Annotated in this window: 55 protein-coding genes and 2 pseudogenes (2 of these 57 only partly in view); 26 read left to right on the top strand and 31 right to left on the bottom strand. The window is 42.1% G+C overall.

The genetic code is table 11. The features are described 5' to 3' along the window. The 3 genes from ACU6U9_RS16910 to purB form a co-directional block, all read right to left on the bottom strand. Positions 1-5, bottom strand: the start of a protein-coding gene (locus tag ACU6U9_RS16910) for a GNAT family N-acetyltransferase (RefSeq protein ID WP_446736183.1). 913 nt of this gene lie to the left of the window's left edge; 5 of the gene's 918 nt are visible here — the first part of the coding sequence; its start codon is at positions 3-5; the stop codon falls past the left edge of the window. Beyond that, on the bottom strand, positions 2-1,168 hold the full coding sequence (locus tag ACU6U9_RS16905) for a JmjC domain-containing protein (RefSeq protein ID WP_446736182.1): 1,167 nt from the start codon (positions 1,166-1,168) through the stop codon (positions 2-4). The genes ACU6U9_RS16910 and ACU6U9_RS16905 overlap by 4 nt, the downstream gene beginning before the upstream one ends. Positions 1,169-1,247: 79 nt before the next feature. Continuing rightward, positions 1,248-2,615 carry an adenylosuccinate lyase gene (purB, locus tag ACU6U9_RS16900; protein WP_446736181.1) on the bottom strand — a complete coding sequence of 456 codons (1,368 nt, stop codon included), beginning with the start codon at positions 2,613-2,615 and terminating at the stop codon, positions 1,248-1,250. Between the two features lie 175 nt (positions 2,616-2,790). On the opposite strand from purB, the gene ACU6U9_RS16895 reads away from it, so the two are divergent. Beyond that, positions 2,791-4,644, top strand: coding sequence for a sulfatase-like hydrolase/transferase (locus tag ACU6U9_RS16895; protein ID WP_446736180.1), 1,854 nt, complete (start codon positions 2,791-2,793; stop codon positions 4,642-4,644). Positions 4,645-4,667: 23 nt separating this feature from the next. Here ACU6U9_RS16895 and hflD read toward each other — a convergent pair whose 3' ends face one another. Genes hflD through ACU6U9_RS16875 form a run of 4 tightly spaced genes read right to left on the bottom strand, consistent with a single transcriptional unit; the run spans position 4,668 to position 7,488 of the window. Continuing rightward, positions 4,668-5,300, bottom strand: coding sequence for a high frequency lysogenization protein HflD (gene hflD / locus ACU6U9_RS16890; RefSeq protein ID WP_446736179.1), 633 nt, complete (start codon positions 5,298-5,300; stop codon positions 4,668-4,670). Between the two features lie 5 nt (positions 5,301-5,305). Next, entirely contained in the window at positions 5,306-6,427 is a 1,122-nt protein-coding gene (gene mnmA, locus ACU6U9_RS16885; protein ID WP_446736178.1) for a tRNA 2-thiouridine(34) synthase MnmA, read from the bottom strand. Continuing rightward, complete coding sequence (locus tag ACU6U9_RS16880) at positions 6,420-6,869, bottom strand: NUDIX hydrolase (protein WP_446736177.1); 450 nt, start codon at positions 6,867-6,869, stop codon at positions 6,420-6,422. The genes mnmA and ACU6U9_RS16880 overlap by 8 nt, the downstream gene beginning before the upstream one ends. Positions 6,870-6,873: 4 nt before the next feature. Then, positions 6,874-7,488 (bottom strand): pseudouridine synthase, encoded by a 615-nt coding sequence (locus tag ACU6U9_RS16875; RefSeq protein ID WP_446736176.1) that lies wholly within the window; start codon positions 7,486-7,488, stop codon positions 6,874-6,876. A 252-nt stretch (positions 7,489-7,740) separates the two neighbouring features. On the opposite strand from ACU6U9_RS16875, the gene ACU6U9_RS16870 reads away from it, so the two are divergent. After that, positions 7,741-9,969: an NADP-dependent isocitrate dehydrogenase gene (locus ACU6U9_RS16870; protein ID WP_446736175.1), complete on the top strand. Its 2,229-nt coding sequence runs from the start codon at positions 7,741-7,743 to the stop codon at positions 9,967-9,969. Between the two features lie 49 nt (positions 9,970-10,018). Here ACU6U9_RS16870 and ACU6U9_RS16865 read toward each other — a convergent pair whose 3' ends face one another. After that, on the bottom strand, positions 10,019-10,294 hold the full coding sequence (locus ACU6U9_RS16865; RefSeq protein WP_446736174.1) for a cold-shock protein: 276 nt from the start codon (positions 10,292-10,294) through the stop codon (positions 10,019-10,021). Positions 10,295-10,478: 184 nt separating this feature from the next. Between ACU6U9_RS16865 and clpS the strand changes: the two genes are divergently transcribed. After that, a complete protein-coding gene (gene clpS, locus ACU6U9_RS16860) occupies positions 10,479-10,826 on the top strand; it encodes an ATP-dependent Clp protease adapter ClpS (protein ID WP_446736173.1) in 348 nt (115 codons plus the stop codon). Between the two features lie 11 nt (positions 10,827-10,837). Further along, the gene (clpA, locus tag ACU6U9_RS16855; RefSeq protein WP_446736172.1) at positions 10,838-13,060 is read left to right on the top strand and encodes an ATP-dependent Clp protease ATP-binding subunit ClpA; all 2,223 of its coding nucleotides are present in this window, start codon (positions 10,838-10,840) and stop codon (positions 13,058-13,060) included. Between the two features lie 99 nt (positions 13,061-13,159). On the opposite strand, the gene infA is transcribed toward clpA, so the two are convergent. The 3 genes from infA to aat are packed head-to-tail and all read right to left on the bottom strand — an operon-like array spanning position 13,160 to position 14,860. Beyond that, positions 13,160-13,378: a translation initiation factor IF-1 gene (infA, locus tag ACU6U9_RS16850; RefSeq protein WP_007017783.1), complete on the bottom strand. Its 219-nt coding sequence runs from the start codon at positions 13,376-13,378 to the stop codon at positions 13,160-13,162. Between the two features lie 59 nt (positions 13,379-13,437). Further along, complete coding sequence (locus ACU6U9_RS16845) at positions 13,438-14,175, bottom strand: arginyltransferase (RefSeq protein WP_446736171.1); 738 nt, start codon at positions 14,173-14,175, stop codon at positions 13,438-13,440. Then, positions 14,168-14,860, bottom strand: coding sequence for a leucyl/phenylalanyl-tRNA--protein transferase (gene aat / locus ACU6U9_RS16840; protein WP_446736170.1), 693 nt, complete (start codon positions 14,858-14,860; stop codon positions 14,168-14,170). The genes ACU6U9_RS16845 and aat overlap by 8 nt, the downstream gene beginning before the upstream one ends. A gap of 80 nt (positions 14,861-14,940) precedes the next feature. On the opposite strand from aat, the gene ACU6U9_RS16835 reads away from it, so the two are divergent. From ACU6U9_RS16835 to ACU6U9_RS16765, 15 genes and pseudogenes are all read left to right on the top strand, one after another. Then, entirely contained in the window at positions 14,941-17,325 is a 2,385-nt protein-coding gene (locus tag ACU6U9_RS16835) for a DNA translocase FtsK (RefSeq protein ID WP_446736169.1), read from the top strand. 11 nt (positions 17,326-17,336) lie between these two features. Then, entirely contained in the window at positions 17,337-17,954 is a 618-nt protein-coding gene (gene lolA / locus ACU6U9_RS16830; protein ID WP_446736168.1) for an outer membrane lipoprotein chaperone LolA, read from the top strand. A 1-nt stretch (position 17,955) separates the two neighbouring features. Next, positions 17,956-19,290, top strand: a complete 1,335-nt coding sequence (locus ACU6U9_RS16825) for a replication-associated recombination protein A (protein WP_446736167.1) — start codon at positions 17,956-17,958, stop codon at positions 19,288-19,290. Between the two features lie 3 nt (positions 19,291-19,293). Next, positions 19,294-19,668 carry a fluoride efflux transporter CrcB gene (crcB, locus tag ACU6U9_RS16820; protein ID WP_446736166.1) on the top strand — a complete coding sequence of 125 codons (375 nt, stop codon included), beginning with the start codon at positions 19,294-19,296 and terminating at the stop codon, positions 19,666-19,668. Between the two features lie 12 nt (positions 19,669-19,680). Continuing rightward, positions 19,681-20,971, top strand: a pseudogene (gene serS, locus ACU6U9_RS16815) (serine--tRNA ligase). A gap of 3 nt (positions 20,972-20,974) precedes the next feature. Next, positions 20,975-22,381 (top strand): siroheme synthase CysG, encoded by a 1,407-nt coding sequence (gene cysG, locus ACU6U9_RS16810; RefSeq protein WP_446736165.1) that lies wholly within the window; start codon positions 20,975-20,977, stop codon positions 22,379-22,381. A 70-nt stretch (positions 22,382-22,451) separates the two neighbouring features. After that, a pseudogene (locus ACU6U9_RS16805) lies at positions 22,452-23,213 on the top strand (HAMP domain-containing protein); the annotation flags it as partial. Further along, the gene (locus ACU6U9_RS16800; protein ID WP_446737189.1) at positions 23,211-24,071 is read left to right on the top strand and encodes a methyl-accepting chemotaxis protein; all 861 of its coding nucleotides are present in this window, start codon (positions 23,211-23,213) and stop codon (positions 24,069-24,071) included. The pseudogene ACU6U9_RS16805 and the gene ACU6U9_RS16800, both read left to right, overlap by 3 nt. A 174-nt stretch (positions 24,072-24,245) precedes the next feature. After that, positions 24,246-27,134, top strand: a complete 2,889-nt coding sequence (locus ACU6U9_RS16795) for an insulinase family protein (protein ID WP_446736164.1) — start codon at positions 24,246-24,248, stop codon at positions 27,132-27,134. An 11-nt stretch (positions 27,135-27,145) separates the two neighbouring features. Continuing rightward, complete coding sequence (locus tag ACU6U9_RS16790; RefSeq protein ID WP_446736163.1) at positions 27,146-27,907, top strand: DUF3450 domain-containing protein; 762 nt, start codon at positions 27,146-27,148, stop codon at positions 27,905-27,907. Beyond that, positions 27,907-29,295 carry a MotA/TolQ/ExbB proton channel family protein gene (locus ACU6U9_RS16785; protein ID WP_446736162.1) on the top strand — a complete coding sequence of 463 codons (1,389 nt, stop codon included), beginning with the start codon at positions 27,907-27,909 and terminating at the stop codon, positions 29,293-29,295. The genes ACU6U9_RS16790 and ACU6U9_RS16785 overlap by 1 nt, the downstream gene beginning before the upstream one ends. Before the next feature lie 2 nt (positions 29,296-29,297). Continuing rightward, complete coding sequence (locus ACU6U9_RS16780; RefSeq protein ID WP_446736161.1) at positions 29,298-29,801, top strand: MotA/TolQ/ExbB proton channel family protein; 504 nt, start codon at positions 29,298-29,300, stop codon at positions 29,799-29,801. 12 nt (positions 29,802-29,813) lie between these two features. Beyond that, entirely contained in the window at positions 29,814-30,221 is a 408-nt protein-coding gene (locus ACU6U9_RS16775; protein ID WP_446736160.1) for an ExbD/TolR family protein, read from the top strand. Beyond that, entirely contained in the window at positions 30,221-30,832 is a 612-nt protein-coding gene (locus tag ACU6U9_RS16770) for an energy transducer TonB (protein WP_446736159.1), read from the top strand. The genes ACU6U9_RS16775 and ACU6U9_RS16770 overlap by 1 nt, the downstream gene beginning before the upstream one ends. Positions 30,833-30,834: 2 nt before the next feature. Next, positions 30,835-32,031, top strand: coding sequence for a tetratricopeptide repeat protein (locus ACU6U9_RS16765; protein WP_446736158.1), 1,197 nt, complete (start codon positions 30,835-30,837; stop codon positions 32,029-32,031). On the opposite strand, the gene xthA is transcribed toward ACU6U9_RS16765, so the two are convergent. Further along, entirely contained in the window at positions 32,028-32,843 is an 816-nt protein-coding gene (gene xthA, locus ACU6U9_RS16760) for an exodeoxyribonuclease III (protein WP_446736157.1), read from the bottom strand. The two genes, ACU6U9_RS16765 and xthA, sit on opposite strands and share 4 nt — an antisense overlap. Before the next feature lie 72 nt (positions 32,844-32,915). Here xthA and ACU6U9_RS16755 point away from each other — a divergent pair, with 72 nt between their 5' ends. The 4 genes from ACU6U9_RS16755 (at position 32,916) to ACU6U9_RS16740 (ending at position 35,220) form a co-directional block, all read left to right on the top strand. Beyond that, positions 32,916-33,752 carry a DUF350 domain-containing protein gene (locus ACU6U9_RS16755; RefSeq protein WP_446736156.1) on the top strand — a complete coding sequence of 279 codons (837 nt, stop codon included), beginning with the start codon at positions 32,916-32,918 and terminating at the stop codon, positions 33,750-33,752. 120 nt (positions 33,753-33,872) lie between these two features. Beyond that, entirely contained in the window at positions 33,873-34,454 is a 582-nt protein-coding gene (locus tag ACU6U9_RS16750; RefSeq protein WP_446736155.1) for a TetR/AcrR family transcriptional regulator, read from the top strand. Between the two features lie 75 nt (positions 34,455-34,529). Next, positions 34,530-34,742: a tautomerase family protein gene (locus ACU6U9_RS16745; protein ID WP_446736154.1), complete on the top strand. Its 213-nt coding sequence runs from the start codon at positions 34,530-34,532 to the stop codon at positions 34,740-34,742. A gap of 34 nt (positions 34,743-34,776) precedes the next feature. Next, positions 34,777-35,220 (top strand): hypothetical protein, encoded by a 444-nt coding sequence (locus ACU6U9_RS16740; RefSeq protein WP_446736153.1) that lies wholly within the window; start codon positions 34,777-34,779, stop codon positions 35,218-35,220. 90 nt (positions 35,221-35,310) lie between these two features. Here the strand turns inward: ACU6U9_RS16740 and ACU6U9_RS16735 are convergent, their stop codons facing one another. From ACU6U9_RS16735 to ACU6U9_RS16705, 7 genes are all read right to left on the bottom strand, one after another. Continuing rightward, a complete protein-coding gene (locus ACU6U9_RS16735) occupies positions 35,311-36,501 on the bottom strand; it encodes a right-handed parallel beta-helix repeat-containing protein (RefSeq protein WP_446736152.1) in 1,191 nt (396 codons plus the stop codon). Positions 36,502-36,724: 223 nt separating this feature from the next. Continuing rightward, positions 36,725-38,170: a tRNA uracil 4-sulfurtransferase ThiI gene (gene thiI / locus ACU6U9_RS16730; RefSeq protein ID WP_446736151.1), complete on the bottom strand. Its 1,446-nt coding sequence runs from the start codon at positions 38,168-38,170 to the stop codon at positions 36,725-36,727. A 107-nt stretch (positions 38,171-38,277) separates the two neighbouring features. Next, positions 38,278-39,519, bottom strand: coding sequence for a tyrosine-type recombinase/integrase (locus tag ACU6U9_RS16725; RefSeq protein WP_446736150.1), 1,242 nt, complete (start codon positions 39,517-39,519; stop codon positions 38,278-38,280). Positions 39,520-39,521: 2 nt separating this feature from the next. Next, positions 39,522-40,559 (bottom strand): dihydroorotase, encoded by a 1,038-nt coding sequence (gene pyrC / locus ACU6U9_RS16720; RefSeq protein ID WP_446736149.1) that lies wholly within the window; start codon positions 40,557-40,559, stop codon positions 39,522-39,524. A gap of 108 nt (positions 40,560-40,667) precedes the next feature. Continuing rightward, positions 40,668-43,043 carry an efflux RND transporter permease subunit gene (locus ACU6U9_RS16715; protein ID WP_446736148.1) on the bottom strand — a complete coding sequence of 792 codons (2,376 nt, stop codon included), beginning with the start codon at positions 43,041-43,043 and terminating at the stop codon, positions 40,668-40,670. Next, positions 43,015-43,713, bottom strand: coding sequence for an efflux RND transporter permease subunit (locus tag ACU6U9_RS16710; protein ID WP_446736147.1), 699 nt, complete (start codon positions 43,711-43,713; stop codon positions 43,015-43,017). The genes ACU6U9_RS16715 and ACU6U9_RS16710 overlap by 29 nt, the downstream gene beginning before the upstream one ends. Positions 43,714-43,720: 7 nt before the next feature. Continuing rightward, positions 43,721-44,764: an efflux RND transporter periplasmic adaptor subunit gene (locus ACU6U9_RS16705; protein WP_446736146.1), complete on the bottom strand. Its 1,044-nt coding sequence runs from the start codon at positions 44,762-44,764 to the stop codon at positions 43,721-43,723. 258 nt (positions 44,765-45,022) lie between these two features. On the opposite strand from ACU6U9_RS16705, the gene ACU6U9_RS16700 reads away from it, so the two are divergent. The 3 genes from ACU6U9_RS16700 to ACU6U9_RS16690 all read left to right on the top strand — a co-directional run bounded on the left by ACU6U9_RS16700 (position 45,023) and on the right by ACU6U9_RS16690 (position 48,995). After that, entirely contained in the window at positions 45,023-46,693 is a 1,671-nt protein-coding gene (locus tag ACU6U9_RS16700) for a diguanylate cyclase (RefSeq protein WP_446736145.1), read from the top strand. A 331-nt stretch (positions 46,694-47,024) separates the two neighbouring features. Further along, positions 47,025-47,861 (top strand): glycerophosphodiester phosphodiesterase, encoded by an 837-nt coding sequence (locus ACU6U9_RS16695; protein WP_446736144.1) that lies wholly within the window; start codon positions 47,025-47,027, stop codon positions 47,859-47,861. Between the two features lie 297 nt (positions 47,862-48,158). After that, positions 48,159-48,995, top strand: coding sequence for a CZB domain-containing protein (locus ACU6U9_RS16690; RefSeq protein WP_446736143.1), 837 nt, complete (start codon positions 48,159-48,161; stop codon positions 48,993-48,995). Here the strand turns inward: ACU6U9_RS16690 and gorA are convergent. The 12 genes from gorA to gspE all read right to left on the bottom strand — a co-directional run. Further along, positions 48,992-50,341 (bottom strand): glutathione-disulfide reductase, encoded by a 1,350-nt coding sequence (gorA, locus tag ACU6U9_RS16685; RefSeq protein WP_446736142.1) that lies wholly within the window; start codon positions 50,339-50,341, stop codon positions 48,992-48,994. The genes ACU6U9_RS16690 and gorA overlap by 4 nt on opposite strands. Further along, on the bottom strand, positions 50,338-50,868 hold the full coding sequence (gspM, locus tag ACU6U9_RS16680; RefSeq protein WP_446736141.1) for a type II secretion system protein GspM: 531 nt from the start codon (positions 50,866-50,868) through the stop codon (positions 50,338-50,340). The genes gorA and gspM overlap by 4 nt, the downstream gene beginning before the upstream one ends. Then, positions 50,861-50,998 (bottom strand): hypothetical protein, encoded by a 138-nt coding sequence (locus tag ACU6U9_RS16675; protein WP_446736140.1) that lies wholly within the window; start codon positions 50,996-50,998, stop codon positions 50,861-50,863. Before ACU6U9_RS16675 ends, gspM begins: the two co-directional genes overlap by 8 nt. Before the next feature lie 13 nt (positions 50,999-51,011). Then, a complete protein-coding gene (gene gspL, locus ACU6U9_RS16670) occupies positions 51,012-52,007 on the bottom strand; it encodes a type II secretion system protein GspL (RefSeq protein WP_446736139.1) in 996 nt (331 codons plus the stop codon). A 7-nt stretch (positions 52,008-52,014) separates the two neighbouring features. Then, entirely contained in the window at positions 52,015-53,058 is a 1,044-nt protein-coding gene (gene gspK / locus ACU6U9_RS16665) for a type II secretion system minor pseudopilin GspK (protein WP_446736138.1), read from the bottom strand. Then, positions 53,036-53,755, bottom strand: coding sequence for a type II secretion system minor pseudopilin GspJ (gene gspJ, locus ACU6U9_RS16660; RefSeq protein ID WP_446736137.1), 720 nt, complete (start codon positions 53,753-53,755; stop codon positions 53,036-53,038). Before gspJ ends, gspK begins: the two co-directional genes overlap by 23 nt. After that, positions 53,748-54,137 carry a type II secretion system minor pseudopilin GspI gene (gene gspI / locus ACU6U9_RS16655; RefSeq protein ID WP_446736136.1) on the bottom strand — a complete coding sequence of 130 codons (390 nt, stop codon included), beginning with the start codon at positions 54,135-54,137 and terminating at the stop codon, positions 53,748-53,750. Before gspI ends, gspJ begins: the two co-directional genes overlap by 8 nt. Further along, a complete protein-coding gene (locus tag ACU6U9_RS16650) occupies positions 54,124-54,405 on the bottom strand; it encodes a hypothetical protein (protein WP_446736135.1) in 282 nt (93 codons plus the stop codon). The genes gspI and ACU6U9_RS16650 overlap by 14 nt, the downstream gene beginning before the upstream one ends. Before the next feature lie 103 nt (positions 54,406-54,508). After that, on the bottom strand, positions 54,509-54,718 hold the full coding sequence (locus tag ACU6U9_RS16645) for a type II secretion system protein (RefSeq protein ID WP_446736134.1): 210 nt from the start codon (positions 54,716-54,718) through the stop codon (positions 54,509-54,511). A gap of 5 nt (positions 54,719-54,723) precedes the next feature. Then, a complete protein-coding gene (gspG, locus tag ACU6U9_RS16640) occupies positions 54,724-55,143 on the bottom strand; it encodes a type II secretion system major pseudopilin GspG (protein ID WP_446736133.1) in 420 nt (139 codons plus the stop codon). A 16-nt stretch (positions 55,144-55,159) separates the two neighbouring features. Further along, the gene (gene gspF / locus ACU6U9_RS16635) at positions 55,160-56,374 is read right to left on the bottom strand and encodes a type II secretion system inner membrane protein GspF (RefSeq protein WP_446736132.1); all 1,215 of its coding nucleotides are present in this window, start codon (positions 56,372-56,374) and stop codon (positions 55,160-55,162) included. Positions 56,375-56,377: 3 nt separating this feature from the next. Further along, positions 56,378-57,671 carry the 3' portion of a type II secretion system ATPase GspE gene (gene gspE / locus ACU6U9_RS16630; protein ID WP_446736131.1) on the bottom strand. The gene runs 194 nt beyond the window's last position, so the window shows 1,294 of its 1,488 coding nt (coding positions 195-1,488); the start codon falls outside the window, past its right edge; the stop codon is at positions 56,378-56,380.

Here is a 57,671-nt window from a genome sequence, read left to right as displayed (position 1 = left end):
TTCATTCTTCGTCAAAATAAAGGTAATTAAGGTTAAATAAGTTTAGCAGTATTTCTTGGCATTGAGCATCTTGCAAATATGGCTCTAGCTGGTCAGTTGTAGTGTGTCGTTGATTGGCTAGTGTTTCGCATAGACTAATCGCATTTTTTGTCTGTACTGGTTCTAGTTTTTCGCCGTTAACAACCAATTGTAAGCGGCTATCTGTGTGGTAATAGCTCCAGCGGGTGGTTTCATTTTGCGTAATTGTATTCTCTTTATGCAAAAACGGTGAAAGCTCATCCCATTCAAGTGCGTCTTCTAGTGGCTCGTGCAGTGCCTCGTATTTGCTTTCAGTCATATACTGAGAGAACCAAGCTTTAAGTGTGTCTTTGTTTTGAAAGTGCTGATTTACAATGGATTGAATACGAGCAATGGCGTCATCATCAATTAAGGCGGGCTGATGTTGGGCGTTTTTAATGTCGCTATCACTGTATCTTGCGTGGTCAGATAGTTCTGCGCAAACATGATCGGCTAGGTGATTAACGATGTCAGCTTCTGAGGGTGCGCGGAAGCCAATCGAAAACGTCATACAATCATCTAACGCTACGCCGTTGTGGGCGTACTGCGGCGGAATGTAAAGCATGTCACCCGGGTTTAATGTCCACTCCTCGGTAATATTCATTTCGGATAATATTTTAAGTTGAGTGCCTTCTATTAAGGCGCTTTCATCATTGCACTTAGGCCCGACTTGCCAATGACGCTGGCCATGGGCTTGCAATAGAAACACATCATATTGATCATAGTGAGGGCCGACGCTACCACCAGCAGGTGCAAAGCTTACCATTAGATCATCTAGTCGCCACTTAGGGATGAATGTGAAATGATCAAATAGATCGGCAAGTTCGGGCACCCATTGATCCACTGCTTGAACCAATAGAGTCCAGTCTTTCTCAGGCAGGTTGGCAAAATCATCTTCACTGAACGGGCCGTGTTTTAATTCCCATGGGCCATTCTTGCCGTTTTCAAAGATGAGCCTGGATTCGGCGTCTTCTTCCATGGCCAGGCCTGCAAGATCATCAGGCTCGATCGGGCTAATAAAATCAGGGAATGCATTGCGAATAAGCAGTGGCTTTTTTTGCCAATACTCGGCTAAGAATGTCTCGATACTGATGTTGCCTAAAATATTCATGTAAAAACCCTATAAAAACGTAAAAAAAATCCCGCTAAGGAGAGGATACTCCTATGCGGGATTTGATCGAGCATATAAATTAAATTGCTTTTGCTTGTTCCGCAGCGTTACCAGTATAGCTTGCTGGTGTCATTGCTTTTAATGCTTCTTTTTGCGCATCCGGCAGTGCTAGAGAATCAACAAATTCAATCATCATGTCTTTTGTGATGGCTTTGCCACGTGTGAATGCTTTCAATTTTTCGTATGGCTGTTCAATGCCAAAACGACGCATCACGGTTTGAATGGGTTCTGCTAGCACTTCATAAGCGTTATCTAAATCAGCAGCGATACGTGCGCTGTTTACTTCTAGCTTTGAAATGCCTTTAAGTGAAGACTGATAAGCAATTAAGCTGTAGCCAAGGCCAACACCCATATTACGTAAAACAGTTGAGTCCGTTAGGTCACGCTGCCAACGGCTAATGGGTAGCTTTTGCGCAAGGTGAGACATAACGGCATTGGCGATACCCAGGTTGCCTTCTGAGTTTTCAAAGTCAATTGGGTTAACTTTATGGGGCATGGTTGAGGAGCCTACTTCACCGGCGATGGTTTTTTGCTTGAAGTAGCCATTAGAAATGTAAGCCCAAATATCGCGATTGAAATCGATCAAGATCGTATTAAAACGTGCAAGTACATCAAACAACTCAGCGATGTAATCATGAGGCTCAATTTGAGTAGTGTAAGGGTTGAATGTTAGACCAAGGCCTTCGATAAATACTTGTGCGTTTTCAGCCCAGTCCACATCCGGGTAAGCTGAGATGTGTGCGTTATAGTTACCAACTGCGCCATTCATTTTGCCTAAAATTTCGACATTCTTAAGCTGCTGAATTTGGCGACGCATGCGCGCAGTGACGTTAGCCATTTCTTTGCCTAGGGTGGTAGGCGATGCGGTTTGGCCGTGGGTGCGCGACAACATTGGTAAATCAGCGTGTTCAATTGCGAGGGCAGCGATGGCGTCTGATACTTTTTCTAAGTAGGGCAGAACCACTTCATCACGACCTGCTTTAAGCATCAGGCCGTGAGATAAATTATTAATATCTTCAGAGGTGCAAGCAAAGTGCACAAACTCGGTAATAGCCGCAAGCTCTGCGTTAGTTTCTATTTTCTCTTTTAGGAAATACTCAACGGCTTTTACATCGTGATTGGTTGTGCTTTCGATGTCTTTAATTTTTTGCGCATCGGCTTCGCTGAAGTTATCGACGATGTTATTTAAAAGTGCGTTCGCTTCTTTGCTGAATGCAGGGACTTCAGCGATAGCGTCGTGATCCGCAAGGCGCTGCAACCAGCGAACCTCAACTTCAACGCGGTATTTGATTAAGCCAAACTCACTGAAGATGCTACGCAATTCAGTGGTTTTGCTGCCATAGCGGCCATCAATTGGTGAAACAGCGGTCAAAGCAGAAAGATTCATGAAACCCTCACGATTTTAGTGTAAGCCAAAAAATAGGCGCAAATTATACAGTTTTTACGCCACATAGGCAGCAGTTAAATGCCAACTGCAACAGATGGTTCGCTAGATTAGGCTATACCCGCTTGGCTGGTAACGCTAGAATGTGCGCTTTTTATTAGTATTCTGGAATATACACATGAATTACCTAAGGCAGGTTTGGGTGCTCAATAAGGCATTAGGTTGGCTGCTGTTGCTTAATATTGTTCTTATCAGCGTTGTTTCTGCGGGATTCTCAGCGCATTTTCCAAGCCCGCTTGGCATGTTTGATGGCAGTTACCAGCTCGGCGTAATCCCGGCTGTTTGGGGCTTGTATGCCATAGTGGCGTTGGTTTTATGCTTGCCTCTTACGTTTATTCCTTATGCGCACTGGCCACTACAGGTATTGTTGTTATGTTTTGCGGGCAACCTGGCGGTGATCGTTTTTATTGATAGCTATATTTATGACATTTATAACTATCATCTTAATTGGTTTTTTATTGAGGCTTTTTTAGCCGATGAAGGCGGTGAGTTTTTTGATGTTTCTTGGAAAACATATACATTATTTTCACTGTTCTCATTATTCATGGCCGCTATTCAATTCTTTTTCTTATGGCTAGTAAATAAACGCATTTTGAATCGTAAGCGCTTTAAGCTTGCTGGCTGGGTATGTGCAGGGCTTGTTTTCGTGAATGTGTTGTTTGTGAACTTAACGCATTCTTGGGCATACGCGCAAAACTATATGCCGATCACATCACTGAGTGGCCATATCCCGTTTTATTTTCCGATGCACTCGCGCTCAATAGCCAAAAGCGATGTATTAGATGGCTTTGCATCGGATGAGCAAAACATGGATGCATCGAACATTAATTATCCGAAAGCACCCATGCAATGCGTTGATGATTCAGGCAAAAAACCGAACATCATCATGGTTGTATTGGAAAGCTGGCGTGCCGACACAATGGATCAAGAGGTATCGCCCAACGCCTTTGCTTTGGCGCAAGAGTCTCTTTGGTTTAAAGATCATCACTCAAGTGGCAGTGTAACAACCCGCGGAATATTCGCTTTAATGTACGGCCTCGCCCCCACTTATATGGATAACGTAGTTGCCCATAATGGGGCGGGAGGCCCAGTATTATTAAACGAGTTAAAGAAAAAAGAGTATGAGTTCGGTATTTACCCTAGTGGTGATATCACTCGAATCAAGTTAACGGATAGTAGTTTTTTACCAGTGAAGCCGGATGTTCATCATGGTGAAGGCGCGAATACCATTGAGAAGGATTATGACGTACTAAATAAAATGGTATCAAAACTAGAAAGTACGGATGAAAGCGTATTCGGCTTTATGTTTTTTAATTCAACGCATTATCTTTATTATTATCCGGATCAATTTAATAAATTTAAGCCTTCAAAAAAACCCAGTTTGGTTGATTTTAAATCAGGTAAGGACCCGCAACCCTATATTAATCGCTATAAAAATAGCGTGTATTTTATTGATGAATTAATTGGGGATTTAGTCAGTGAGCTTAAGCGCATGGGGAAATACGACAATACCATTTTAATTGTCACCTCAGATCATGCCGAAGAGTTTGCCGATACAAGTCCAACTCGCTTTGGTCATGGCAGTAATTACACAAAGTATCAAACACAAGTGCCTTTGATTATTCATTGGCCTGGCAAGCCCGCACACCAGTTTGATCACAGAACAACCAGTATTGACGTTTCAGCCACGCTAATTGATGAGCTACTGAATTGTGAGAACCCGATTACGGATTACAGTAATGGTGAAAGCTTATTTAATGAGCAGTCTAGAGATGTTCAGATAATGGCCAGTTATTACAATTATGCCTTTGTAACAAAAGAGGGGAGCTTCATTCAAAACCCAATCGGATTGTTAGAAAGTCGTGACAATGAAAACCAATTAAGTGCAGATTTAAAGCTTAACCCTAAAGCCGCCTTCAAGGCATTGCAGCAAATGAAAGCATTTTACAGTAGTAATAAAGCCGCTGAATAGCGGCTTTTGTTGGACAAAATAGCTTATATTTTTTCTAGGGTTTCTTGGCAGGACTTGTTAAGTTTTTGACGATTAAACAGTAGTTGCCAGCGACGCCCGCCTACTTGACGCCACAAAATAGCAGAACGCACGGCACATAATAACAGTGCGCGAATCTTATGCGCATTTTGTGCATTTTGTAGGTGCTGCGCATTGCCTGTTACATGAATGCGAAAGCGAAACGTACTGAGCGTCTCTTGGTATAAGCCAGAAAGATTCGCGATTAAATTTTCATGGCTACTGTGGAAATGGTCCAACTGACGCTTTGCCTGTTCGATCCCTGCGCTTACTTTCGGCATGATTTTATTGTTCTTACGCAATTTACTTTCCAGGTGCAGCACGCCTAATGCATAGCGCATGACATCTGGGCTAGAGCCTGTACGGGTTTTGCCGTCAGTTAAAAAGCGTACTTCTTTATAGCCAAGTTTTAAGTTTTCTCGTGAGCCACCATAAACATCTTCGATTGATCTAGGATGTGTCTGAAAGAGACTTTCAATGCAAGTTTTGAGGTCTTTCTCGTTGATATTGCCAGTGCGCGCAATTTGCTCAACAAGGTGTGCGGCTTGAAAAATACCAGCTAAAGCGAGGGCTTGATTATCAATGCTTACTTTTGACATTCAAATTAACCCTTGGCTTCATTGTTTGTAAATTTCTCAGTACTCTCAATTACGCCGCCACCCAAGCAAACATCATCTTGATAAAGGACAATAGATTGTCCTGGTGTGACTGCGCGCTGCGATTCTTCAAAGACAACACGGTAGTGGTCGTTTTCTTTGGTAATGGTGCAGATTTGATCCGCTTGGCGATAGCGTACTTTTGCAGTGCACGTCAAAGGGAATTGAGCAGGTTCATTGTTAACCCAGAAAACATCTGAGGTTATGAGTGCGTCACTGAATAATAAATCGTGTTGCTTGCCTTGGCCTACGATCAATGTGTTTCGCTCAAGGTCTTTTGCAACAACAAACCACGGCTCGGTGCCGTGATTTTTTGTGCCGCCGATACCGATGCCTTGGCGTTGTCCTAATGTGTAATACATGAGGCCTTCATGCTTGCCAATGTTTTCGCCTTCGGCAGTCTCAATATTGCCCGGTTGCGCAGGCAGATATTGTTGCAAGAAATCCTTAAAGCGGCGCTCACCAATAAAACAAATGCCCGTGCTGTCTTTCTTCTTTGCGGTGGCCAAACCTTGTTCTTCGGCAATGCGTCGTACTTCTGGCTTTTCAAGTTCGCCAACGGGGAATAGTGTTTGTTTAATTTCTTCTGCGCCAACGGCATGTAAGAAATAACTTTGATCCTTATTGCTATCTAGGCCGCGCAGTAAAAACGTTTTGCCGTTTTCATCATGGCGGCGAACATAGTGGCCTGTTGCAATAAAGTCAGCGCCTAATACTTTGGCGTAATCTAAAAAGGCCTTAAATTTTATTTCGCGATTACACAGAATGTCTGGGTTAGGCGTGCGACCCGCTTTGTACTCGAGCAAAAAATGCTCAAATACATTATCCCAGTATTCAGACGCAAAATTGGCCGTGTGTAATTTAATGCCAAGCTTATCGCAAACAGCTTGCGCGTCTGTGAGATCTTCTTTTGCTGTGCAGTAGTCTGTGCCATCATCTTCGTCCCAGTTCTTCATGAACAGACCTTCGACTTGGTAGCCTTGCTCCATAAGAAGATGGGCCGAGACGGATGAGTCAACGCCGCCTGACATGCCGACGATAACCGAGCTTTCTGAGATTGCTTTATTCATTAGGGTGTTCATATATTAAATTCAAGGGATAGCGCTGGCCGTCTAAATAATCTTGCGCGCACTTAATAACAAGAGGGCTGCGTGCAGATTGACTGGCGATTAATTCATCAAGGGATAACCATTTAATACCAATTATGCCGTCATCCAATGTGGCGCTAGCATCATAATGGGTCGATTTACCGATGAAACAATGTCTGTGATAGGTAATTCCATTGCTTGGTGCATTATAAGTGTACAGCCCAAGGTAATGTGTAATCTCGCATTGGTGACCAGTTTCTTCCGTCACCTCACGTTTGGCGGCCTCAATTAGTGTTTCATTGGCCTCTAGGTGACCTGCAGGCTGGTTGAAAACGCGCTCGCCGTTGTCGAACTCTTCAACAAACAACAGCTTTCCATTTTGTTCAATGATGGTTGCAACGGTGCTGTTGGGTTTAAATCGCATGGAATTACCTTTTCTTTCGTGGGCGTATTTTATCGAATTTAGCATTTTTTGGATACGCTCTTTTCGGGATTGGCGGCGCTTGGACCTCTAATTCAACGTATTCACCCGGAACAATGTTTTCTATGCTCCATTCACCGATTTGCTTACGTATAAGGCGCAGTGTTGGATGATTGATTGCGGCTGTCATTCTGCGTACTTGACGGTTTTTACCTTCACTTATCTTAATCTCTAGCCATGAGGTTGGGATATTTGCTCGCTCTCGTATTGGCGGAGTACGAGGCCAGAGCTGTGGCGCGTCAATAATGTTAATCGTCGCTGGTAGCGTCATGCCATCTTTAAGTTCGATGCCTTTTCGTAACTGATCCAGTTGAGCTTCGGTCGGAATGCCCTCAACCTGCGCCCAGTAGGTTTTTATCGATTTGTGCTTTGGGTGGGCTATTCTATGCTGTAATTGACCATCGTCTGTTAATAGGAGCAGTCCTTCAGAGTCATAATCCAAGCGGCCAGCTGGGTATACATTTGGTATTTGAATGTAGTTAGCAAGGGTTTCTTTGTTGTCGCTTTCTGAAAACTGCGACATAACCTTAAACGGTTTATTGAATAGAATTAACTTAGACATAGGTTTTGTAATAAAATTACCAAATACAGAGGGTATAACATTGTTTCCGGTGCCTATATGTAAAAAATCTACAAAAAGGCATTTCGATTATAACAGTGCGTGATATAATTCGTCGCCTTTAAGAACCAATGTGCAGTTATATTGCGACCAAAAGTCGTTATATGAGCCAGCTAGGCATCAATTATAAGAGCGGCCAAAAGCAACTCTTCATTTGAGTTTCGGCGCAATAGCCATAGAACTTTAGGATAGAAAATGACCAATAAAACCCCAAAGATTATTTACACATTAACAGATGAAGCACCTGCTTTAGCGACGTATTCTTTTTTACCGATAGTTAAAGCGTTTTCAAAGCCGGCTAACCTTTCTGTTGAAACGCGTGATATTTCTCTAGCGGGTCGAATTCTTTCTAGCTTCCCCGATTTTTTAAATGACGATCAACGCCAGAACGATGATCTTCAAGAGTTAGGCGAACTTGCTAAAACCCCTGAAGCTAACATTATTAAATTGCCAAACATCAGCGCGTCTATTCCTCAGTTGAACTCGGCAATTAAAGAACTGCAAAAGCAAGGCTATACCATCCCAGATTTTCCGGTTAAGCCTGCAAATGAGAAAGAAGAAGATATTAATGCGCGTTATTCAAAGATCCTTGGTAGTGCAGTAAACCCTGTATTACGTGAGGGCAATAGTGATCGTCGTGTTGCCGGCCCAGTTAAAATTTATGCTCAGCAAAATCCGCATAGCATGGGCGAGTGGTCAAAAGATTCTAAGTCTCATGTTGCGCATATGGAACATGGCGATTTTTACGGCTCAGAAAAATCTTACGTTCTCCCTAAGCAAGATAAAGTATCAATCACCTTTACAGATGCAAGTGGCAAAGACGCTGTGTTAAAGTCAGTGGTTGAGCTTGAAGAAAATGAAGTGATCGATGCAGCGGTTATGTCATCAAGTGCATTGCGTGATTTCTATGAAACACAGATGCAAGATGCAAAAGAAAACGATGTCATGCTGTCATTGCACTTGAAAGCAACCATGATGAAGGTCAGTGACCCTGTCATGTTTGGCCATGCTGTCACCATTTATTATAAAGATGTATTCCAAAAGCATGCGGATTTATTTGCTGAGCTGGGAGTGAATACCAAAAATGGTCTTGGTGATGTTTATTCAAAAATTGAATCATTACCTGCAGACAAAAAAGAGGAAATTGAAGCCGACATTCAGGCGGTTTATGAGTCTCGTCCTCGTCTCGCAATGGTTGACTCTGACAAGGGCATTACTAATTTGCACGTGCCAAGCGATGTCATTGTTGATGCATCTATGCCTGCGGCTATTCGTGCATCCGGTAAAATGTGGGGCTCTGACGGCAAGCTGCACGATACAAAAGCAATGATACCTGATCGTTGTTATGCAGACGTATTTCAAAAGACAATTGAGTTTTGCCAAAAGCATGGTGCATTCGATGTAACAACCATGGGCAATGTTTCTAATGTTGGCCTAATGGCTCAAAAAGCAGAAGAATACGGCTCACATGATAAAACATTTATATTAAAAGAAAGTGGCACCGTTAAGGTAGCTGATTCAGCTGGTAATGTTTTAATTGAGCATACTGTTGAGAGCGGTGACATCTGGCGCATGTGTCAAACAAAAGACGCTCCCATTCAAGACTGGGTAAAGCTTGCGGTTAATCGAGCAAAAGCAACTGGCCAGCCAGCTATTTTTTGGCTAGATCCACAACGTGCTCATGATGCAAATTTGATTAGTATCGTTACTGGCTACCTAAAAGACCACGATACAGCTGGCTTAGACATTCAAATTATGTCGCCAGTTGATGCCGTCAGCTACACGCTTGAGCGAGTGAAGAAAGGCGAAAATACAATTTCTGTTACTGGTAATGTGTTGCGCGATTATTTAACGGATTTATTCCCAATCTTAGAACTTGGCACCAGTGCCAAAATGCTTTCGATTGTACCGTTACTTGCTGGTGGTGGTCTTTACGAAACAGGAGCGGGCGGTTCGGCACCTAAGCACGCTCAACAGCTTGCAGAGGAAGGGCATTTGCGTTGGGATTCACTTGGTGAGTTTTTAGCTCTTGCGGTTTCCCTAGAAGACCTAGGGCACAAAACCAATAATGCCAAAGCACTTATATTGGCGGACACATTGAACCAAGCAACGGGTAAGTTTTTAGATAATGACCGTTCGCCATTGCGCAGTGTTGGTGAAGTGGATAACCGTGGTAGCCACTATTACTTATCTCTTTATTGGGCTGAAGCGTTGGCCGATCAAAGCGCAGATAAAGAACTTCAAAATCTCTTTTCTGGTATTGCAAAAGATCTAGAAGATAATCGATCTAAAATCGTTGGCGAATTAAGCTCTGCTCAAGGCCATGCGGTTGACTTAGGTGGTTATTACCATCCGGATGAAGCAAAAGCATCAAAGGCAATGCGCCCAAGTGCAACACTCAATAAAATTATTGATACGCTGTAGAATAAAAAAAGCCCGGTATTAACCGGGCTTTTTTTTGCCTGAAACGTAATTAAGCGTCTTCAGGTGCGCCTAATACTTTTTCAATGTTATCAGGCTGTGCTTCCTTGCTTGGGCTTAACATGTCGAGAGGGGTGATGTTGATTGCGTGAGTACCGTTGTCACTAGGCTTTGTATCGAATTCAACTGACTGACCCGCTTTGAGGGTCTTATATCCTTCAGTTTGAATTGAGGAATAGTGAGCAAACAGATCTTCGCCGCCAGTGTCGGATAAAATAAACCCATAACCCTTGGCATTGTTAAACCACTTTACTTTCCCTGTTTGCATGCGTTGTACTCCAAAACCAGACTTGTATTTATTATTTTTGGAACCATATAGTCGTAAGATGACAACCTGATATAAATTCCGGACGAAAGTTACATTGTGGCAATCTTTCTGTTTTGTCAAGGCTTTGGCGGGGAATTTATAGATAGAAATGCAATCAATATTTGAACACTTAAGGCTCAGCAGAATGTATGAAAGTAATCTAACCTTATCTATGGAAGATGACAGCAAAGATGAGGCTCATGGCATAGCTGTTGCACCAGTTAAACCTGAGCTGAAAAGACCGTCAATGTATCAGGTGATCATGCTAAATGATGACTACACACCGATGGATTTTGTAATTGAGGTTTTAACTTTGTACTTTTCAATGGATATAGAAAAGGCATCGCAGGTGATGCTCGCCGTACATACTCAAGGCAAAGCAGTATGTGGGGTTTTCACTAAAGATATTGCCGAAACGAAAGCTGCTCAAGTTGTGGCTTTTGCGAAAGAAAACCAGCATCCTTTAATTTGTGATGTTCAGCAGGTTAAATAAAGGGGAACCTTATGTTAAATCGCGATCTTGAAGCCACCCTAAATACTGCTTTTAAAGAGGCACGATCCAAGCACCACGAATTCATGACGGTGGAGCACTTATTATTATCACTTATTACCAATGACGCAGCCAAAGAGGTTCTGATTGCTTGTGGTGCAGAAATTGAGCGCCTAAGCAAAGATCTACAGGATTTTGTTGATTCTACTACACCGCTATTGAGCGATGCTGACTCTGATCGTGAAACTCAGCCTACACTCGGTTTTCAGCGTGTTTTACAGCGCGCAGTCTTTCATGTTCAAAGTTCGGGTAAATCAGAAGTAACTGGCGCAAACGTATTGGTTGCGATTTTTAGCGAGCAAGAAAGCCAGGCAGTTTACTTTTTGAAGCAGCAAAACATTGCTCGCATCGATGTTGTTAATTTTATCAGCCACGGTATCTCCAAGTTGAACGGTGAGCAAGAAGACACAGAGACCGAGAGTCTTGATGATGACTCGGCAGGCGAGGGGTCTTCAGCGGCGCTTGATAATTATGCCACCAATTTAAATAAACTAGCCAAAGAAGGCAAAATCGATCCGCTTATTGGGCGTGATGAGGAGCTTCTTCGCTGCATTCAAATTTTATCTCGCCGCCGCAAGAACAACCCATTATTGGTTGGTGAGTCGGGTGTTGGCAAAACCGCCATAGCGGAAGGCCTAGCAAAACGGATCGTTGATAATAAGATCCCTGAAGTTATGAAGGATGCCGTTGTATATAGTCTAGATATGGGCGCGTTGCTTGCTGGCACGAAATACCGCGGTGACTTCGAGAAGCGCTTCAAAGCATTGCTTGCTGAGCTTAAGCGTCAACCTAAGGCTGTATTGTTCATTGATGAAATACATACCATTATCGGCGCAGGAGCAGCATCGGGTGGCGTGATGGATGCGTCTAATTTACTTAAACCCTTATTGAGCGGCGGCCAATTACGCTGCATGGGGTCGACAACCTTTAATGAATTTCGTGGGATTTTTGAAAAAGACAGCGCACTTGCTCGTCGCTTTCAAAAAATTGATGTGGTTGAACCAAATGTTGAGGATACCTATAAGATCCTCAAGGGGCTTAAAACCCAATTTGAAGAGCATCATAACCTCAAGTACACAGACAAAGCCCTGAGAGCAGCCTCCGAGCTAGCAGACAGATATATTCGTGATCGCAATATGCCAGACAAGGCAATTGATGTGATCGACGAAGCGGGTGCAGGTCAGCAACTTTTGGCGCCAAGTAAGCGTAAGAAGGTCATTCAGGTATCTGATGTTGAAAAGGTTGTGGCTAAGATTGCGCGCATCCCATCAAGAACGGTGAATGTTGATGATAAAAAAGCCCTTCAAAATTTAGATAAAAACATGAAGATGATGGTGTTTGGTCAGGATGAGGCTATTTCGAGCCTAGCAAACTCCATTAAGCTTTCTCGGGCAGGGCTAAAAGCACCCGAAAAACCGATCGGTTCGTTTTTGTTTGCAGGGCCTACAGGTGTCGGAAAAACAGAAGTTACCAAGCAGCTTGCTCATGTTATGGGGATGGAGCTTGTACGCTTTGATATGTCTGAATACATGGAGGCTCATACGGTGTCTCGCTTGATTGGCGCGCCTCCGGGCTATGTTGGTTATGATCAGGGTGGCTTGTTGACTGAAGCGGTTAATAAGACGCCTCACTGCGTGCTACTGCTTGATGAAATAGAGAAAGCACACCCAGATGTCTTTAATCTGTTGCTCCAGGTTATGGATCACGGCACGTTAACGGACAATAATGGCCGTAAAGCTGATTTCCGCCACGTGGTGCTTATCATGACAACCAATGCTGGTGCTGAGGTCAGTAGTCGCCGCTCGATTGGTTTTAATGAGCAAAACCACACAACGGATGCCATGGAAATTATTCGTAAGCAATTCACGCCAGAGTTCCGTAATCGCTTAGACGCCATAATTCAGTTTGATTCGCTTGGAAAAGATGTGATCGGTCATGTGGTTGATAAATTCTTAACCGAATTGCAGTCTCAGTTGGACGATAAAAAAGTGGTGATTTATGCCTCTGATGATGCAAGAGCATGGTTGTCTGAACAGGGCTATGACCCTCAAATGGGTGCGCGCCCGATGGCTCGATTAATTCAAGATAAAGTTAAGAAGCCGTTGGCAGAAATGATTTTATTTGGCGAGCTATCAGAAAACGGGTGGCACGGTACGAATCGACCTAGAAGAAGATGATATCGTCTTATCTGTGATTCATGATGAGGTGGTTGAACTAGAGAGCTAGCTCTCTAGTTTTACTAAGTATAAAAAAAGCCCCGCAAGGGGCTTTTTTTATTAGCGAGCGCGGTACGTAATACGCCCTTTACTTAGGTCATAAGGTGTAAGTTCTACTTTAACCTTATCGCCTGTCAGAATACGGATGTAGTTTTTACGCATCTTGCCAGAAATGTGAGCCGTAACAACATGGCCATTTTCAAGCTTAACGCGGAACATTGTGTTTGGAAGGGTATCAATTACCTCGCCATCCATTTCAATGTGGTCTTCTCTAGACATTCATTCACCTGGGATACATTTAAAACGGAGCGCATTCTGCCTGAATTTCAGGCAGTTGGCTAGAGTTGTGGGGGCAAGGATTGCCAATTATCACCATTAAATATCTCAAGTGGCTGAAATTGTACCTTATAGTTCATTTTTTGGCTGTTTTTTACCCAATACCCAAGATAAACATAAGGCAAGCTCATTTCTTTTGCTATTTTACAAAGTAATAATACGGCCAAGGTTCCAGGGCTCGATTTTTCAAAGTCAGGGTCAAAATATGTATAAATTGCACTCAATCCATCATCTAATGCATCGGTTACGCAGCATGCAACAAGTGTTTCATCCAGCCTTATTTCTAAAAAGTAGCTGTATTTTTCTGTGGAGGTTAAGAAATTCCTGTACTGCTCAGAAGAAGGTGGATACATGTCGCCGTCACTGTGACGAGTCGATATGTATTTTTCATAAAGTTGGTAGTGCTCTTCGCTAAATGCGGCACTGACCAGAGAATAGCTCATATGATTATTGCGATTGAGTATTCGTTTAAATCGTTTGCTGGCTAAGTTTATTTCTTCTGAGCGTACACGGCACGAAAGGCAAGCATCACACTGTTTACAATGAGGCCTGTAAAAATGACCGCCTGAGCGGCGAAAGCCTATGCGTGTTAGCTGTGAATATTGGTGCCAGCTTGGTGGTGTTTCGTGATCAAGGAATACAGAGTTGGCTTTTTGTTCTGGTAAATAGCTGCATGCATGATCCTCACTAAGTGTGAGTAATTTAATTTGCTGACCTGTATTGGAATGTACTTCATCCAAAATTCCAATCCTCGTTTGGTGTTAGTGTGGTGGCTGTTTTTAGTACGTCTAAAAATGCTTTTCTTGGTATCTCTATTGCTCCAAGACTTTCCATGTGAGGGCTGTGGACTTGGCAATCAACTATTTGAAAACCCCAAGAATGGAGTGTCTTACATAAAGTCGCAAACGCTATTTTACTTGCATTGCTCTTTTTGGAGAACATAGACTCGCCAAAAAATGCTTGGCCTATTGCGATGCCGTATAATCCACCCACCAATTCTTCATTATGCCAACACTCTACAGAGTGGGCGTAACCTAACTTATGTAGCTGAGCATAACTTTTAATAATGTCGCTGTTAATCCAGGTACCATCTTGACTGGACCTCGGTGCAGCGCATTCCGTCATGACACGTTCAAAACAGACATCACTGGTTACGGAATAATCACTTTTCCTGAGTGCCTTTGCTAGGCTGCGCGATGGTTTAAAATCCTCTGGGAATATTACGCATCTTGGGTCCGGTGACCACCAAAGAATAGGGTCTTCTTCGTTATACCAAGGAAAAATACCAATACTGTAAGCATTCAGTAAACGTTCACAAGAAAGATCCCCACCTGCGGCAAGTAGGCCGTTAGGCTCATCAAAAGCAAGCTCATGATGAGGAAAAAGCCTCGGATCATCATTTAACCAGTGAATTGGTTCTGACATAGGAGAAAGCCTGCTAGATAATTTCAGCTGACACAGTACAATCAAGGTCAACAAATACAATATCCTAGGCTAGTGGCTAAGTGCTTCAAAATAAAGAAAAAGTTAATATCGATTGGCCCTCTCAATTAACAGCTGTCGTTAAAGAAGTTCGAGTTTTGCTGCTTATTTCTTTGGCTGCTTTTTTGCTGTTGTCATTATTGTCTTACAGCACGGTTGATCCTGGCTGGAGACAAGCGCAAAGTGACTTGGCTATCAGCAATTATGGTGGGCGCATCGGCGCGTTCATTGCGGACCTCCTGTTTTCCTTATTTGGTCATATGGCTTATTTATTGGCTGTGATTCCGATATTACGCGGGGCTCAACGATTTAGAGGGCGTGATATTAAATATGGCTGGGCTGGCTGGGCTTGGCGCTTTACCGGGGTGATGTTGGTTGTTGTTTCAGGTTCAGTATTAACACATTTATATGATGGCATGGTTGGATTGCCCGGCGGCAATGGCGGTGTAATTGGCCAAACGTTAGCTGGGCCACTGGCAACCTACTTGGGTTTGGCAGGCGCTACTATTATTTTGGCTGTGTTCTTTTTGTTTGGCTTAACCGTTTGCGGTGATATTGCGTGGCTGGCAACGCTCGACTTGATTGGCGAAAAAACACTCAGCCTATTAAAGTGGATTAAATTAAACCTTGGTCTTGTTCAATTATCCCGCGATAAACCCACTGCACCAAGCACTACCAAAACAGAGCCTATTATGAGGCCAGCTCAAACACAGCGCCCCGAAATTCCGGTGCTCACTGCTCAGCCTCAAACGCGCTCTGTTGAGTCAAAATCGCTGACTGCACAAGTTTTCAAAAAACCAATTCAAAAAATAGCTGAAAAAATTGAAAAGGTAGCCGAAGAAAAGAAAATCATTATTCAGCCTTTTGAAAAAAAATCACAAGCACCAAGCAGTGTACAAGGCAAATTATTAGAAAAATCAGAACTGCCTTCGCTTAGTTTATTGAGCCATCAAGATGGCCCGCAAGAAACCGGTTATAGCGCTGAAAAGTTAGAAGAAATGTCGCGCTTGCTTGAACAAAAGCTTCAAGATTTTGGCGTTAAAATAGAAGTGGTAGCTGTTAATCCTGGTCCGGTAATTACACGATTTGAAATTCAACCGGCTCCTGGTGTCAAAGCGTCTAAAATTACGAGTCTTGCCAGTGATTTAGCTCGCTCATTGGCCATGATTAGTGTGCGTGTTGTGGAAGTTATTCCGGGTAAGTCAGTTATGGGGTTAGAAGTGCCCAATGAAAACCGAGCAATGGTCTTTTTAGGTGATGTACTAGCATCTCATGAGTATCAGAAAATGAGCTCTCCTCTGTCTTTTGCTCTCGGGCATGATATTGCAGGTGACCCTGTTACCGCTGACCTTGCAAAAATGCCACACCTATTGGTTGCAGGTACAACTGGCTCGGGTAAATCGGTTGGGGTTAACAGCATGATTATTAGTATGCTCTATAAATCAGGCCCAGAAGACGTGCGCATGATCATGGTCGACCCCAAAATGTTAGAGCTGTCTATTTATGAAGGCATTCCACATTTGCTTACGCCCGTTATCACCGACATGAAAGAAGCGGCTAACGGTTTGCGCTGGTGCGTGGGCGAAATGGAGCGCCGCTATAAATTAATGGCGGCCATGGGCGTGCGAAACATCGCCGGTTACAACAAAAAAGTATTGGATGCTATTGCCGCAGGGGAGCCACTAAAAGATCCGCTATGGAAAGCAGAAGAAAGTTTTGAAGAATACGCGCCAGACCTAGGAAAATTACCTTACATCGTTGTGATCATAGATGAATTCGCAGACATGATGATGATTGTAGGCAAAAAAGTTGAAGAGCTTATTGCGCGTATTGCACAAAAAGCACGAGCCGCGGGTATTCATTTATTATTAGCCACACAGCGACCTTCGGTTGATATTATTACGGGCCTAATAAAAGCCAACGTACCAACGCGCATGGCGTTTCAAGTAAGCTCTCGTATTGATTCTAGAACTATTTTGGATCAGGGCGGTGCAGAACAATTACTAGGGCATGGTGATATGCTTTATTTACCACCAGGCACATCATTGCCGATCCGTGTGCATGGTGCATTTGTTGATGATCACGAAGTCCATGCTGTTGTGGCTGACTGGAAGAGTCGCGGGGCACCAGAATACATTGAGTCGATTACTGATGGCTCAGACAACAGTGTTGTGATTCCTGGGTTTAGCAATGAAAGCGATGACGGCGAAACCGATGCTCTATTTGATGAGGCCGTTGCATTTGTCACCCACACCCGCAAAGTTTCGATCTCTAGTGTTCAGCGTAAATTGCGTATTGGTTACAATCGTGCTGCTCGTCTAGTCGAAACAATGGAACAAGCAGGGGTAGTTTCTACTCCTAGTCAAAATGGTTCGCGAGAAGTGCTCGCGCCACCACCTGTTAGTTAATTCGGATGATTATGAAGTACTTAAATATTTTATTGCTGCTGGCTTCCATGACAGCCGCCGCGCAAAACCCAGAATATAAAAACCTAGCGGATAATCTTGATCGGCTTAATAATATTCAAGCTGATTTTGTTCAGCATACCTTTGATGGCAAAGACGCCTTATTGCAGACTCAGGCTGGGAGTCTTTCACTAAAGCATCCTAATAAATTCCGCTGGGCAAGTGCCGAGCCATACGCGCAGTTATTAGTAAGCAATGGTGAAACCCTATGGCAATACGACGAAGACTTAGAGCAAGTCACGGTTCAGCCTTTAAATAAAAAACTATCGGCTACGCCTGCACTATTGTTATCAGGCAATACTGACCAAATTGCCAATGAATACGACATTTATTCTGAGAAACTACAAGATGAAGAGCACTTTGTTTTGGTGCCAAAACAAGCCGATGTATTATTCGACCGCCTGCGTTTAGAGTTTAACGACAAAAAATTATTAAGCAGAATGGTCATCAAGGATGAAGTAGGGCAAAAAACCATCATCCGCTTTCAAAATATAACGCTTAACCGTCAGCTGAAAGACAGCGATTTTGTGTTTGACATACCAGCTGGGGTTGATGTTATTCGAAATGAGTAATATGCAAGATTCTTTATTCGATAAAACAGTATCAACCCAAGAGCCTCTGGCCTCGCGAATGCGGCCAAAAGATTTGGATGGCTATCTAGGGCAAGATCACTTATTAGGCGAAGACAAAGCCCTTAGGAAAGTCATACGCAGCGGTCAGCTGCACTCAATGATTTTTTGGGGCCCGCCGGGCGTGGGTAAAACCACATTGGCAAAACTGCTTGCTAATTATGCCGATGCAGAATTCTTAGCATTGTCCGCAGTAATGGATGGCGTAAAAGAAATTCGCGCCTGCATGGAAAAAGCAAAGCACATTCAACAGCAGGGCAAAGGCGCGCTGCTATTTGTTGATGAGGTTCATCGCTTTAATAAATCTCAGCAAGATGCATTTTTACCGTTTGTTGAAAATGGCACCGTCATTTTTATTGGCGCCACCACTGAAAACCCAAGTTTTGAATTAAACTCAGCACTTTTGTCTAGAGCTCGGGTTTATAAGTTACGTGGTCTGGGTATCGATACCATTGACGGCTTACTGCAAAAAACCCTTACAGCCGACCAACAGATTAATCTTTTAAATATTACTATGGCCCCTGATGCCTCTCGATTTTTAGCGAGCATTGCGGATGGCGATGCGAGAAGAGCGCTTAATTTACTTGAGATGGCGGTTGATCTTGCTCAGGCAGATGGTAATACCCATGTGAGCTTTGAGCTTGCCCAAGAAATTGCTCAGGAGTCTGTACGCCAGTTTGATAAAGGCGGCGATATTTTTTATGAGCAAATTTCGGCGCTTCACAAATCTGTTCGTGGTTCAAGCCCAGATGGTGCAATGTACTGGTATTGCCGAATGATAGATGGTGGCTGCGATCCTCTGTACATAGCTCGTAGGGTTGTGCGTATGGCATCGGAAGACATTGGAAATGCCGACCCAAGAGGGCTCGAAATAGCCATGAATGCATGGCTGACCTATGAAAGACTCGGCAGTCCTGAGGGTGAGTTGGCGATTGCGCAGGCGATTAACTACCTAGCTTGCGCGCCAAAAAGCAACGCGGTTTACGCGGCTTATAATCAGACTCGCGAACTGATCCGCAACTCACCTAGCTATGAGGTGCCAATGCATTTACGCAATGCTCCGACAGCGCTAATGAAAAAAGAAGATTACGGCAAAGAGTATCGTTATGCCCATGACGAACCCATGGCATATGCCGCCGGTGAGTGTTATTTACCAGAAGAGCTCAAAGAGCACTCTTTCTATCAGCCCACTGACCGAGGTCTAGAGGCCAAAATAGGGGCTAAGTTTGATTATTTCGCTCAGCTTGATCAACAAAGCACCAATAAAAGGTATGAATAGGTCATGCATTATCTTGTGATTGCCCTTGGCGGCGCACTAGGAGCAATGTCTCGGGCTTTTTTAAGCTCGTACTTCACTAAAATATTGGGTACTAGCTTCCCCTTTGCTACACTTGCGGTCAATTTTTTAGGCTCATTCTTAATGGGTGTTTGCGCTGTCATTATTCTTGATCACTTTAAAATGACAGGCTATTGGCGAGAATTAATTATGGTTGGCTTCCTTGGAGCCTTAACCACATTCTCGACGTTTTCTCTAGAAGGCTTAAATTTGTTGCACTCTGGCCAGTGGGCCGCTGCGATGACTTATTTTGTGGCGAGTGTTGTGGGCTGTGTGTTTGCCTGTTTTGTAGGCTTTTATTTAGCCAAATTGTTTGTTTAATCGGAAAAAAATATGCTTGATATTCGTAAGGTTCGTGAAAACCCAGAAGCGGTTGCTGAGGCACTGAAGAAAAAAGGGTTTGAATTTAATGTGTCTGAATTTATTGCGCTTGATGCAAAGCGTAAATCAGCTGACGTTTCCTCGCAAAATCTACAAGCTGAAAAGAAAAAAGCATCCAAACAAATTGGACAATTCATTGCTCAAGGTTTGAGTGTTGATGATGCAAAGGCAAAAATATCGGAAGTGCTTGCCGAAATAGACAGCAAGTTAAGTGCAGAAGTCGAGCAGGCTAAAAGCATTCAAGATGCGATTAATACCATTTTAATGGCCACTCCTAACTTGCCTGATGATTCTGGTGCCTTTTGGTAAAGACGAAGACGACAATGTCGAAATTCGTTTATGGGGTGAACCGCGTAAATTTGATTTCGAACCAAAAGATCATGTCGATGTAGGCCAAGATAATGGCGGCCTTAATTTTGAAGTGGCGGCTAAATTAACAGGTTCTCGCTTTGCTGTTATGCAGGGTCAAATTGCCCGCATGCACCGCGCTTTAATTCAATTGATGATCAATACGCATTCAGAAGAGCACGGGTATGTAGAAACATACGTGCCTTACATGGTGAACGCTGACAGCTTAAAAGGCACCGGGCAGCTGCCTAAGTTTGAAGAAGATTTATTTAAAATTCCATTCAATGACACTCATTATTATTTAATTCCAACGGCTGAAGTGCCTGTGACAAATTTAGTGCGCGATGAAATTATCGACGAAAAAGAGCTGCCGCTTAAGTTTACCGCTCATACCCCTTGTTTTAGAAGTGAGGCGGGCAGCTATGGTCGCGATACTCGCGGCATGATTCGTCAGCACCAGTTTGAAAAAGTTGAACTTGTGCAAATGGTGAAACCACAAGACAGCGCACAAGCACTAGAGTCATTAACTTCTCACGCAGAAGCGATTTTACAAAAACTAAACCTACCTTATCGCTTGGTTAAATTATGCGGTGGCGATCTTGGGTTTTCAGCCTGTATGACTTATGACCTAGAAGTGTGGTTGCCGGGCCAAGCAAAATATCGTGAGATTTCATCTTGTAGTAACATGGGTGATTATCAAGCCAGGCGCATGCAAGCCCGCTGGAGAAACCCTGAAACAGGTAAGCCTGAACTGCTGCACACATTAAATGGTTCAGGTCTTGCGGTTGGCAGAACATTGGTTGCCATTCTTGAAAACTATCAGCAAGAAGATGGTCGAATTCAAGTGCCAGAGGCATTAAAGCCTTATATGAATAACCTTGAATTCATAGGCTAAAAGATGGAATTTTTACCGCTTTTTTTTAGCTTAAAAGATCGACCTGTACTGATTGTCGGTGGTGGTGAAGTTGCACTGCGTAAAGCTTCGCTGCTTATTAAAGCTCATGCACGTGTTCAAGTAGTAAGTTTAAGCATAAAGCCTGAACTTGTAGAGCTGACAGCTAAAAACGGCGGTGACGTTTTCACGCGAACATTTGAAAAAGAAGATGCGCTTGGCAAAACGTTAATAGTGGCGGCAACCGATAATAAGGAAATAAATAAGCAGATTGCGAAAACAGCTGAGGCCATGAATATCCCTGTTAACGTGGTTGATCAGCCTGAGCTTTGCAGTTTTATTTTTCCTGCCATTGTCGATCGCAGCCCGATTATTGCAGCCGTTAGTTCCGGCGGCAGCTCTCCTGTGCTCGCCCGTATTTTACGGGCAAAATTAGAAACCGTATTACCTAGTGCATATGGGCGACTGGCCGTATTGGCAGAAAAATATCGGCTACAGGTCAAACAAACGTTTTCGCACGTTAATTTACGCCGTGGCTTTTGGGAGAAAATTCTGACCGGGCCAGTATCTGAGCTGGTTTTTGCAGGCAAAGAGCACGAAGCCGAAGACCTTCTTAATCAAGAATTAAACAATAAAATAGAAATCAAAAAAGAATTGGGCGAAGTCTATCTTGTCGGAGCTGGACCAGGTGACCCAGACTTATTAACATTTAAAGCGTTGCGATTAATGCAACAAGCGGATGTTGTGTTATTTGATCGCTTAGTAAGTAAGCCTATTCTTGAGCTTTGCCGAAGAGATGCTCAAATGATCAACGTGGGAAAGGCGCGTTCTGACCATCTCGTACCGCAAGACAGTATTAACCAGCTGCTTGTAGATTACGCCAAAAAAGGACATCGCGTTTTACGTTTAAAAGGCGGCGATCCATTTATCTTTGGCCGTGGTGGTGAGGAAATCCAAGAGCTGACTGAAAATGGCGTGCCGTTTCAAGTTGTCCCTGGTATTACGGCTGCGTCAGGTTGCTCATCTTATGCAGGAATACCACTTACGCATCGAGATTTTGCCCAGTCGGTTCGATTTGTTACCGGTCACCTGAAAAACAATACAACGGATCTACCTTGGGCAGAACTTGCCTATACCAATCAAACTATTGTTTTTTATATGGGCTTAATGGGGTTGCCTATTATTTGCAATAAGCTAATTGAGCATGGAATGTCAAAGGCCACGCCCATTGCGCTTATTCAAAAAGGCACTACGCCTGAACAAAAAGTAGTGATAGCAACTCTGGATACCATGGTAAAAACCATAGCAAATCAAGAGATTAGCGCGCCTACATTGATCATTGTAGGCGATGTGGTTTCCCTGCATGACAAGCTTAAGTGGTTCGATCCAAATTTATCATTTAGCGTTCGATAATCATTAGACCTTAGCTATTCTTTGTCTATGCTTATGATAAGCAAGGAAAAGCAGTGTAGCTGAGGTTTAAATGAATCCATTAAGTCGTGTCTCTATAAAAGCCAAAATATTGGTGATCCCCGCTATAGCCGTTTTAGGGTTTATTGCCAGCTTGGCCGTTAATTCGAGCATCAATAGCGACAACTCCTACCGCTTAGCAAAAATACAAGACCTCTATTTTCCTGTCGTTCAATCCAGTCGAGAAAACATTGTCAGAATTAACCGTACTGAAGAGCTGCTCAATACAGCGGTTAGTACGGGCGAAAACGATATGGTGATCTCTGCTAAAAAAACCTATTCCGAATTAATTAAAAAAATCGACGAGCAAAAAATGCTCTGGCCAGAGCAGAAGAAAAACCTAGAACAGCTTGAAGGAAATACTCGGGGCTATTTTGAAGTCGCCTTAAAACTATCCGAGGGCATGGTAAACGGCAACTTAGACACCAGCACAATCCCTCAGCTTGTTCAAACAATGAACGACAAACTCTCCACTACCAAAGATGAACTCAATAAGTTCAATGAAGCGGCCCTTAAAGCGTTTAACGATACCGTCGAAGCCTCAAATAAAGCCACTCAAGATGCACTTGTTGTGTCACTTGGTTTAAGTGTGGGTGCTATTTTAATCATCATCTTAATTAGTGCCAGCAGTGTCATATTAATCACTCGAAACCTTAATTTAATGCTGCAATCTCTAAAGGATATTGCCAGTGGCGAAGGTGATTTGACCAAGCGTATTGAGCAAACCAGCCAGGATGAAATTGGTGATCTTGTGTACTGGTTTAACTTATTTATGGAAAAGCTCCATAGAAGTATCAATGAAGTGGTTAATTCAATTACACCGCTGGCTAATGTTTCTAACGACCTTGGCGGAATGACGACAAAAACAAGCCAAATTACGGATCAGCAAAGCAGGGCTACCGATGAAGTAACTCGACTCGTTGATGAGATGTTTAGTAGTGTTCAGAATGTTGCACAAAATGCATCCAGTGCAGCCGCCGCAGCGAAAGAAGCGGACATTGAGGCGAAAGCAGGTCGCAGCGTGGTAACTCAGTCGGTAGAATCCATAAATGATCTAGCAAGCGAAGTTGAGCGGGCAGCAAAAGTCATCGCCAAGCTTGAAACGGATACCGAAAATGTTGGCACCATACTGGATGTGATTAAGGGTATCGCTGAGCAAACCAATCTACTAGCACTTAATGCAGCAATTGAAGCGGCTAGGGCTGGCGAGCAAGGCCGTGGGTTTGCGGTTGTAGCCGATGAAGTGCGTACACTGGCATCACGCACACAGGATTCAACACAAGAAATTCAACGAGTGATAGAAGAGCTGCAAACGGCCGCAAGAAGCGCCGCAGAAGTTATGTCCCATAGTCAAGATCAGGCCCGCAATAGTGTGGATCAAGCAGCCAAAACAGACAACTCCTTAGCCACTATTACAGAGAAGGTGGGTTCTATTACACGCATGAATACAGAAATTGCAGATGCTACTGGTGAGCAAGAAAAAGTCAGCAATAACATCAAAACCAATGTCGAAGGTATACGAGAAAATGCCGAAGCGGCCGTTAAAAACGTACAAGAGGTGGGTGCTGCCAGTGAGTCTCTGTTAGAAATATCAAATAATTTACGTAAAATCACCGCGCAGTTTAAAGTTTAATCAATTTATTGGGCGCACCAAACCACTGGACTCGCCCACACCTCTTTTTTGTACTCGTTTATTTCTTATTTCCCCTTTCTATCGAATTTTCTTTTTGAAAATGGCTCTCATTCAGCTTATTTTCAGGTATCCTATGGTTCAATTAAAAACCAGCTTAATTAAGGCATATTTACTATGGTTCACAAGGGTTTTCGTCAATTAAGAACCAGAGAAATTCAATCACTAGGCGTACTAGTGGAAGAATACGAGCACATTAAAACCGGTGCCATGCATTATCATCTTGCCGCAGAAAATGATGAAAATGTATTCTTGGTGGCATTGCGTACTATGCCAATGGATTCAACAGGAGTGGCACACATTCTTGAGCATACAGCATTGTGTGGCAGCAAAAACTACCCTGTGCGCGATCCGTTTTTCATGATGATTCGTCGCTCATTAAACACCTTTATGAACGCATTCACGTCAAGTGACTGGACAGCCTATCCATTTGCTTCAAAAAACAAAAAAGATTTCAACAATCTGCTGTCTGTTTATTTGGATGCCGTATTTTTTGCCAGCCTCGATGAACAAGACTTTGCACAGGAAGGACACCGTCTAGAGTTTGAAGACCCGTCTGATCCTAATACTGAATTGCAGTTTAAAGGCGTTGTCTATAACGAAATGAAAGGCGCCATGAGCAGTGTTACCAGTCAGCTTTGGCAGGCGGCAAGTAAATACTTATACCCTACAAACACCTATCACTTTAACAGTGGCGGCGACCCAGAAAGCATTATTGATTTAAGCTACCAAGATTTACAGTCCTTTTATAAAGAGCATTATCACCCTAGTAATGCCATCTTCATGACCTATGGTGATATTCCCGCATCAGAGCATCATGAGAAATTTGAAGACTATTTATCCCAATTCGAAAAGATCGATCATCGAATAGAAGTAGGCGATGAAAAGCGCTATTACGCACCCATAAGAGCGGAAGAACATTACGGTCATAACGAGACCGAGAACAAAACACACCATGTTATGGGGTGGTTGCTTGGTCACAGCGCCAATCTGGAAGAACAGCTTGAAGCACATTTCCTTTCTAGCTTGCTACTTGAGAACAGCAGCTCACCGTTACGACTTGCTTTAGAAACAACGGATCTTGCCAGTTCACCCAGCTCACTTTGTGGGCTTGAAGACTCCAATAAAGAAATGGCTTTTGTCTGTGGTGTAGAAGGCAGTACAGAAGAAAACCGCGATGATGTTGAAGCACTTATTCTTGAAACACTCGAAAAAATAGCCGAAGACGGTGTAAGTGAATTACAAATAGAATCTGTATTACACCAGCTAGAATTAAGTCAGCGCGAAGTCGGTGGTGATGGATACCCTTACGGGTTGCAAATTATTTTGTCGGCCATATCAGCGTGCACCCATTACAGTGATCCCGTTGAGCTTTTAGATTTAGATCCTGTATTAGATAAGTTACGTGAGAAAGCAAAAGCGCCAGAATTTGTTAAAAACTTAATTCATAAATACTTATTAGATAATACTCATAGAGTAACACTCACATTTAAGCCAGACGTCGAATTAGACGAGCGAAAAATACAAGCGGAAAAAAATAAGTTAGCTGAAATCAAAGCAGCATTATCTCAAGAACAAATAGCAGGAATTGTAAAACAAGGTGAAGCGTTAAAGGCTAGACAACTGCTAAAAGACGACGAGTCTATTTTGCCTAAAGTGGGTATTGAAGATGTGGCACAAAACCTCAGCGTGCCCGAATCAACAATCATTGAAAGCAATAATGAAACGGTCACGACGTACGAGCAAGGCACAAACGGTTTAACTTACCATCAAGCGGTTTTATCTCTACCGCAACTTTCAATGGATGAGCTTAGTCTTTTACCGCTGATGCTTGGCTATTTGACTGAGATTGGCATAGGTGAAGATGATTACCTGACAGTGCAACAAAAGCAATCGTTGTTAATTGGCGGTATTTCAGCGTTCTCAAGTATTCGTACAGAGCTACTTGATCCAAGCAAAACCCAAGCTTATTGGGTGCTTTCTGGTAAGGCGCTATCAAGAAACAATAATGAATTCATTCAGCTAATGAATGACACGCTTTATAACGCTAACTTTATGAATGAAAAACGCATTGCAGATTTGTTATCTCAATCGTTAAGTCGCAAAGAGCAATCCATTAGTGGAAATGGCCACGGCCTAGCAATGAATATTGCTGCTTCTGGTATTTCACAAATAGCACACCTTTCTTATAAAACCAGCGGTTTACCGGCACTGTTAAATCTTAGAGCGCTAAGCAAAGAGAAAGATGCAACTAAACTAGTCAGCCAATTTACTGAACTTCATAAGAAAATTATAAAAACGAAACCACAGCATTTGTTAATTAGTGACGCGTCAAATTTAGATGGTGCAAAAACAGCGCTAACCACTCATTGGCATTCAAAATCAAATGAAGTAAATAACGACTTATTTGAAATCGAATTTAAAGCACATCAAGTTAAAGAGGCATGGGTCGCACCAACGCAAACAAATTTCTGTGCCAAAGCTTACCCTACGGTATGCGCAGATCATGAAGACTCGCCCGCACTGTCTGTGCTGAGTGTTTTCTTGCGTAATGGCTTTTTGCATACTGCAATACGTGAGCAGGGTGGTGCTTATGGTGGCGGTGCAAGCCAAGATAGCTCAACCGGTATTTTTAAATTTTACAGTTATCGTGACCCAAGAATTACGGGGACGTTTGAAGATTTTGACCGCTCGATCGACTGGTTTAAAAACACAGAGCATGATGCAGAAGCGTTAGAACAATCAATTTTAGGCATTGTATCAAGCATAGATAAACCTGGCTCGCCAGCGGGTGAGGCGAAACAAGCGTTCCATAATAATCTCCAGGGGCGCAATGAGCATTGGCGCAATGCATACCGTCAAAGAATATTAAAGGTGACAATGGCTGATCTGCAAAGAGTTGCAGGCACATATTTTAATCCTGAGATGGCCAGCATAGGCGCTGTAATTTCTGCGCAACATAAACAAGAAGCCCAAGACTTGGGCATGAATCTATTCGAAATATAATAGGTAAGATAATGAAGAATATACCTTTAGTACTAGGGGTCGCTGTTGCGACCCTATTTACCGGTTCAATAGCGTTTGCTGCTAATGAGCTGGACCAATCTGTTAGCAATGCAGAGCGCAACCAAAAAGCAGGTAGTGCATCTCAAGTGAAAATCGATGCGCTGTATGAGAGCAAGCGTATTGCGCTGCAAGATATGCGTGTAACCCAAGCGGAGATTGATCAATTAAACGTTTACAATCGACAGTTGCGTGCAATTATCAATAATCAAGACACGCAAATTGAATCGCTTAAAAAACAAATTAATGACATAGAAAGTACGCAGCAAGGCATTATGCCTCTAATGGAGCGCATGCTTAACGGCTTAGAATCATTTGTATCTTTAGATATTCCATTTTTACTTGAAGAGCGCGAGCAGCGTATTGCTACATTACGTACATTATTGTTAGCGTCCGATGTTACCGTGAGTGAAAAATTCAGACGCGTGCTAGAAGCCTATCAAATTGAAATTGAATATGGTCGCACAATTGAAGCCTACCGTGGAGAAGCTGGCGACAGCGAAACCGTTGACTTCTTACGTATTGGCCGCAGCGCGTTGATGACAGTGTCATTAGACGGCAGTCATGCGAAAGCTTGGAATAACAAAACCAAATCATGGTCCGACTTAGGGGGTGATTATACTCGCGCCATCTCTAAAGGTGTCAGCATTGCGCGCAAACAGGCCGCACCGACTTTGCTTGGCCTACCCATTCAGTCTTTGGGAGAAAATATATAATGAAAAATTTCCTATTTGCCTCCGTACTGCTTGCCATGTCGGCATTGTGTTTTGCCGAAACAACCGAAACAACCGAAACAACCGAAGATACGACACCGGTTACACCTGAAAACATTAAAAGCTTGCAGCAGTTGCTTCAACAAGTAAAACAAGACGGTTTAAAAGAACGCTCTATCAACAAAGAGCGTGAGCGTGTGTTTTTGCAAGATGCAACCAAACAGAAGCAGGCACTTACTAAGAGCAAGTCTGAGCTAAAACAAGTGACACAAGAAACGGATCGCTTGAAGAATGCATTTGATAAAAACGAAGACAGCCTTGCAAGCTTAGAAGAAGAATTGCGCAAGCGTATGGGCAACCTTGGTGAAATGTTTGGTGTTGTACGCCAAGTATCACAAGATGTAGCGTCGATTAGAGAGAATTCATTATTGGCCAATGAATTGGGCGCTCGTTCCGAATTGCTTGATCAACTATCAGAAAGTAAAGCGCTTCCTAGCATTCCAGAACTTGAAAAGCTTTGGTATGAAATGCAGTTGCATATGACCAAGCAAGGTGAAAGCAAGCAATATACCTCTACGTATCTAAATGCCAAGGGGCAAAAAGTAGAAGCCCCTGTTGCTCATATAGGCCCTTTTGTTGCATTTAATGAAACAGGCTTTTTGAATTATGATACTCAGACTCGCCTATTTATTGAGCTTGGTAAGCAACCAAGTGAAGCAAGCTTAATCGGTTCATTCCTATCGTCTTCTGATGCGTTTTCAGAGATGGTCATTGACCCTACAAGAGGCACGCTATTAAGTATAGGCAGCCAAAGCCCAAGCATTATTGATCGTATTCAGCAAGGCGGATTGATCGGCTACATTATTTTATTCCTCGCTTTATGTGGCTTTATTTATGCTCTGTTTTTACTGGCACAACGATTAAGCATGCAGGCAAAAATGAATGCGCAGCTTTCAAATCCAGGTGTGGTTGATTCAGGTAATCCGCTTGGCCGTGTGCTTGCTGTTTATAAAAACGAGCAAACATCGCAAGATTTAGAAACTCTTGAAATGAAACTAGATGAAGCCGTTTTAAAAGAATTACCTCAGCTAGAAAAAGGCTTATCAATTGTTAAGTTACTTGCGGCTGTAGCACCTTTGCTTGGCTTACTTGGTACTGTTACCGGCATGATTGCGACTTTCCAATCCATTACATTATTTGGTACGGGTGATCCTAAGTTAATGGCTGGCGGTATTTCACAAGCGCTCATTACAACAGTGCTGGGCTTGGTGGCGGCGATTCCCTTATTGTTTATGCACAATATTTTAAACGGTCGCAGTAAAGAGATGATTCAAGTACTTGATCAGCAAGCAGCCGGTATTATTGCTGAACAGGCACAGAAGAGAGCCTAATTATGTTTGCAGATGTATCTGGGTTTTTAGCAAGTGGTGGTCCGGTTCTTTATGGAATTTTAGCTATCTCTATCGTGTTATGGATATTAATTCTTGACCGGTATTGGTTCTTCTCTAAAGAATCAAAAAACCTTTGCGCGCAACATCAGGATATTTGGCAGGGGCTGGCTTCCCATGACGACTGGAATGCTTTGAAAATTAGAAGCTTGCTTATCTCCAAAGTCGCCATTGAATTTGAACGCTATCGCTCGACCATTACATTACTTGTACTTATTTGCCCGCTAATGGGCTTGCTAGGTACTGTGACGGGCATGATCAGTGTGTTTGATGTTATGGCTGTAACCGGAACTGGTAATGCACGAGCAATGGCATCGGGCATATCTATGGCGACGGTACCGACCATGGCCGGAATGGTTGTTTCGTTAATTGGATTATATTTTAAAACTCGATTCGATGGCATGGCTAAAAAGCAGCTCGATATCTTTAAAGATAGATTGCTTAAGTAACAGGGTTATTTTATGAGAAAGCAACACGCAAGTTTAGAGTCAGAAGAATCAGCAATCGATATGACACCCATGCTCGATATTGTTTTTATCATGCTGATATTTTTTATTGTCACCACATCGTTTGTAAAAGAAAGTGGTGTGACAATTAGTCGGCCGTCGGCACAAACGGCCGCTGAAGATAAAAAAGGCAATATCATGGTGGCGATCAAACCAAGCGGTGAAATTTGGATTGATAAGCGCGCCGTTGATGTTCGCTCGGTTCGCGCCAATATTGAAAAACTAAAAGCAGAAAGCCCAGAAAGCGGCGTGGTCATTCAAGCGGATACAGATGCTAGAACGGGTATTTTGGTTCAGGTAATGGACCAGATACGTTTGGCTGGCGTGACTAACATCTCCATTGCAGCCGACCCGGGTGTGTGATGCGATTACTTTATATAACCCCAATTGGCCTAGCACTGGCATTCACTGTTTTTTGGTTGATGCAGTGGATGATTGCCCCACAAGGTAATCAGGTGAGTCGTGAAGATAATGTCGCAATGGTCGACTTTATTCGCAGCTTAAAAGACAGCGAGAGTGATAAAAAAGTACGCAATGCAAAAGAGCCACCTAAACCTAAAACACCCCCCATGCTGGACTCACCCAAGATTCAGCAAGCGAATGTAAAGCAGATGGATTTGAATATGCCTGACATTTCATCTTCACTTTCAAGCTTTAAAGGGCAGGGCATGGGAACCATGTTATCGGGATATGGATTTGGCGATAGCGATGTTATCCCGCTTGTGCAGGTTGAACCTAAGTACCCATCGCAAGCATTATCTCGAAAAATAGAAGGTTATGTTGTTGTGCGCTTGCAGGTTACAAAAGAAGGCACTGTAAGTGATGTAGAAGTCATTGATGCAAAGCCTAAGGGTATATTTGAACGTGAAGCCATCCGAGCAGCATGGCGCTATAAATTCAAACCTAAGCTGGTTAATGGCAAGCCTGTTGAGCAAGTCGCCACATTGCCATTCGAATTTAATTTAGAGAAATAATCATGTTTCGTCTTATCTTTATTATAATTTTGTTATCTAGCCACTTAGCCAGTGCAGCTTCAATCAGCCCGCGCACCTATAACAAGCTAAATGAAATTCAGCAGCAGATAACCGCATTGCCTGACTCAGAAAAGGCAAAAGAGCTGAATGAAACTCTGACCGAATTAGCCGATGATCTTTCAGGGAATTCATTGGGCCTTGCTTTGACGTATCAAACCCATGCACAACTTAAGACCTATGAAGCAAAAGAAGGCGATGCTCAAACGCTATTAATAAAAGCGCTTGAGTTGCCTAATTTAAAAGCCGATACCGCGAGTCAATTACGATCCCTACTGGCTTATTCGTATTTTAATCAAGGTGATTATCGTGCCGCGATTAAAAACCTTAAAATTATTATTGAAGAAGCAGAGACATCATCTGCTTCAGTTTACGCGCTTTTAGCCGCTTCTTATTACAGCATTGAAGATATCAAAAACGGATTGCCCCACATAGAAAAGGCATGCGAGTTAACCACCAAACCAAAAGAGGCTTGGTTGCAAATGGCTTTTTCGGGTAGTTATCAAACCAAGCAGCTTGAAAAAGCAATATCGTATGTGAATCAGCTTGTCTATAACTACCCTGACAAAAAAGATTACTGGCAGCAAAAGGCAGGTATTCACCAAATAATAGAAGATTATGAAAAAGCGGCTGCCACAAAAGAGCTGACTTACAAGAAGGGGTTTGTTGAAAAAGAAAGCGACTTTATTAATTTGGGGCAGTTACTGGCGTCTCAAGGTGAAGCTTTCAAGGTCGCGACGGCATTGACTCAGGCAATTGAAAGCAAGCTAATTGAACCCAGCGAAAAAGTACTTAACCTTTTATTTCAATCATGGCTGCAGTCAAAAGAAATCAATAAAGCACGAGTTGTGCTGTCTCAGTTATATCAAACATTTAAAGGTGTTGATGATGGCTATCAATTACTTCAATACTATATTGATGCAGAAGCTTGGGTAAAAGCCGATAACTTAGCTCAGCAGCTTTTAGTTCAAACATTAACAGAAAAACAAAAGGGTAAGGTTTTACTGTATCAAGGTATGGTTAAGTATCGTCTTGGTGATGCGCGTGAAGCATTGAAAATTCTAGGTAAATCATCTGCATTCGAAAGTTCATCCAGCCAAGCAAAAAGCTGGATGAGCTATATCAAGCAAACGAGTGCTTAGTAATCGAGTTCAATAAATATAGGGGCGTGGTCACTTGGCTTGTCCATGCCTCTGGTTTTATAATCAATACCTGCATTTACTAAGCGCTCTATTAAAGGCTTGGTGATCATAATTAAATCGATTCTTAGTCCACGCTTCGGCTCATCATCAAACCCTTTGCTGCGATAATCAAACCAACTAAAGCGATTATCAACGTCAGGATTAAGCAGTCGGTAGCTATCTGTTAAGCCCCAATCGATAATTTTTTGCACCCATTCTCGTTCTTCTGGCAAAAATGCACACTTACCTGTTTTTAGCCACCGCTTGGCATTTACGTCACCTATACCAATGTCGTGATCAATAGGAGCAACATTAATGTCGCCCATAACAATGACATTATCATTGGGTGTGAAGTTCGCGTTTAGATAATCGAATAGGTCGGCGTAGTATTTTTGTTTTGCTGGGAATTTTGTTTCATGGCTGCGATTTTCACCTTGGGGAAAGTAGCCATTAATAATGTGCAATGTTTCATTGTTCGGTGTTTGATGGCTAGTATGAATGAAGCGCTTTTGCGAATCATCGTCATCACTTGGGAAACCCTTTTGAACAGAGAGAGGTGCGCCGACTGACAGCGTGGCAACACCGTAATGGGCTTTTTGACTATGAACCTCTGTATGCCAACCTAATTCGGATATCTCACCTAAAGGCAGTTGGTCGGGCATAGCCTTAACTTCCTGTAAGCCAAGTACATCAGCTTGCAACTGTTGCTTGATGGCTTCGAGTTGATGCATGCGGGCACGAATGCCATTTACGTTAAATGAGACGATTTTCATAGTTTGATCCGTGACTTTTGAAACAATATCGGCATTATAAGCAGCTGACACTTAATACTAAAAAGGTTTTTCATGACTTGGTTGGTTTCTGACCCCTCATACGCCATGTTTTTACTGGTGGACTTCGTTGCTATCTTTACTTTGGTGGCAGCTATGCGCTGGTTAAGTCGCATTATAGTGAAGCCAGTTGCCCAACATTCAGAGGCCAGCAACATTGAAACTGCCTGTGCGGTGATCGCACTCATGCTGGCGTTAACCGGGGTTACATCGGGTGAGTTTAGTCTGACACTTACTGATGAATGGATGCTGGTGACGGTTTATGGGCTGCTAGCAATTGCGCTACTGCGCTTGGGGGCTTTCATTCAAGACAAGGTGGTTTTGCCATCGTTTAATCTTTCTAACGCCACACAGCATGGCAACATTACCGCTGCGTATATTACAGGTGCCCATTTAATTGGCACGGCTATCGTTATACGTGCGTCGATGGAGTGGTCATCGCAAGATTCTAATTTAGGTTTAAAAGAGCTTTTGTTTGGCTTTGTTATATCGCAATGCTTACTGGCTCTAGAAACTAGACTCCGCTTAATCTGGACATCAGGAGGTTTGCTCAAATCAATTAATGAATCAAATCGGGCTTCGATCATAAAAGCGGCTCTTCAGCATATAGGGGCCGCTCTTGCCATTAGTAGTAGCGCTCATTTTGCATCCGATTTAGATACCCAGTGGCAACTTGCTATCGTAGCATGGCTTGTTAGCTCAATTGTATTTTTGTTGGCGTATCTGGCACTAGCTGAATTATGCGTACGCATTATTTTGCCAAAAAATGAAGCATACGAAGGCGGGCGAGCCGTTTTAGAAGGCGCTATTTATTTGGGGTGGGGCTTTATATTGCCAGCCCTTGCCAATTAGCTTAAATTTTTTCTTGCAAGCCAGTAGCCATAGGGCTGCTGGCGTTTTCCCCACCCCTCAGTAAGCCTGATATTAAAATACTATTGACAGTTTTTATTTATGAGGTTAACGTGCGTTAACATGGAATCTACAAAAGATATTATATTGGCATGCGCATGCGATCAGTATTTAACTGATGGTTACAAAGGCCTATCTATGCGGAAAATTGCCGATAAGGCTAATATTTCTGCAACCGCCATTTATCGCCACTTTGGCTCGAAGGACGAACTGTTCCACTTTCTTGTAAGAAAGGGATTTTCAACATATACACGCTATTTGATACCAGCCTTAAATGAGAAGACGGCACAAAAAAGACTAAACAAGACAATGGAATATGCGCTCGATTTTATTTTAGAGCAGCCAAAGTACTTTGAATTAATATTCTCTAAGTCTGAAACAAAAGATGAATTGGCTAATTTTGATGATTTACGAGCCGAATCAAAGATTTCATTTGATTTTTATACGACTAGGATTTCAGAGTGCATGAAAGAGGGTTATTTGAAGCAAGACAATCCAGGAGAGGTAGCTGTATTATTGTTATCAGCTTATATGGGATTCTTTTCTTTGTATGGCTCAGGCCTTTTACCGCGTTCAAAAAAAGATATTAAATCGCTTTATTGGCGAACAATAGAAAAAATTCTATTTGGAATTGCAGCTAAATAAATAGCTGTTTTTTTATGACGCAAGGTTAACAGTCGTTAACTAAAATAATATTATATATATGAATAGGAGAATACGATGCCGATCTTAACATTTAGCACGGTAGAAGGCGCTTTAACGGTCGCGCAAAAAAAAGAACTTTCTTGCGCATTAACTGAAACAGTGGCAAAAGTCCTCGGAGAGAAACTAAAGCCCAACACTTGGGTCGTCATTAATGAGGCACCCGAAGGTAGCTTTCACATAGGCGGTCACTGTGTTTCAGCTAAAAACATTAAGAGTATGATGAATTAGATTCAATGCCAATAAATAACAAGAGGGCTGCTTTATGCTGGAAATATTACTCATTTTAAATAGCCTATGGTTTATTATGGGCTTTAATGTGTTTTCGATTCGTCATCGTATTTTTGCAAAACTCGTCATACCAAAAGAGCAACGTAATACGCCTGTATTTGATGTCTTAGCGGAGTCAGGTCGTTTTCTTGGAGGTTTTAATTTAGCGTTTGCGGTGCTAAATATTTTACTATTGATGAATTTAGACGTATTTCCAAAAGCGTCTCAAATGGCTATTTTGCTTTTTGTGGTTGCTGTCGCCCATGGCAGCCAATTTGCATTTAATGTTCCCATTGCGTTAAGTAATCTGCGCGGAAAAGGTGTTTGGCAGGTTTTAAAGGGGACTATGCTTTTCATTTTCACACTAGACTTTATTATGCTTTGTCTTAATTTAACGGCTGCGCTTTATTTTCATCTACAGTCTATTATGACCCATTAAATTAGGCTAAAGACTTGTTTTTTAAAAACGGTAGACGTCATAAATATACGCTCTATTCATTAGAGATAGAGCGTATATCTAAATTCATTTTTAATCGTTCGGATTAAAAATATAATGTCGATTGTCAGTCTCTGCTCTAGAGACTGAGTCATTTAAATATGAAAAAGTCTTTAAGCGATTTGCAGCATCAACTGACCCATCTGTTTGAATGATATTGCGATAAATAAGGTTGGGGGATAATGTATTAACGGCATACAACTTTATTGCATAATCTTTACTGTTGATAATATGGTTGCCACTATAAGTATGAGGAATGCCATCAAATACAGCTGGATTTTGTTGTGCTGCATTTCGGGCAAAAATACCGTTTTCACCGGCATCAATAATAACGTTGTTTTTAATACTCAAATCATCACCATCTAGCATCATTGAATTACCACCGCTGCGAATAATGGTATTGTTGTGCACTTCGACGCCGTCACCACCCACCTGAATACCGGTATTTTGCCAAACGACTGCAAAAGGGCTTACACCTGTATTGTAGATTTTATTATTTTTAATCTGTGCATCAGCTAAAACGGAATTTAATTGGATACCATCCGCACCCGTGTTTTCAATAATGTTGTCGTGAATGCGCACACCTTTCATTTTATGGGGATAAACAGTGACCATTTCGCCATCGCATTCAAGTGTACGGCTCAATGCAGTATAACCCACGTACATGCCTTCACCTTTTCCTGTGTCATGAATGAAGTTGTGATGCAAATTAATACCTGTCATGGTGAAGTTTTCGCCCCATGTTTCACTTCGGCAATCTGGATCGGTTTTAATCATCATGCCGGCAAAGCGAGTGCGATATATTTCTATATTATCCACTTCGACATCATGACTCAGCTGCCCAATACTTAATGTACCGCCGAACTTCATTTTGTAAGGATCCGTACTATCTTGGTTATGTGATGTAATGCGGATGAAGCTAGAATACTCAAGTGCAATGCTGTATTCGAAAGGCGTGAATGTCACTAATCCGCTTTCATTCAGTATGGTAATCGGCGCCTCTTCATTACCATGAATATTGGTAACTCTCATGGGCCCACGCAAACCTTCTTTTAAACAAATATTATCACCTGGCATGACAGGTGTTTTTGTACCGTCTAGTAAATACTGACCAGACTCAATGGTAATATCACATTGCAGGCTAAATGCATGACCTGAAAAGAATAGTGTTATGAGGGTGAATAGATAAAAATATATTTTTCTTAAAAACGTTTTTTTTAGCATATAGATCTCGCTTATTAATATTTTCCCATAACTCATGAGTCTGTTTTTAACAGAATAGAGGTGAGTTATAGAGTGAAAATTAAACGATACCTAGAAAACAAGCATCGCTTTAATGCGCGATCAAATTAAGATAGGAGGCAAGGGCAATCAAGAAAATAGAGCTAATTAATAGTCCTTTAAGATTAGACATTAAAAAACTCTATTTTTTGTTAAGCTCAAACAGTTAAGGCTTGAATACTTTAACGTTTTCTAAACCATTTTGTTTTAATTGTTGAGCGTGAAGCTGACTCATTGTGCCTTTTGCACAGTAAAGTAGAATCGTTTTATCTTTTGGCAGCTCATCTAATTTGTTAGTTAATTGATAGAATGGAATCTTCTCAATTTGGTTGTTCGTTAAATGAAGCGGTGCAGTTTCTTCTTCTTGCGGGTGGCGAATATCAATAATTAAATCGTTAGCTCCCGGTACTTGCACTAAATCAACTTCGGTAATACCTTCTGAGCTTTTAAGTACGTTTTGAATGCGCTCAATACGAGTGTTCGCAATGGCTTCATCTAGTACATCAAAGTTAAAGTTATTTTCTTCTTCGGCAATTTTTTCGGGTTTAGCACGAGTCGTCGGCTTGACCGATATAACGCCGCAGTATTCAGGCATGCTAGCCGCAAAATCATACACACCAATTTCTCGTGCTAAATCGATGATGTCAGGTTTATCCATTGCAATAAGCGGGCGCAATACTAAGGTGTCGGTGACAGAGTCAATAACGGTTAAATTTCTTAACGTTTGGCTTGATACCTGAGAAAGGCTTTCGCCTGTAACAAGTGCTTCGATATTCAGCTCTTTGGCGACATGACTACCGGCTCGTAACATCATACGCTTTAAGATAACGCCCATTTGAGAGTTATCGACGTTCTGCAATATTTCACTCACCACACCTTCAAACGGCACTGTTACAAATTTAACACCATGAGATACGGCGTATGTTTCCCATAAATAATGGGCGACTTGCTTTACACCAATTTCGTGGGCGCTGCCGCCTAAATTAAAAAATAAGAAATGGGTTTGTAAGCCACGTCGAGCCATTAAGTAACTGGCAATGTTTGAGTCAAAGCCACCAGAAACCAATGACAATACCCCATCTTGGCAACCAAGAGGGTAGCCACCCATGCCCGCATCAATGGCTGAAATCGTATGTAAGCGCTGCTTGCGGATTTCCATTCGTACGGTGTAGTCTGGATTTTTAAGGCTAACCGATTTTGCTTCGCAGTGTTGCAGCAAACCTCCACCGACATAGCGCTCAATATCTACCGATTTAAAATCATGCTGTCCTGTACGCTTGATTCGCACGCAAAAGGTTTTGCCCTTAATGCTGTCGGCATATGCATCTTTCGCAATTGCAAAAATGTCCTCGAAAGTTTCAAAGTTATGCTCTTTAACCGACAGTATTTTAGCAATGCCGGGGATACGCTTAAGCTGTGTGCGTGTTTGCATCTCTAAGCTGTCATCTTGAATAATGACTTCAATGCTGTCCCATTGCCCCTGTACGTGTGAATCCACACCAAAGTGCTTCAATGTATCCTTGATATTACGACGCAACTGCACGATAAAGCGCTTACGTACAGGCTTGGATTTGATAGTGATTTCAGGGAAAAGCTTAATGACAAATTTCATACGACAGCACTTGAGGGCGAAAGCGGCGGATTATATCAAAATAAAGGTGTAAGCAGCAGCGTTCTTAAGACGCTTTCGGCATAAGAATTGAGCAAAAAACAGGCTATTTATAACTCTTCGGGTTCTCGGCGGATTTTTTTATTGATTGCGCTCGCGTGACGCTCCCGAAGCTCTGAATCAATATACTTATCAGTGGTGGCCATACTTGAGTGGCCAGCATCTTCTTTTACGTGCTCACGAGGGCGAATTTTCACATCCTCAGAGATTCCAGTATGCCTTAGCCAGTGAACAGTAGCGACCTTAAGCTCCATTGCTTCGCTTGCTTGACCATCACTTACGAGGTTCTCATGAGCCTGATTAAAACAAAGTTGTACCAAGTTACGTATTTGCCGAGTACTGGTCACAGGGCCATTACCATGGCTTTTAGGTACGAGTGGGGTTTGCTCACCCAGGTGGGGCAACGGCGAGAGCCCAAGGTGGCTTCGGTATCGTTTAAGTGCGTCTAACATGGCATTTGAAACCGTAATCACACGGCTTTTATTACCTTTACCTACGACATGAAACCACCAATTTCGATCTTGGTCAGCTCTAAAATCCCCCATAACAGGTGTCGAGCGTTCATCGGCCACTAATTCAGAAATTCGTAAATACATGCCTAATAAGCAATTTAATATAAAGAGGGTTCGTTCATGCTGCAGGGGCTCTTTCTTGGCTAAATTTTCAACCACACGAATCACTTCATCCCATTGATAATTGCTGATTCGTCGAATGGGCTCTTGGTTTTGTGACTTTTGAATAAAGCGACTGCGCTGTCGAACCAATGCAACTGGATTTGCCGATAAAAATTCTTCTTGAATTAAAAAATTAAAAAAAGAACTGAGTATCGCAAATGATGCTTGTATCGCTTTTTGTGAGGGTGAATAGACCTTAGCATCGTTTCTTACACCCGATGCTTTATCCATTGAAGAAACAAACGGACGCCAATCCGCATTACAAATGCGATCACCTTGTTTACTTTTAAAGCGGGCAACATTTTTATCACCAATCCAATTGATAGGTGGTGAAATACAAAACTCCATGAACTCTTCAATATGCTCACGGCGTACATCAATAAGTGAATAATGCTTTACTTGCCACAGCCATTGCAGCAGGCGCTCAACTTCACGCCGATAAGAATTGAATGTAGCCGTACTGCCTTTATAGCTCAGTAAATACCTCACACAATAAAAGTAATCTTGTTGTTGCTCATCACTTAAATTAGGGCCTATTTCTTTTGCGCCATATTTAAACGCATCTGGCAAGAATTGCAGGTTGTCGAAAATAGGTTGAGGCATTACTTTGCTAATCATGGTTAGGCTTTAAGTTTCCATTTTAACGTTTCACCTGCGCGTAAAGGCACAATCACATCGCCAGCAAAATCCATGGTTTCAGGTGCTTGCCATGATTCTTTTATTAGCGTGATCGTATCGTTATTACGCGGCAACTGATAAAAATCAGGACCATTAAAGCTCGCAAACGCTTCTAATTTATTTAAAGCACCTAGGTCTTCAAAAATCTCAGCATACAATTCAATCGCGGCATAGGCACTAAAGCAGCCTGCACAACCACACGCATTTTCTTTTGCTGAACGGGCATGAGGTGCAGAGTCGGTCCCTAAAAAGAAACGACTATGACCACTTGATACCGCATCTTGAAGCGCTTGCTGGTGAATATTGCGCTTTAAAATAGGTAAGCAGAATAGGTGAGGGCGAATGCCACCAACCAACATATGATTACGGTTAAATGCTAAATGCTGAACAGTAATGGTTGCCCCTACATTGTCACCTTGTGATTTAACAAAGTCTGCAGAGTCTTTGGTGGTAATGTGTTCAACGACAAGACGAAGATTAGGCACTTTTGCTACAAGTGGCGCAAGAATATCATCGAGAAATGCTTTTTCTCGGTCAAAAATATCAACATGGTTATCGGTCACTTCACCATGAACCAATAACGGCATATTGTTTTCAGCTAATGCATGAGCAATATCAGTTAATTTAGTTAAATCCGTTACACCGGAATTCGAATTAGTTGTGGCGCCGGCAGGGTATAATTTAGCCGCCACAACATGGCCCGACTTAGCGGCTTCTGCAATTAACTCAGGGGTCGTATTATCGGTGAGATACAATACCATTAATGGATTAAATTGCGGGTAGCCTATGCTGTGCTCAAGAATACGATCGCGGTACGCTAAAGCCTGCGCAGCGTCCATAACAGGAGGCTGAAGATTCGGCATGATGATGGCACGAGACATCACTTTAGCGGTTGCAGGGACTGTATACTGTAAGGCATTGCCATCTCGTAAGTGCAAGTGCCAGTCATCTGGGCGGGTAATGACAAGTTGTTCAGTCATGAGTCAATCCAATCAGGTAAATTTGCCACATTATACCTGCCACACGCATAACCACATAACCTAAACGAAAAAAGGCGGGCAAATGGCCGCCTTGATTATTATTTGTACTTACGTGGCTTTATGGTCTTTCGCGATCAACATATAAAATGCTGGCACAATGAACAATGTAAGTAGGGTGCCTATGGACATCCCACCAACAATTACCCAGCCAATCTGCTCACGACTTTCAGCACCGGCACCTGTTGCCAGTGCCAACGGGATAGCACCCAGTACCATCGCAGCGGTTGTCATCAAAATAGGACGTAAACGCATTGATGCCGACTCAATGACTGCGACCAATTTTTGTTTGCCTTGCTCTTGTAATTGATTCGCAAATTCAACAATCAAAATACCATGTTTGGTAATTAAGCCAACCAGTGTAAGCAAGCCAATTTGACTATATACATTTGCGGTACCACCGCTCAACCAAAGGGCAATAACCGCACCTAATAGAGCAGGCGGTACTGATAGCATAATAATAAGTGGGCTCTTAAAGCTTTCAAATTGCGCGGCTAATACTAGATATATAAATAGTAAAGCAAGCACAAAAGTTTGCATTAAACCTGCACCTGATTCTTTATACTCTCGAGTTTGACCCGCGTAATCCACTTGAACCGGAATATTCATTTCGACAGAGAGCTCATCAATTGCATTCTCAATAAACGCAAGGCCGGTTTCAACGTCAACACCCGGCACCAGACCAGCTTGTACGATGGCGGCTTTCAGTTTATTAAAATGATTCAGCTCTTTAGGGGCTATGCTTTCTTTAACAGTCACCAAGTTAGATAGTGGAATCATCACTCCACCATTACCACGAACATAAATTTGGGTAATGTCTTGCGGGCTTGCACGATCTTCATCTTCAACTTGCAAGATAACATCATATTGCTCTGCGCCTTTTTTATAGCGCGTCACTTCACGCCCTGCCATCATTGTTTCTAACGTGGCTCCCAGTTCAGATACCGCAACACCCAAGTCCGCTGCCTTGTCACGGTCAACAGAAATATCAAGCTGGGGTTTGTTCAGTTTTAAGTCGGTGTCAGGCTGAGTAAACAAACCTGCGCCATACACTTTACCCATAAGTGCTTGCATGAACTTATTTAGCTGCTCATAGCCTTGGGTTGTTTGAATAACAACTTCAATAGGGCGAGAAATAATACTTTGACCAAGAGAAGGCGGCAGCATAGGGAAAGACATCGTCCCAGTAATACCACCAAACATCGGCCCCATAATCGAATTGGCAATAGCCTGAGTTGATCGATCACGATCCTCCCAATCCAATACTCGTAAGAAAGAAATACTATTTGTGGCCGATGGAAAACCCGTAATCATAAAATAACGGTCTGTCTCCGGAATCCCCTTATAGACTTCTTCAATTTGCTTAGCATAACGATCAACATACGTCGTAGTGGCACCTTCAGGTGCAATTGAAAACCCAATAATAAAGCCGCGATCTTCAACAGGGGCAAGCTCACTAGGTAGCCATTTGTACAATACGCCAAGACCAACAACCGTTAACACCGCAATGCCTGCAACGATTTTGGTTTGAGTCAGTGCACGAGTTAACATACCTTTATAAAACGCGGTAAAGTTATTTAAGACTTCTTCACCTTTTAAATAAAATTTACTAGGGTTCTTTTCATGACGTAGAATTTTAGAGGCCATCATCGGCGCCAATGTTAGTGCAACAAAACCAGACACAATAACCGCACCTGCAAGAGTCAATGCAAATTCACTAAATAACTTACCTGTACGCCCTGGTGTAAAAGCAACAGGAGCAAATACAGCGGCCAAGGTGAACGTCATTGCAATAACGGCAAAAGCAATTTCGCGCATGCCTTTAAACGCCGCCTGCAAAGGCTCCATGCCTTCTTCGATGTATCTATAAATATTTTCTAATACCACAATGGCATCATCAACCACCAAACCAACAGCCAGTACTAATGCAAGCAGTGTCAGAGTATTAATACTAAACCCAAACAACAGCATGATGCTAAACACACCGATTAACGACACAGGTATTGTCATTAATGGAATGAGAGTTGCGCGCAGGTTGCGTAAGAACAGAAAAATAACAACAATAACCAGTGCCACAGCTTCAAAAATAGTGGTGAATACTGAATCAATTGAGCGAGAAATAAACACAGAAGAGTCGTAGGCTATTTCAACTTTCATACCTTCAGGTAGTGCTTCACGTATTTTAGGTAAGCGTGCCTGGATACCATCGCTTACAGACAATGGGTTGGCAACCGATTGCTTTACAACACCCAATGCAACCGCACTTTTGCCATTAAAGCGGGTAACAACGCGCTCACTTTTTGCCGCCTGCTCAACACGAGCCACATCTTTTAAACGAACAAGATAGTTATTGCTTTTACGTAGAATTATTTCTTCAAATTCAACTTCTTTGTTTAAGTCAGTTTTGCGTAAGTACGGTAAATTCACGATCAACACTTTCAATTCGACCACCGGGGACTTCAATATTTTGCTGGCGCAATGCAAGCTCTACTTCTTGAGGCGTAACATTAAAGGCCGCCATCTTGTTGCGGTCTAGCCAAATTCTCATGGCGTATTCACGCTCACCAGCAAGAATAACGTTCGCCACACCAGGCACAGTTTGAAGAGGGTCTTTTACTTGTCTGTCGGCGTATTCGGTAACATCAAGTGCAGAGTGACGATCACTTGAGAATGCCATCCAAATAATAGGTTGAGCGTCGGCCTCTACCTTTGAAACAATTGGCTCTTCGATGCCGGTTGGCAATTGCCCGCGCACACGACCAACACGATCACGAACATCGTTTGCCGCACTGTCAGCATCACGGTCCAATTTAAAGTAAACCGTGATTTGTGATTTTTCGGAGCTGTTTTTCGATACCAAATAATCAATGCCTTCAACACCCGAGAGCGAATCCTCAAGAATCTGTGCGATTTGCGATTCCATAATAGAGGCGTTAGCACCAATATAAACGGTTTCAACCGTTACAACGGGCACATCAATGTTAGGGTATTCGCGCACAGTGAGGCGCTCAAACGCAATAAAACCCAACAACACAACAATAATATTCAAAACGGTGGCAAATACCGGCCGTTTAATACTGAGATCTGAAATACTCATGCGTTACCTATTTATTATTTGCTTGAAGCATTTCTGGGAACAATGGTGTAACAGGCGCGCCAGGTTGTAGCTTAATTTGCCCTGCGGTAATAACCACATCACCTGCGGCTAAACCAGAAACAAGTTCAACTTCGGCTTTTCGACGTTGACCAATCACGACTGGCACTTGCAATACCTTGCCATCAACAACTTTCATAATGAAATATTGCTGGCCTTGAGGGATAAGTGCTTGCTCAGGAACCATTAATGCTTTTTCGTTGTTACTTATTTCAAGAACAGCGCTAGCAAATAAGCCAGGGCGTAATTCTAAAGTTTCATTCTTAATAATCGCACGCACAATAAAACTACGAGATTGCTCATTAATAGCAGGGGAGATAGCCGTTACAATCCCCATATAAGTGCGCTCAGGAAAAGCAGGGGTAGTTATTTCAATTTTTTGACCTAACTTGACTTTGCTTAAATAGGTTTCAGGTAAAGCAAAATCAAATTTAAGGCTATTTAAGTCAACTAAGCTCACTAGGTCTTGCCCCGCATTGACGTATTCACCCGCGCTAATATTGTGTAAATCGATCATGCCTTTAAAAGGTGAGAGAATTGCCATTTTTTTAAGCTGAGCTTCGGCAAATTCTGCTTGGGATTGGTTAATACTGAGATTTGCTGCGGCAGAATCTAAATCCGTTTCGCTCGCGGCGTTTTGCTTATAGAGCTTATTGATACGTTTGTATTCAGTCTTGCTAAGATTGACGCGTGCACGAGCTTCATTTAGCTGAGCTGTTTGCGTGCTGTCGTCTAACTGAAAAAGAAGTGTGCCTTTATCGACGCTAGAGCCATCTTCAAAACCTACTTTTATAATTCGGCCAGAAACTTCAGGCGATAACACAACAGACAAGTTAGCCTTAAGTGTACCAATGGATTTAATCGTTGATTTTAACCCCTGTGGCTCAACTTTAATAACCTCAGCCGGCAGGCCTCCTTGAGCAACAGAGTTTAGCGACAAAGCCAGTAAAAAAAGCATGCTGGTTGTCGTTATGAATTTGAATCGTGTTTTCATGATGGGGCCTTTAATTGGTATTGGGCCATATTAATGGTCAAAGGTATAAATTACATGCAATTGTTTCGAGACTAATTGTTTCAAAACCTGAACAAACAAGCTTAAAACGTATTCATTACGACAATATGGCTCAGTTTAAATGACTAAAAGTCATAATAAATACATTAGTATTAGCAAATAAGTGCCAAATGTACCATGTATCTTTTTCAGGCCTATAATTGTTGTTTGATGCATCAGTGACAGAAAGGGTCAGAACTGATGAGACTAAAATACCTTTTTATAGGCGCTTTTATATTCTTAGCTGCATTCCCGTTGTTTGCCGGCTTGCTATACATCAATTATCACTTTGGTCAGCAATATATAGCGCAAGTTGACCTGCAAATGGAATCTCTTTCTTCAATTGCTAAAAAGCGTCTTATTACAGCAATAGAGCGTATTGAAGATAACACAGTATTAATATCAAGCCGCACACAATTGCGTATCAGCCTGAATCAATGGAATAAATCAGGTAACAATAGCGATGCGCAGAAAATGTCTCGCATCATTAAAGACGCGCAAAAAAGCTTAAAAGACTTACAAAGTATTCGTATTTATGACCTGCAAGGCGAACTAGTTGTATCAACTGGTCCGCCAGCTGGGCTTAGCTCCATCAACCTTAAAATTAAAGGCATCGATATTGCGCTGATACAAATGAAGGATGAGCTATACATGATCAGTTCATCCGCGTTGATACTTGATGGCGTCAATGTTGGCTTTATGCAACTGGACTTTCATGAAAGCGTGATTACAGACCTAATAGAAGATCGAACAGGTTTAGGTGAAACGGGGGAATGGCTGTTTGCCATGAAAAATCAGAAGGGCGATGCTCTTTTTGCAGTGCCTCTTAAATACGATGAAGAGGCCGCTTTTAATCGTACAACTTCGAAAGACATCATTAACTCGCCGATTACACAGGCCCTAAAGGGAAATGAAATCGTAATGCGCGATGTTCCAGATTATCGTGGCGAAAGTGTTCTAGCTTCTACTCGTTATATCAGTGAACAAAGTTGGGGGTTAGTCGTTAAAATAGATATGAATGAAATCAATCAGCAAATAACACAGAACACCATTCTTATTTATATCGTTGAGTTTATTGTCATTACCTTATCTATTTTGATGGGGCTTTTGCTGTCTATTTATATTTCAAGGCCGCTTAAAAAATTGAAAGATGGCACCAGTATCGTTGCTAAAGGCGATTTTACTCCTACCTATTTTTACAGTGAACTAGAAGAAGTTAAAGATCTTAACGACCATTTTACTCACATGGTAAAGTCACTTGAAGAATCAAATATTAAACTTAAGAAAAAAGTGGATGAAAAGACCCATAAGCTGCAAGAAGCTAAAGATAGGCTCGAAAAGTTAGCTGTGCTAGATCACCTTACTGGCTTATACAACCGTAGGCATTTTGAATCACGCTTTACGGAAGAATTCAGTGCTGCAAAACGCCATAGTAGGGAGTTAACACTTGTCATTCTAGACGTAGATAACTTTAAGCTCGTGAATGATACTTATGGCCACCCAATTGGCGATGATGTTTTAAAGAAAATTGCGAACACACTTAAAGAATCTATCCGTAAGTCAGATATTTTGGCTCGAATTGGCGGTGAAGAATTCTGTCTGCTGCTGCCAAGTAGCTCACGCAATGGTGCAATGGTCTATTTAGAGCGCGTCAGAAAGTCGATTAGTCAAATAGAATGCTGCTCAGGTAACGAAAAATTCAACATTACCTGTAGCTTTGGTGCCGCTGTATTAGATGTGACTATTACAGATAAAGAGGTTTTAATGAGTCGTGCAGACAAAGCACTTTACCAAGCAAAAGATGAAGGTAGAAATAGAATCATCTTTTATAAAGACCCAGATAACATTTCAGTTATGACAAAAGATCATTAATAAAGCCGCTCGAGTAATTGCCACAATCCACGCCTACGAACCGTTGTACATAGAGAAAGCAGTTAATACCCGCCATTAAAACGCTAGTAACAAGTAAAACCTATTGATGTTTGAATCAAATTTGGAAAGGACAATCTGACTAATGTTCTTTTTACAATGTGAAATTTTTTCGACTACTCTTTTAAAGTTTTATATTAAAAACTTTAAGCACCCCTGAGCCACATTGAAAGAAAGCAGCCTATTGAGGTACATCTATTTTGGCTGGTTTTTTCTATGTTGTTAACTTCATGGAAGAGGGCGCTTTTGCACTAAATAACTTTGGATACCCAATATGATCAAACGCAACCTTTTTAGACTGGCCATTATCTCCGCACTAACAATAGCGTTTCAAATACAAGCCTATGCCATTGATGTCATTGCACATCGAGGCGCGTCAGGTGAATACCCACAAGGCACTTGGCTCGCATTTCACATGGCACTTGAACAAGGGGCTGATGCATTAGAGTTAGATGTGCATTTATCGAAAGACAACCAGATCATCATCAATCATGATGCGGATTTAAAAAAGAATGTAGGCATCTCAGATAAAATCCAAGATCTCACGCTCGGTGATCTTAAGCTTCTAGATGCAGGGCATGAATTTACCTTGGATGACGGTGCAACGTTTCCTTTTCGAGGCCAAGGTATAACTTTACTGACCTTAAATGAACTATTTGATTATTTTCCTAACGAGCAATTCAGTATTGAAATAAAAGCAAATAGTAAAGAGTTATCGGAACAAGTTTGGATGGTCATTAATGAATATGGGATACAAGATCAAACCGTTGTGGCTAGTCAACATAGTAAAGCCATGAAGCATTTTCGAAAAATAAGTAACGGAAGCATCAAAACCAGTGCAACGGTTGCCGAACTCGTTGGAGCCAGCTTCGCATGGGGTACTGGCTGGGGCTGGGCATATAAACCCAAGTTCGACGTGGCCCAAATCCCATTTGACATTACAACCAAACCTTATGTGAAATTTTTCCAGAAAAAAGGCGTGCGTGTTGATGTCTGGACAGTGAATGAGCCTAATCAGATCGAGCGTGCAATTAACATGGGTGTCGATGGCATTATCGGAGATTACCCTGCACGTATTCATGAGGCCTTACAGGATCATCATGAACGCTAATATGTTTTACTGCATGAGATATTAGTATGACCCCATGATGCTGAGTATTGTTATTCAACTGTGTATAGCTGAATAACAACATGGCACGGTATAAATCCCTGAAGTACCTTCAATTTATTAGTACCAGGTATTAGTCATAATTTATCTGGATATTGGGAATACCATATAGGTAGCAAAATGCCCATAAAACAGTCCATAATTGATGCTATCTACACTATTCCGATAATAATAATTATCGGAAATTGTATATATTCATCTGTTAACTACTATTAAAGAAAACATGCATACGAGAATCTGATGGATACTGCAGAAACCCTTCATTCAAGCCTATTTGAACAACATGATTACTTAGAAGTCATAACCTTTTATGTAGGCGATACTCAATATGCCACACCGGTTAGTGAGGTTCGGTATATTGAACAAGATAAACGCAAAACCACACGCATTGAAATTAATGCAAAATTGGGTGCTGAAGTCACAACGTATCAAGGTAAGCCTGTGCCTATCTACGACTTTGCACAGCTAATGGGCTGCGAGGCCGAATACCTCAAGAATCTTGAGTTACTTCAAATTCTATCAAGCCGTGAAAAAGATCATATTAACTGGATGGCTGATCTCGAAAACTCCCTAGAAACGGATGAACCATTTAATAAAGCCAGAGATCCAAACCAATGCGAATTTGGTAAGTGGTACAAAACCTTTCAGCCTGAAGATGAATTACTGGCTGACATAATGAAAGATTTTGATGAGCCCCACAAACGTATTCATGGACTTGCTGATGAGCTATTGGCACTCAAAGATGCTGGCGAGTTAGACAAAGCACTGAGTAAGCTTGAATTTGAAAAGAACAGAACAATGGCTAAATTATTGGGTTTATTTAAAGCATCCAAAGAGCGTCTTGAGAATATTACGCGCCCTATTTTGCTCTATATAAATACCGGCAAAAAAATGATCGCCGTGCGCTTAAATGCTATTAGCGATATCGTAACCTATTACCGTAATGACTTTACAACGCAGCTAGATGTAGATGATAACAAAGAGATTCAAGAGTTAAGTTTTGTGACTGGTTATCTTGAAAATAAAGACAACCAGCCCCCTTGTGTTTTACTCGATTGGCGGATGTTTAACCGCTAGTTAGAAGGTGTCCGCATAGTCACAAATTCTTCGGCTGAACTTGGGTGTATGCCAATTGTCTCATCGAATACTGCCTTAGTTGCGCCCGCTTTAATCGCAATCGCAATACCCTGCATAATATCGGCTGAATGCTCGCCAACCATATGAGCGCCAAGTACCTTATCAGTGACTTTATCAACCACAAGCTTCATATAAGTTCTTTCTGTAGAGTCGGTCATTGTGAGCTTTAATGCCTTAAACTCACTTTCAAATACCTGTACATCAACCCCTAACTCAACCGCCTTCTCTTGTGATAAACCAACGGTTGCTAAATTAGGCTGACTAAAAACAGCTGTAGCAATATTGTCATAGTTCAGTACATCAGGTTGTGATTGATACTGCTGCTTTAAAAAAGTCATGGCTTCAGCTAAAGCCACTGGGGTTAGTTGTGGCGTATCAATCAAATCACCTAGCGCATAAATGCTGTCTACATTAGTTTGGTAATTGGAATCCACAGCAATAAAACCTTTTGCGTCAAGCTTAATACCAAGCTCATCAATACCAAGATTGTTTAAATTAGGTATACGGCCGGTCGCACAAATAACCAGATCAGTATCGATCATACTGCCATCTGCAAGTTCTACTTTATAATCGCTTTGAGTTTTAGTAATTGCGCTTGGTTGACTGGCAATTAAATGAATGCCCTTTTTAAGAATTTCTTTTTGTGCAAACTCACGAGTGCTGCCATCAAAGCCTCGCAATAGCTTCCCTGATCGTGACGCGATATGAGTCTCACAACCTAGACCGTTCAAGATGCCTGCAAACTCAACCGCTATATAGCCGCTGCCAACCACTACAGCGTGTTTTGGAAAAGCATTAAGGTAGAAAAAATCATTTGAATTAATACAGTGCTCTTTGCCTGGGATTTCTGGCAAGGCTGGCCAGCCACCAGTTGCCAATAGAATTTTTTCAGCTGAAAATGTTTGTCCATCGACGATCACGTGATTTTTATCGATTAACTTCGCATGACCAAGGATTGTTGTTACACCTGAATTATCTAACAGGTTTTTGTAAATCCCATTCAAGCGCTCAATTTCTTTTGTTTTGTTATCTCTAAGAGTTGGCCAATCAAACCCGTTTACTGATATATCTAAACCATAGCCTTTTGCTTCATGGGCTAAGTGTGCGTATTCGCTGGCGTAAACAAATAGCTTTTTAGGTACACACCCAACATTGACACAAGTGCCGCCTAGGTATCGTGATTCAGCTACCGCCACCCTTTTACCCATGTTGGCGGCCATTCTACTGGCGCGAACACCTGCAGAGCCTGCACCAATAACAAATAAGTCGTATTGAAATTCACTCATAATTGTAGAACCGCCCTAACATTAACGATGCCTGAGTTGACCTTATCAATAGAGATTTGTTCCACTTTAATGCCTCTCGTGGTTTCAAGTAGCTCTAGCCAGTCAATTACTGAATTAAAATTCACTTGATCCAACCATATGCGCAAGCCTGTTTTGCCATCAGGCTCAAATCGCTTTAGCTGGATATTTTTAACTTTCGCTGTGCTGTTTACAATGGTAAGGATCGATGAGCCACTTGTCACTACGCCTGCATTGCTACTGGCAAAAAGATGAGCGTTTTCTTTGATTTTTTTATGAAAAGACATCTCAGTGTTGAATTTCTTTTCGGCTTTCACTTTGCCATCAACAACCGGTTGCCACACCCACGCAAAAACAAGCGCAATCAGCATAAATACCAATAGCGCCTTTACAATAAGCTGGTCTCTAGCGGCTAGCTGTGAATACCATTCATGCGCAGACTTATAAAGCGTACTTTTTTGCACTTGAAGGCGAGCGTTTGCTTTAAAGTTATCGATCGAATTAGCCATTCTTGCTGACCTTTAATACGCCTTTTACGCGCTTACCTGTATTGGTTGCAGATGCAATATCAACAATTAAGCCGTTACCACTTAATTTTTGTTTTATATTGTCTAACTGAGCGATGTTGTCCACGATCAAATTAATTTCTAGCTCATTTCTTTTGTCGAGTAAATCGTACAGCGTCCCACTCAACGTTTGCAGGGTTAATATCTTTTGTCACACTTGCAAGCAGTGAAACGAACCCCTTGCTTGCGACAGGACCAGCCCCTGCCTCGTCTAATTTATCTTTAAACTGTCGACGAATACTGCGCACTTTTTCATTTGGGAAAAGCGTGCCGTAAAAGCTCTTTGATGCATCAGACACCAAGCTGGTCATTTGCTGGTATTGCTTCATTTGAATTAATTGGATAAAAAACACCGTTACTATTAGTGTAGCAGCAATAGCAAGTGGGGCTTTTATCTTAGAATGCTTGGTTGCAACGGCCTCTTTCTTTTTTGTGTGACCACCGGACAGTAAATTCCACTGATAACCTGCAGATGACTTAGTGATAATTTGAAGTAGGTCTTCTTTTTGAGGCTGGTGAACTTCAAAGCCTAAGTTTTCTATTTCTAAAGGCAATAATGCATGCTCATTATCAAAATCATAAAACTCGACAATATTGCAGCTATCCGTTTTAAGTTTCTCTAATACATTGCTTAATATTTCAGACGGCACACTTAACGCAGAAAAATTAGACGCGCGCACACTTGCCACGTTATCTAATATACAAACACAAATACCCTGCTCAATCTGTGGCAGCAACAACGGAAGATATTGCACTGAGTCGGGCTGGAATTGCGCAGCAATCACATCCATTGCTTTGTTTTCGACCACTAACGCATAGGCTTCAGTACCTTCGCGGCCAAGATAATGGATGTGATTATTATCAATTTCATTTGCAAGCTGCTCTTCAAGGGCAAACGGCAGCGCTTTTATAATTTGCCTAGCTTGTTTTACTGGCATTTGCGCAGCCAATATTTGACAAAAAGTATCGTTAATAATTAACGACTGCACAGTCTGCTCAGTATCGGTTTCAATTGTGCTCACAACGCCATCTTCTATCTGGCGAAGATGTTGCGCCTTAGCATTGAATACATGTAATTTCATAAGATTATTAGCAATCCACAATTTTGAGGCGGTCTATATCTTCAACGGTTCGAGATAAGTCACGGTAAATAACACCAATAAAGCCGCTATCATTATTAGAGCTTGGCTTGCGGCGAATAATGCTCTCGCTCACCAAGTCTCTTCCATTAAATTCAATTCGTATTAGCACGCTAAAATACTGACTTTTAACTGTAAAGTCAGCTTCAGCCCACTGCCCGCTCCCGCTGGGGTTTGTTGTTTTGTTCGTTACTTTTTCAATTTCAGGGGTTTGCCAAAACGCCTTAATATCTTTATACAAGGCAACATTTCTATCTTTACCACATTGACCCGAATGCGTTTTTTTAACCAGCATATCCGCATCACTTGATGTCAATAATGGGTCCCACGAAGATAAGATTTCTTTAGTCGTTGTATTAATATTTAGAGCAGTTATGGCAGGCAAGGCTGTAATATAAGGCTCTAACTTATTATACGTTTCTATATCCATATCTTTAACGAGTTTGAGTTCGGAGGGGTGTGTAAACTCAATTTCAGATGCTCGATATGGTGGTGTTAAATTTTGATAATCAAAGTTATTACTATGACCAACAGTTAACCATTCCTTAATATTTATTGCGACCGTTGAACTTATTTGTGGATCAATCTCCACAATGAGTCTTTGCAAGCGGCTTAATGCAGCGGTTGGATTAGGGGCTTTTGGTGCCAATGAATTTAAATTAAATAAACCCTGTAAATCCCTCACTGTAACAAAAAACTTTGCTCCATCAATTTGAGTAGGGAAAGGCTGGTTCCATAATTCAGATGCCGTGTCCCATTCTTCGCTACTTTTAATGTCGCGCTGTAAGTCAAATGATAAACCGGCTTTTGCAATATCTTCTGCGCTTAGCATTAACAGCTGCGCCTGAGTTTGTGTAAATGTTACCGATGCCTGTGCAATGTCCATTGTTTGTCGCTGTTGCATTCCTATTGCCAGCATTGAAACCAATGCAAAGATAAACAACACCGTAATGAGTGCGAGGCCTGACTGTTTATTGTGATTGTGTAAACGCATAGCGCGGCACCTCATACCAGCGTTCAATTTCACCCAATTGTTTGGTCGTAATATTCACTTTTATTTGTGCTAAATCAGGCAATAAATTACTACTCGCATAAGGCCCAGGCCAATCTTCTTGCCACTCTTTAATAACGACCGTGTTGCTAGGATTGGATTGGTCTATTAATTGCCCGCGAAAATAAAAACGCACATCATCAACCTCATTTAACATAACCTGGGTTGTGGGCTCTGAATTTGAGGCTAAATCCAAGACAGGCCAGTAATAACGTACAAGACAATTACCCTCCCCTGCCTCTTCGTCATTTTTGATCGCATCTTTACAGTCATCACTATTATGACTGCGCATGGCATACGCGACACGCTGAAGATTCGAACGTTTTAACTCACCAAATGGCAATGCCGCCCAACCTGAATGGGTGAACTCAATAGCGTAATCCCCGTCAGTAGTAACGGCCGGCTTTTTATTTCCATATTGGTCAAGTGTTTCACGGCCTGCAATTTGCCATAAATCGCGTTTGAGCCAAAAATCCATGCGCTGAATACTTTTTAACTGCTCTGCACGTACATCGGTTACTTTTTTAGTCTCTGCGGTGCTTGCTAATAACTGACTTGCCCCGATACCAATTAAAGCTGTAATCGACACAGCCATGAGTACTTCTAATAAGGTAAAGCCGGATTGCTTTTGATTAATCATTAGCAACATACGCCGTTAAAGTTTGCACTGGGTCGTCGGATGTTTCTTTTAAGCTAACAGAAACAACGATGGATTTTAGATCTAATGATAATGAAGAAGGCATACCAGGTAGTTGCTTTTTAGGTGCAACCTCTGTGTTAATAATCCATTCACGCTCCGCAAATTTAATGTCTTTTTTTGAACTCTTTATATTATTAAAAGGCGTAGATCTTAATTCGATGATTTCGTTTTCCGCAATCCAGGTGGCTAGCAATTTTCGCTCTATGTGTATTTGATTATCGACTGTAATGGCCGCTGTTTGTGACAATGTAGTCGCCATAAGCGCAAATATAGTCAATGCAATCATGACTTCCAATAAGGTAAATCCGTTACTCTTCTTCACGAATAACCTCGTTATAATACTGGCCTAAACCATTCCCGCGAACCTGTGCCCGTGCATCAAAGTCATCAATAGATAGCATTAGAGTCATTGGTGTTTGCTCGCCTGATGCAAACAAATAAATATTGGGCTTAATTTCGTCTTCATCCTCCTTTAAAGAGTAAGGCAGTGAGACTTCTTGACCTTCAATCTCTAGACTAAAATTAACGCCTTCTTGCAATGGCTCTAATTTAATATTCTTAACTGTGTAAGGTTGCCATATATACTCCACGTCATCATTTGTACTACTAGTGGCTTGAGTTTGATCACTAGATGTGCCATCTGCGGTCTTACTGGCATCTACTTCGTAAGAGTAAAACCGAAATTCGGTTTTACTAAATAAAAACCCCTAAATTTTTATTTTCAAACAAAGCCACATCAGATGCGGCCATTAGCTTGAACTTTATTTTTTCGCTTTCATTTTTTAATTCATCGTAGCGCCCATCATGCGATGTATTTAATGTCGCCATAGAAACAAGCATTGCAATAATAACCAATACAACTAGGATCTCTATTAACGTAAAACCAGCACTACGATGTTTCATTAAAATTACAAATCTTTACTAGAGATATCAGCTGCGTCTTCTTCGCCGCCGTCTTCGCCGTCAGCACCCAAAGAGATGATTTCAAACTCATTACTTTTCTTAGAGAAGTACTGGTAAGGGTTGCCCCATGGGTCAGTCGGTAACTTTTTCATGTAACCGTTAGACTTGTAATTTTTAGGTTCAGGTGTGCCTGAAGGCTTTGATACAAGTGCTTCAATACCTTGAGAGGTAGACGGATAAGAGAAATTATCTAAGCGATACATATCCAATGCTTGTGAGATATTCGCCATTTCGGCTTTTGCAGTTTTAACACGTGCTGCGCCTGCTTCGCCAATTATGTTCGGTGCAACCATTGCCACTAGGCCAGCTAGAATCGCCAGTACCACCATGATCTCAATTAATGTAAAGCCGGATTGTTTTTTCATGTTATTTCCTTTTGAGTTATCCAATCATCTGATTCATGTTTAAAATAGGGAGCATAATTGCAATTACAATTAACACGACGACACCACCCATTACCAATAACATGATGGGTTCGAACATACTGACGAGCGTGGTAATTGTGTTTTGTAGATCACTTTCTTGTGTTTTTGCCGTACGCTCAAGCATCGAATCTAATTCACCACTGGCCTCACCACTGGCAATCATATGCAACATGAGCGGAGGGAAAATTTCTGTCTGCTGAAGTGACTGGTGCAAACTGCCACCTTCGGTTACTTGCTGACATGCAATGCTTAAACGCTCTTGTATCACGACATTACTCACTACCCGCCCTGCAATTTTCATTGCATCAACCAAAGGCACCCCACTGGAGTTCAATATAGCTAAGGTGCTGATAAAACGTGATGTATTAAAACCTTTTACCATTTTACCAAAAAACGGCATGTGCAATAACCAAAGATGGTAGCGCGCTTTAATTTTCTCTTTTCTTATTACCCACTTAAAGCCAATAAATGCTAAAACAATAAAAACACCCAATAAAATACCGTGAGCCAATAAAAAATTACTGGAGTTAATCATAACTTGAGTAAGTGTCGGAAGTTCTTGTCCATTTTTAACAAATACATCCACTATATCCGGCACAACATAGGTCAATAATAAAACAACAATACCAATAGCAACGATGCATAGAATGATCGGATAAACCGCTGCCAGTTTGATTTTTTGCTGATTAACCTGACTGTTTTCCATGTAGTCAGCTAAGCGATTCAATACAGTATCTAAGTGCCCTGCATGCTCGCCGGCCGCAACGGTTGCGCGATAAAGTGGCGGAAACGCATAATCAAAATCATTGAGTGCGCTGGCTAAGCTATGCCCTTCTAATACCTTTGATCGAATCTCTAGGATCATAGATTGAATGCGTTTCTTTTCGGTCTGTTCGCCGGTTGCCCTGAGCGCTTCCTCAATCGGCAGGCCCGCACCAATCAGTGTTGATAATTGACGCGTTAACATGGCCAAGTCAGCGGTGGCGATTGCCCTTTTAAAAAGATTTTTCAGCGGATTTTCAAAATTCCGTGATGATGCCAGCTCAACCGATACCGGCATAAGACTTTTATCACGAAGTTGTTGGCGAACTTGCCTTGGGCTATCGGCTTCGATCACGCCTTTCTTTTGCTTGCCACTTGCATCCAGTGCTTTGTATTCAAATGCTGCCATGATTTAAGCCTTGGTTACCCGCAATACTTCTTCCAAGGTTGTTTCACCTTCAATCACTTTTTTGAAACCATCTTGTTGAATGCTTTTGCTGTGTAAGCGCGCGTGTTTGGTCATGTCTATTTCGCCTGCACCATTATGAATGAGGCTTTTCATATGGTCATCGACTTCAATAATCTCATAGATACCACGTCGACCTTTATAACCCGTGCCGCCACATTCCGTACACCCTTTTGCGTGGTAGATTGTGGTATCGGCATTTGACGCAAAACCTAATAATTCGTTTTCGGCTTCGTCTGCATGATAAGGCTGCTTACATTCAGTACACAAGGTACGAACCAATCGCTGTGCAACCACACCCACTAAGCTTGATGCCAGTAGAAATGGCTCAATACCCATGTCTTGGATACGGGTGACCGCCCCAACAGCAGTATTAGTGTGAAGTGTGGAGAGTACCATGTGACCCGTTAAAGAGGCCTGCACTGCAATTTCGACCGTTTCACGGTCACGTATTTCACCAATCATTACAACATCAGGATCTTGTCGTAGAATGGCACGCAAACCACGAGCAAATGTCATGTCGACTTTTGTATTTACCTGAGTTTGGCCAATACCAGGTAAGCTATATTCAATAGGGTCTTCTACCGTAAGAATATTGCGCGAGCGATCATTTAGCTCACTAAGCGCGGCATACAAAGACGTTGTTTTACCTGAGCCGGTTGGCCCTGTTACCAGCATAATACCGTGAGGTTTATGAATAATATTCAAAAGGCTCTTAAGGTTTTCGCCTTTCATGCCAAGCTGGCGCAAGTTCAAGCGCCCTGCCTGCTTATCAAGTAAGCGCATTACAACACGCTCGCCATGACTTGATGGCATGGTTGATACACGTACATCGACTTCGCGTCCTGCGATACGAAGTGCAATTCGACCATCTTGAGGGATTCGTTTTTCTGCAATATCAAGTTTTGACATAACCTTGATACGGCTCACCAATAATGGTGCGAGTGCGCGCCGAGGCTCTAGTACTTCTTGTAGTACGCCATCAACACGTGAGCGTACAACTAAGCGCTTTTCAAACGTCTCAATATGAATATCAGATGCGTTACGTTTAACCGCATCCGTTAATATGCCGTTAATGAGCCTAACAATAGGTGCGTCATCTTCTTGCTCTAATAAATCGGCGGTTTCTTGGATCATATTGGCAAGACTGGCTAGATCAAGATCATCGCCTAACTCTTCCATGGCCTCTCGGCTGTCAGCAGATTCTTGATAAATACGCGCCAGCTGAAGATCAAACTCA

Source organism: Pseudomonas sp. HK3 (assembly GCF_052920985.1).
The sequence above is the reverse complement of the archived record's forward strand: the minus strand, read 5'-3'. Positions and strand labels throughout refer to the sequence as shown.

Excerpts from the sequence above, each read along its gene's own strand:
- gspJ (WP_446736137.1), bottom strand. The coding sequence starts at position 53,755 with ATGATTAATCAAAAGCAATCCGGCTTTACCTTATTAGAAGTACTCATG.
- ACU6U9_RS16710 (WP_446736147.1), bottom strand. The coding sequence starts at position 43,713 with ATGAGTATTTCAGATCTCAGTATTAAACGGCCGGTATTTGCCACCGTT.
- thiI (WP_446736151.1), bottom strand. The coding sequence starts at position 38,170 with ATGAAATTTGTCATTAAGCTTTTCCCTGAAATCACTATCAAATCCAAG.
- ACU6U9_RS16825 (WP_446736167.1), top strand. The coding sequence starts at position 17,956 with ATGCAAGATTCTTTATTCGATAAAACAGTATCAACCCAAGAGCCTCTG.
- purB (WP_446736181.1), bottom strand. The coding sequence starts at position 2,615 with ATGAATCTTTCTGCTTTGACCGCTGTTTCACCAATTGATGGCCGCTAT.
- ACU6U9_RS16770 (WP_446736159.1), top strand. The coding sequence starts at position 30,221 with ATGCGATTACTTTATATAACCCCAATTGGCCTAGCACTGGCATTCACT.
- gspG (WP_446736133.1), bottom strand. The coding sequence starts at position 55,143 with ATGAAAAAACAATCCGGCTTTACATTAATTGAGATCATGGTGGTACTG.
- ACU6U9_RS16700 (WP_446736145.1), top strand. The coding sequence starts at position 45,023 with ATGAGACTAAAATACCTTTTTATAGGCGCTTTTATATTCTTAGCTGCA.
- ACU6U9_RS16735 (WP_446736152.1), bottom strand. The coding sequence starts at position 36,501 with ATGCTAAAAAAAACGTTTTTAAGAAAAATATATTTTTATCTATTCACC.
- ACU6U9_RS16775 (WP_446736160.1), top strand. The coding sequence starts at position 29,814 with ATGAGAAAGCAACACGCAAGTTTAGAGTCAGAAGAATCAGCAATCGAT.
- ACU6U9_RS16645 (WP_446736134.1), bottom strand. The coding sequence starts at position 54,718 with ATGAAACATCGTAGTGCTGGTTTTACGTTAATAGAGATCCTAGTTGTA.
- ACU6U9_RS16780 (WP_446736161.1), top strand. The coding sequence starts at position 29,298 with ATGTTTGCAGATGTATCTGGGTTTTTAGCAAGTGGTGGTCCGGTTCTT.
- ACU6U9_RS16765 (WP_446736158.1), top strand. The coding sequence starts at position 30,835 with ATGTTTCGTCTTATCTTTATTATAATTTTGTTATCTAGCCACTTAGCC.
- gspK (WP_446736138.1), bottom strand. The coding sequence starts at position 53,058 with ATGCGTTTACACAATCACAATAAACAGTCAGGCCTCGCACTCATTACG.
- ACU6U9_RS16745 (WP_446736154.1), top strand. The coding sequence starts at position 34,530 with ATGCCGATCTTAACATTTAGCACGGTAGAAGGCGCTTTAACGGTCGCG.
- ACU6U9_RS16740 (WP_446736153.1), top strand. The coding sequence starts at position 34,777 with ATGCTGGAAATATTACTCATTTTAAATAGCCTATGGTTTATTATGGGC.
- ACU6U9_RS16690 (WP_446736143.1), top strand. The coding sequence starts at position 48,159 with ATGGATACTGCAGAAACCCTTCATTCAAGCCTATTTGAACAACATGAT.
- ACU6U9_RS16880 (WP_446736177.1), bottom strand. The coding sequence starts at position 6,869 with ATGCGATTTAAACCCAACAGCACCGTTGCAACCATCATTGAACAAAAT.
- lolA (WP_446736168.1), top strand. The coding sequence starts at position 17,337 with ATGAAGTACTTAAATATTTTATTGCTGCTGGCTTCCATGACAGCCGCC.
- ACU6U9_RS16790 (WP_446736163.1), top strand. The coding sequence starts at position 27,146 with ATGAAGAATATACCTTTAGTACTAGGGGTCGCTGTTGCGACCCTATTT.
- ACU6U9_RS16875 (WP_446736176.1), bottom strand. The coding sequence starts at position 7,488 with ATGTCTAAGTTAATTCTATTCAATAAACCGTTTAAGGTTATGTCGCAG.
- cysG (WP_446736165.1), top strand. The coding sequence starts at position 20,975 with ATGGAATTTTTACCGCTTTTTTTTAGCTTAAAAGATCGACCTGTACTG.
- mnmA (WP_446736178.1), bottom strand. The coding sequence starts at position 6,427 with ATGAATAAAGCAATCTCAGAAAGCTCGGTTATCGTCGGCATGTCAGGC.
- ACU6U9_RS16905 (WP_446736182.1), bottom strand. The coding sequence starts at position 1,168 with ATGAATATTTTAGGCAACATCAGTATCGAGACATTCTTAGCCGAGTAT.
- pyrC (WP_446736149.1), bottom strand. The coding sequence starts at position 40,559 with ATGACTGAACAACTTGTCATTACCCGCCCAGATGACTGGCACTTGCAC.
- ACU6U9_RS16755 (WP_446736156.1), top strand. The coding sequence starts at position 32,916 with ATGACTTGGTTGGTTTCTGACCCCTCATACGCCATGTTTTTACTGGTG.
- ACU6U9_RS16795 (WP_446736164.1), top strand. The coding sequence starts at position 24,246 with ATGGTTCACAAGGGTTTTCGTCAATTAAGAACCAGAGAAATTCAATCA.
- infA (WP_007017783.1), bottom strand. The coding sequence starts at position 13,378 with ATGTCTAGAGAAGACCACATTGAAATGGATGGCGAGGTAATTGATACC.
- gspM (WP_446736141.1), bottom strand. The coding sequence starts at position 50,868 with ATGGCTAATTCGATCGATAACTTTAAAGCAAACGCTCGCCTTCAAGTG.
- aat (WP_446736170.1), bottom strand. The coding sequence starts at position 14,860 with ATGTCAGAACCAATTCACTGGTTAAATGATGATCCGAGGCTTTTTCCT.
- ACU6U9_RS16785 (WP_446736162.1), top strand. The coding sequence starts at position 27,907 with ATGAAAAATTTCCTATTTGCCTCCGTACTGCTTGCCATGTCGGCATTG.
- ACU6U9_RS16895 (WP_446736180.1), top strand. The coding sequence starts at position 2,791 with ATGAATTACCTAAGGCAGGTTTGGGTGCTCAATAAGGCATTAGGTTGG.
- ACU6U9_RS16750 (WP_446736155.1), top strand. The coding sequence starts at position 33,873 with ATGGAATCTACAAAAGATATTATATTGGCATGCGCATGCGATCAGTAT.
- ACU6U9_RS16695 (WP_446736144.1), top strand. The coding sequence starts at position 47,025 with ATGATCAAACGCAACCTTTTTAGACTGGCCATTATCTCCGCACTAACA.
- xthA (WP_446736157.1), bottom strand. The coding sequence starts at position 32,843 with ATGAAAATCGTCTCATTTAACGTAAATGGCATTCGTGCCCGCATGCAT.
- hflD (WP_446736179.1), bottom strand. The coding sequence starts at position 5,300 with ATGTCAAAAGTAAGCATTGATAATCAAGCCCTCGCTTTAGCTGGTATT.
- ACU6U9_RS16705 (WP_446736146.1), bottom strand. The coding sequence starts at position 44,764 with ATGAAAACACGATTCAAATTCATAACGACAACCAGCATGCTTTTTTTA.
- ACU6U9_RS16865 (WP_446736174.1), bottom strand. The coding sequence starts at position 10,294 with ATGCAAACAGGGAAAGTAAAGTGGTTTAACAATGCCAAGGGTTATGGG.
- ACU6U9_RS16870 (WP_446736175.1), top strand. The coding sequence starts at position 7,741 with ATGACCAATAAAACCCCAAAGATTATTTACACATTAACAGATGAAGCA.
- clpS (WP_446736173.1), top strand. The coding sequence starts at position 10,479 with ATGTATGAAAGTAATCTAACCTTATCTATGGAAGATGACAGCAAAGAT.
- gorA (WP_446736142.1), bottom strand. The coding sequence starts at position 50,341 with ATGAGTGAATTTCAATACGACTTATTTGTTATTGGTGCAGGCTCTGCA.
- ACU6U9_RS16725 (WP_446736150.1), bottom strand. The coding sequence starts at position 39,519 with ATGATTAGCAAAGTAATGCCTCAACCTATTTTCGACAACCTGCAATTC.
- gspL (WP_446736139.1), bottom strand. The coding sequence starts at position 52,007 with ATGAAATTACATGTATTCAATGCTAAGGCGCAACATCTTCGCCAGATA.
- gspF (WP_446736132.1), bottom strand. The coding sequence starts at position 56,374 with ATGGCAGCATTTGAATACAAAGCACTGGATGCAAGTGGCAAGCAAAAG.
- clpA (WP_446736172.1), top strand. The coding sequence starts at position 10,838 with ATGTTAAATCGCGATCTTGAAGCCACCCTAAATACTGCTTTTAAAGAG.
- crcB (WP_446736166.1), top strand. The coding sequence starts at position 19,294 with ATGCATTATCTTGTGATTGCCCTTGGCGGCGCACTAGGAGCAATGTCT.
- ACU6U9_RS16800 (WP_446737189.1), top strand. The coding sequence starts at position 23,211 with ATGGAAAAGCTCCATAGAAGTATCAATGAAGTGGTTAATTCAATTACA.